46 protein-coding genes (1 of these 46 running past the window's edge) are annotated in these 57671 nt (G+C 38.7%); 22 read left to right on the top strand and 24 right to left on the bottom strand.

Annotation, left to right across the window (positions count from 1 at the left end; translation table 11 throughout):
- Positions 1–297: 297 nt before the first annotated feature.
- On the top strand, positions 298–1059 hold the full coding sequence (locus tag AC1M87_RS12660; protein WP_481593895.1) for a hypothetical protein: 762 nt from the start codon (positions 298–300) through the stop codon (positions 1057–1059).
- A gap of 46 nt (positions 1060–1105) precedes the next feature.
- Here the strand turns inward: AC1M87_RS12660 and AC1M87_RS12665 are convergent, their stop codons facing one another.
- Positions 1106–2143 (bottom strand): molecular chaperone DnaJ, encoded by a 1038-nt coding sequence (locus AC1M87_RS12665; RefSeq protein ID WP_481593896.1) that lies wholly within the window; start codon positions 2141–2143, stop codon positions 1106–1108.
- A gap of 57 nt (positions 2144–2200) precedes the next feature.
- Complete coding sequence (locus AC1M87_RS12670) at positions 2201–3862, bottom strand: sensor domain-containing diguanylate cyclase (protein WP_481593897.1); 1662 nt, start codon at positions 3860–3862, stop codon at positions 2201–2203.
- 309 nt (positions 3863–4171) lie between these two features.
- Between AC1M87_RS12670 and AC1M87_RS12675 the strand changes: the two genes are divergently transcribed.
- Positions 4172–4849, top strand: a complete 678-nt coding sequence (locus tag AC1M87_RS12675; RefSeq protein WP_035266694.1) for a YetF domain-containing protein — start codon at positions 4172–4174, stop codon at positions 4847–4849.
- An 82-nt stretch (positions 4850–4931) separates the two neighbouring features.
- Here the strand turns inward: AC1M87_RS12675 and AC1M87_RS12680 are convergent, their stop codons facing one another.
- Positions 4932–5924 carry an NAD(P)H-quinone oxidoreductase gene (locus AC1M87_RS12680; RefSeq protein ID WP_481593898.1) on the bottom strand — a complete coding sequence of 331 codons (993 nt, stop codon included), beginning with the start codon at positions 5922–5924 and terminating at the stop codon, positions 4932–4934.
- Positions 5925–6055: 131 nt separating this feature from the next.
- Between AC1M87_RS12680 and AC1M87_RS12685 the strand changes: the two genes are divergently transcribed.
- The 3 genes from AC1M87_RS12685 to AC1M87_RS12695 all read left to right on the top strand — a co-directional run bounded on the left by AC1M87_RS12685 (position 6056) and on the right by AC1M87_RS12695 (position 11629).
- Complete coding sequence (locus AC1M87_RS12685) at positions 6056–6346, top strand: hypothetical protein (RefSeq protein ID WP_481593899.1); 291 nt, start codon at positions 6056–6058, stop codon at positions 6344–6346.
- Between the two features lie 138 nt (positions 6347–6484).
- Positions 6485–8944 carry a glycerophosphodiester phosphodiesterase family protein gene (locus tag AC1M87_RS12690; RefSeq protein ID WP_481593900.1) on the top strand — a complete coding sequence of 820 codons (2460 nt, stop codon included), beginning with the start codon at positions 6485–6487 and terminating at the stop codon, positions 8942–8944.
- Between the two features lie 264 nt (positions 8945–9208).
- Positions 9209–11629 (top strand): glycerophosphodiester phosphodiesterase family protein, encoded by a 2421-nt coding sequence (locus AC1M87_RS12695; RefSeq protein WP_481593901.1) that lies wholly within the window; start codon positions 9209–9211, stop codon positions 11627–11629.
- 56 nt (positions 11630–11685) lie between these two features.
- On the opposite strand, the gene AC1M87_RS12700 is transcribed toward AC1M87_RS12695, so the two are convergent.
- The 5 genes from AC1M87_RS12700 to cysD form a co-directional block, all read right to left on the bottom strand.
- On the bottom strand, positions 11686–12561 hold the full coding sequence (locus AC1M87_RS12700; protein ID WP_481593902.1) for an SDR family oxidoreductase: 876 nt from the start codon (positions 12559–12561) through the stop codon (positions 11686–11688).
- Between the two features lie 121 nt (positions 12562–12682).
- Positions 12683–12931, bottom strand: coding sequence for a DUF2798 domain-containing protein (locus AC1M87_RS12705; RefSeq protein WP_481593903.1), 249 nt, complete (start codon positions 12929–12931; stop codon positions 12683–12685).
- 296 nt (positions 12932–13227) lie between these two features.
- On the bottom strand, positions 13228–13404 hold the full coding sequence (locus AC1M87_RS12710) for a hypothetical protein (protein WP_481593904.1): 177 nt from the start codon (positions 13402–13404) through the stop codon (positions 13228–13230).
- A 117-nt stretch (positions 13405–13521) separates the two neighbouring features.
- Entirely contained in the window at positions 13522–15138 is a 1617-nt protein-coding gene (gene cysN, locus AC1M87_RS12715; RefSeq protein ID WP_481593905.1) for a sulfate adenylyltransferase subunit CysN, read from the bottom strand.
- A 125-nt stretch (positions 15139–15263) separates the two neighbouring features.
- Positions 15264–16178 carry a sulfate adenylyltransferase subunit CysD gene (gene cysD / locus AC1M87_RS12720; protein ID WP_035266686.1) on the bottom strand — a complete coding sequence of 305 codons (915 nt, stop codon included), beginning with the start codon at positions 16176–16178 and terminating at the stop codon, positions 15264–15266.
- Between the two features lie 141 nt (positions 16179–16319).
- On the opposite strand from cysD, the gene AC1M87_RS12725 reads away from it, so the two are divergent.
- Both AC1M87_RS12725 and AC1M87_RS12730 read left to right on the top strand, forming a co-directional pair.
- On the top strand, positions 16320–16763 hold the full coding sequence (locus tag AC1M87_RS12725) for a GNAT family N-acetyltransferase (protein ID WP_481593906.1): 444 nt from the start codon (positions 16320–16322) through the stop codon (positions 16761–16763).
- Positions 16764–16778: 15 nt separating this feature from the next.
- Positions 16779–17306, top strand: coding sequence for a hypothetical protein (locus AC1M87_RS12730; RefSeq protein WP_481586517.1), 528 nt, complete (start codon positions 16779–16781; stop codon positions 17304–17306).
- A 48-nt stretch (positions 17307–17354) separates the two neighbouring features.
- Here the strand turns inward: AC1M87_RS12730 and AC1M87_RS12735 are convergent, their stop codons facing one another.
- Together AC1M87_RS12735 and lysS are read right to left on the bottom strand one after the other, a co-directional pair.
- The gene (locus AC1M87_RS12735; protein ID WP_481593907.1) at positions 17355–18803 is read right to left on the bottom strand and encodes a capsule assembly Wzi family protein; all 1449 of its coding nucleotides are present in this window, start codon (positions 18801–18803) and stop codon (positions 17355–17357) included.
- 302 nt (positions 18804–19105) lie between these two features.
- The gene (gene lysS, locus AC1M87_RS12740) at positions 19106–20635 is read right to left on the bottom strand and encodes a lysine--tRNA ligase (protein ID WP_092766879.1); all 1530 of its coding nucleotides are present in this window, start codon (positions 20633–20635) and stop codon (positions 19106–19108) included.
- Between the two features lie 247 nt (positions 20636–20882).
- Between lysS and AC1M87_RS12745 the strand changes: the two genes are divergently transcribed.
- A complete protein-coding gene (locus AC1M87_RS12745) occupies positions 20883–21395 on the top strand; it encodes a YqiA/YcfP family alpha/beta fold hydrolase (RefSeq protein ID WP_035266673.1) in 513 nt (170 codons plus the stop codon).
- A 31-nt stretch (positions 21396–21426) separates the two neighbouring features.
- Here AC1M87_RS12745 and AC1M87_RS12750 read toward each other — a convergent pair whose 3' ends face one another.
- The gene (locus tag AC1M87_RS12750) at positions 21427–21963 is read right to left on the bottom strand and encodes an adenine phosphoribosyltransferase (RefSeq protein ID WP_035266671.1); all 537 of its coding nucleotides are present in this window, start codon (positions 21961–21963) and stop codon (positions 21427–21429) included.
- A gap of 492 nt (positions 21964–22455) precedes the next feature.
- Here AC1M87_RS12750 and rubA point away from each other — a divergent pair, with 492 nt between their 5' ends.
- The 4 genes from rubA (at position 22456) to oxyR (ending at position 25797) form a co-directional block, all read left to right on the top strand.
- Positions 22456–22620, top strand: coding sequence for a rubredoxin RubA (rubA, locus tag AC1M87_RS12755; protein ID WP_000760495.1), 165 nt, complete (start codon positions 22456–22458; stop codon positions 22618–22620).
- Between the two features lie 79 nt (positions 22621–22699).
- Positions 22700–23878 carry an NAD(P)/FAD-dependent oxidoreductase gene (locus AC1M87_RS12760; protein WP_481593908.1) on the top strand — a complete coding sequence of 393 codons (1179 nt, stop codon included), beginning with the start codon at positions 22700–22702 and terminating at the stop codon, positions 23876–23878.
- Positions 23879–23939: 61 nt separating this feature from the next.
- A complete protein-coding gene (locus tag AC1M87_RS12765) occupies positions 23940–24875 on the top strand; it encodes an alpha/beta fold hydrolase (protein ID WP_092766881.1) in 936 nt (311 codons plus the stop codon).
- Between the two features lie 16 nt (positions 24876–24891).
- The gene (oxyR, locus tag AC1M87_RS12770) at positions 24892–25797 is read left to right on the top strand and encodes a LysR family transcriptional regulator OxyR (protein ID WP_179997701.1); all 906 of its coding nucleotides are present in this window, start codon (positions 24892–24894) and stop codon (positions 25795–25797) included.
- A gap of 51 nt (positions 25798–25848) precedes the next feature.
- On the opposite strand, the gene ppk1 is transcribed toward oxyR, so the two are convergent.
- Complete coding sequence (ppk1, locus tag AC1M87_RS12775; RefSeq protein WP_035266707.1) at positions 25849–27927, bottom strand: polyphosphate kinase 1; 2079 nt, start codon at positions 27925–27927, stop codon at positions 25849–25851.
- A 124-nt stretch (positions 27928–28051) separates the two neighbouring features.
- On the bottom strand, positions 28052–28726 hold the full coding sequence (mtgA, locus tag AC1M87_RS12780) for a monofunctional biosynthetic peptidoglycan transglycosylase (RefSeq protein WP_035266660.1): 675 nt from the start codon (positions 28724–28726) through the stop codon (positions 28052–28054).
- Between the two features lie 76 nt (positions 28727–28802).
- On the opposite strand from mtgA, the gene AC1M87_RS12785 reads away from it, so the two are divergent.
- The gene (locus tag AC1M87_RS12785) at positions 28803–29615 is read left to right on the top strand and encodes a rhomboid family intramembrane serine protease (protein ID WP_180027980.1); all 813 of its coding nucleotides are present in this window, start codon (positions 28803–28805) and stop codon (positions 29613–29615) included.
- 31 nt (positions 29616–29646) lie between these two features.
- On the opposite strand, the gene AC1M87_RS12790 is transcribed toward AC1M87_RS12785, so the two are convergent.
- Both AC1M87_RS12790 and AC1M87_RS12795 read right to left on the bottom strand, forming a co-directional pair.
- The gene (locus tag AC1M87_RS12790) at positions 29647–32133 is read right to left on the bottom strand and encodes an ABC transporter permease (RefSeq protein WP_481593909.1); all 2487 of its coding nucleotides are present in this window, start codon (positions 32131–32133) and stop codon (positions 29647–29649) included.
- Positions 32130–32843, bottom strand: a complete 714-nt coding sequence (locus AC1M87_RS12795; protein WP_373683294.1) for an ABC transporter ATP-binding protein — start codon at positions 32841–32843, stop codon at positions 32130–32132. Before AC1M87_RS12795 ends, AC1M87_RS12790 begins: the two co-directional genes overlap by 4 nt.
- A gap of 41 nt (positions 32844–32884) precedes the next feature.
- On the opposite strand from AC1M87_RS12795, the gene AC1M87_RS12800 reads away from it, so the two are divergent.
- Complete coding sequence (locus AC1M87_RS12800; RefSeq protein ID WP_481593910.1) at positions 32885–33529, top strand: arylesterase; 645 nt, start codon at positions 32885–32887, stop codon at positions 33527–33529.
- A 76-nt stretch (positions 33530–33605) separates the two neighbouring features.
- On the opposite strand, the gene AC1M87_RS12805 is transcribed toward AC1M87_RS12800, so the two are convergent.
- The gene (locus AC1M87_RS12805) at positions 33606–34220 is read right to left on the bottom strand and encodes a carbonic anhydrase (RefSeq protein ID WP_035266649.1); all 615 of its coding nucleotides are present in this window, start codon (positions 34218–34220) and stop codon (positions 33606–33608) included.
- Positions 34221–34541: 321 nt separating this feature from the next.
- Between AC1M87_RS12805 and AC1M87_RS12810 the strand changes: the two genes are divergently transcribed.
- Positions 34542–35552 (top strand): alpha/beta fold hydrolase, encoded by a 1011-nt coding sequence (locus AC1M87_RS12810; protein WP_481593911.1) that lies wholly within the window; start codon positions 34542–34544, stop codon positions 35550–35552.
- Positions 35553–35569: 17 nt separating this feature from the next.
- Positions 35570–36571 carry a hypothetical protein gene (locus AC1M87_RS12815; protein WP_481593912.1) on the top strand — a complete coding sequence of 334 codons (1002 nt, stop codon included), beginning with the start codon at positions 35570–35572 and terminating at the stop codon, positions 36569–36571.
- Between the two features lie 28 nt (positions 36572–36599).
- Here the strand turns inward: AC1M87_RS12815 and AC1M87_RS12820 are convergent, their stop codons facing one another.
- The 3 genes from AC1M87_RS12820 to nfuA form a co-directional block, all read right to left on the bottom strand.
- The gene (locus tag AC1M87_RS12820) at positions 36600–37871 is read right to left on the bottom strand and encodes a class I SAM-dependent methyltransferase (RefSeq protein ID WP_481593913.1); all 1272 of its coding nucleotides are present in this window, start codon (positions 37869–37871) and stop codon (positions 36600–36602) included.
- A gap of 68 nt (positions 37872–37939) precedes the next feature.
- A complete protein-coding gene (locus tag AC1M87_RS12825) occupies positions 37940–40198 on the bottom strand; it encodes a TonB-dependent receptor domain-containing protein (RefSeq protein WP_481593914.1) in 2259 nt (752 codons plus the stop codon).
- A 223-nt stretch (positions 40199–40421) separates the two neighbouring features.
- The gene (gene nfuA, locus AC1M87_RS12830) at positions 40422–41060 is read right to left on the bottom strand and encodes a Fe-S biogenesis protein NfuA (protein ID WP_035269609.1); all 639 of its coding nucleotides are present in this window, start codon (positions 41058–41060) and stop codon (positions 40422–40424) included.
- Positions 41061–41219: 159 nt separating this feature from the next.
- Here nfuA and AC1M87_RS12835 point away from each other — a divergent pair, with 159 nt between their 5' ends.
- The 3 genes from AC1M87_RS12835 to AC1M87_RS12845 all read left to right on the top strand — a co-directional run bounded on the left by AC1M87_RS12835 (position 41220) and on the right by AC1M87_RS12845 (position 44646).
- Complete coding sequence (locus AC1M87_RS12835; RefSeq protein ID WP_481593915.1) at positions 41220–41837, top strand: rhomboid family intramembrane serine protease; 618 nt, start codon at positions 41220–41222, stop codon at positions 41835–41837.
- Between the two features lie 154 nt (positions 41838–41991).
- Positions 41992–42945 (top strand): ABC transporter substrate-binding protein, encoded by a 954-nt coding sequence (locus AC1M87_RS12840; RefSeq protein ID WP_481593916.1) that lies wholly within the window; start codon positions 41992–41994, stop codon positions 42943–42945.
- A 159-nt stretch (positions 42946–43104) separates the two neighbouring features.
- On the top strand, positions 43105–44646 hold the full coding sequence (locus tag AC1M87_RS12845; RefSeq protein ID WP_481593917.1) for a hypothetical protein: 1542 nt from the start codon (positions 43105–43107) through the stop codon (positions 44644–44646).
- A 74-nt stretch (positions 44647–44720) separates the two neighbouring features.
- Here AC1M87_RS12845 and AC1M87_RS12850 read toward each other — a convergent pair whose 3' ends face one another.
- On the bottom strand, positions 44721–46343 hold the full coding sequence (locus tag AC1M87_RS12850) for an inorganic phosphate transporter (RefSeq protein WP_481593918.1): 1623 nt from the start codon (positions 46341–46343) through the stop codon (positions 44721–44723).
- A gap of 458 nt (positions 46344–46801) precedes the next feature.
- On the opposite strand from AC1M87_RS12850, the gene metH reads away from it, so the two are divergent.
- The 3 genes from metH to dhaK all read left to right on the top strand — a co-directional run bounded on the left by metH (position 46802) and on the right by dhaK (position 53907).
- Positions 46802–50488 (top strand): methionine synthase, encoded by a 3687-nt coding sequence (gene metH, locus AC1M87_RS12855; RefSeq protein WP_481593919.1) that lies wholly within the window; start codon positions 46802–46804, stop codon positions 50486–50488.
- Positions 50489–50579: 91 nt separating this feature from the next.
- Positions 50580–51920, top strand: coding sequence for a hypothetical protein (locus tag AC1M87_RS12860; RefSeq protein ID WP_481593920.1), 1341 nt, complete (start codon positions 50580–50582; stop codon positions 51918–51920).
- A 256-nt stretch (positions 51921–52176) separates the two neighbouring features.
- Positions 52177–53907: a dihydroxyacetone kinase subunit DhaK gene (dhaK, locus tag AC1M87_RS12865; RefSeq protein ID WP_481593921.1), complete on the top strand. Its 1731-nt coding sequence runs from the start codon at positions 52177–52179 to the stop codon at positions 53905–53907.
- A gap of 71 nt (positions 53908–53978) precedes the next feature.
- On the opposite strand, the gene AC1M87_RS12870 is transcribed toward dhaK, so the two are convergent.
- The 4 genes from AC1M87_RS12870 to AC1M87_RS12885 form a co-directional block, all read right to left on the bottom strand.
- Positions 53979–54272 carry a cold shock domain-containing protein gene (locus AC1M87_RS12870; RefSeq protein ID WP_481586536.1) on the bottom strand — a complete coding sequence of 98 codons (294 nt, stop codon included), beginning with the start codon at positions 54270–54272 and terminating at the stop codon, positions 53979–53981.
- A 70-nt stretch (positions 54273–54342) separates the two neighbouring features.
- Positions 54343–55602: a glutaminase gene (locus tag AC1M87_RS12875; protein WP_481593922.1), complete on the bottom strand. Its 1260-nt coding sequence runs from the start codon at positions 55600–55602 to the stop codon at positions 54343–54345.
- Positions 55603–55643: 41 nt separating this feature from the next.
- Positions 55644–56864, bottom strand: coding sequence for a GGDEF domain-containing protein (locus AC1M87_RS12880; RefSeq protein ID WP_481593923.1), 1221 nt, complete (start codon positions 56862–56864; stop codon positions 55644–55646).
- Between the two features lie 225 nt (positions 56865–57089).
- Positions 57090–57671: the 3' portion of a GGDEF domain-containing protein gene (locus AC1M87_RS12885; protein WP_171076794.1), read on the bottom strand. 579 nt of this gene lie beyond the right edge of the window; the window shows 582 of its 1161 coding nt (coding positions 580–1161); its start codon lies off the right edge, out of view; the stop codon is at positions 57090–57092.

The following is a 57671-nucleotide window of genomic DNA, read 5'->3' on the forward strand; positions in this document are numbered from 1 at the left end:
GGAGTGAATGTTCGTCTTGTTTTCATTGAGCACCTCTTTGGTGAATACATTATCACCTAATTTAGTGTCCAACTTTATTAAACCACTACACCTACTACTCAGTGGATCATAAGTAATTATTATCATGATTATAGTTCATATCAAGAATGGTTTACTCAACTCAGGGTATGCCATAAAGATCACTTTGATAAATATTTCAAACTTAGTTTTGATAGCGAAAATTTTTCTACGTCAGACTTTATAAATTTCCTAGAACTAACCAATGATAGAGAGAAACTTAAAGAAAAAATTCTTGCCTTGGATGCAAGAAATTTAGCAGAAGATTTTCTATCAAAATTTGAAGCATATAGCAAAAAAGTTCCGCAAGAAAATTTCAAATCATATATATATGCAATGTTAGATGCTGGCGATGAAATCAATAGCAAATCAAGTAAATTTTTTGGTTTTTCACCACAAATCTATTTGTTCAGATTATGTTCTTGGTGTTTAGAAGACATAGAAGATATACATTTACGATCTAAAATTTTGGGTGATTACATCAATCAAAATCCAATTTTTTCAATCGTTAATGACATTCTAATTGCAGAACATCAGAATAGAGAAAAAAATCGTGAAACTTTATTAGATGATTCTGATTTTGATCAACTCAAAATAGATTTTACTAAAAAATTAAATGAATTTGCTAATTCAAATCCTGAAGCTCTACTAAGAAAACTATCATTCCGTTCACTCATGTATCGTTGGAAAGAATGGGGGGCTTCTTCTGATGTACTCTCTTGGTTCGAGAAACAAACTCAAGATATAAATGGAGTTTTACAAATACTAGATACCATGATTCAAGTTACTCGATCATCTAATGATTTTTATACAATATCGAATATTTCAAAAAAAATTAAAGCTGATACTGTAGAAAACTTTTTAGATATTCAACGCATATCAAACATAATTGACTCTGCTGATCATTCTGATCTATCAGAAGAGAAAAAAGAGTTAATAGAAATGTTTAAGAAAGGTATAGAAGCTAAAACTAATGGAAAAGATAATGATTTAGATGACTAACCCTCACCCCAACCCTCTCCCAAAGGGAGAGGGAGAAAAGTGACATTTATAGGACTTGATGCTCCAACAACATCTCCAACCCACTCTCTTTCCCCATATACAACAGCCGTTGCTTTTCAGCTTTAAGCTGTTGCTTCACCACTGACACATCCGCATCAATCTGCTTATATAAATCCGCAATATTGAGTTGCCTTTTTGATTTTTGCACCGCAATTTTGGCTTTATTTGACCACACCAGCGAGTCAATCAATTCCTGAATCTGCTGTTTTAAGGACTGGCTTTGTGCTTCTAAAGCCTGTTGGTAAAACTTGACTTGCTCGGTGCTTAATCCTTTATTTGACCCATTTTTACTTTGTTCAACTTCTAGCTGAAGTTTGAGTAAAAAGAACAAATCTCCCTGCCCGTATGCCTCATTGGCACGTTGTAGTAACTCAGTTTTCTCAGCTTTTTTAGCTTCATCTTGTTCACGGTCAGGGTGAATGATCGAGGCAATTTTTAAATAGACCGTTTTGAGTGATTGATTTACCATCTTTTCGGCTTGGGCTTGCTTATCCTGCTGTCGTTTGAGCTTGGCTTGCTGCCTTGCTTGTTGATACTGCGCTTTGTCCCATAACGAATCGTCATCAATCGTTGAATCATTTTGTTCACCATGAGCATCTGGTGCTTGACTAGATTCGAAGTTGTTCTTTTTATCTTGCTTATTTCGTGGTTGAGCAAACACCTGTTCGAAATAAATATGTAATTTTTCAACTGTCTCAAGTTGAGTTTCATTGAGCATATTTGATTTGCTCAACATTTGGGTCAAATTAAAACACTTCTCTTCCACAACCTTTTGAGACGACTTATTTAAATCAATTTGACTTAGGCTATTCCATAGACTTTGTAATTGCTGAAACAGCACTTGATAAACATCACGATAGACAGGAATAAGTTTCTTCTGCGTGTAGGTACGAATTTCTTCTTGGGCGTGTTGCCATGCGGATAATTGTAATTTTTGCTGCTCAATCTGATTAATCAAAACCCGTAGCTTATGATCTTGAACAAGTTGTGCAGAAGAACTGGATTGAATTTCGAATGAAGTCACGTCAGGTGTTTAGTCCAATGAGAGAATACTGAGTTTAACAAAATGTGGATGCTTTATTTAAGCATCGATCACAGTTTGATTTCGACCATTGGCTTTTGCTTGATAAAGATGTCGATCTGCTCGTTTAAGAATGGCATAAGCATCAGCATCGTTGAGATCAGTCACACTGACACCAATACTGACGGTCAAAGTTTTCTCTGCCAAAATAACAGCTTGTTCCACCAATGTACGAATTTTCTCTGCCAAAACTTGCGCACCCATCAGATGTGTTGCAGGCAATAAAATTACAAATTCTTCACCACCATAACGTGCCACAAAATCGGTTTCACGCGTTGCTTGATCAAGGATTTTTGCTACTTGTTGTAACACTTGATCCCCTTGATCATGACCATATTGATCGTTGACTTGCTTAAAATAATCGACATCCAATATAAGTGCTGCATAGCCAATTTGATTTCTTTTATGTTGACCAAATAAGTATTCAAGTTGTTCGTTTAAAGCACGGCGATTGTGTAAACCTGTTAATGCGTCATGTCGTGACAATCGAATCAACTCAAGATTAGCCAATTCAAGTGCTCGAGTGCGCTCTTGAACCTTACGCTCTAGAGATTGGTTTGCCTCAAGCAATTGTTGTTTCTGTTCCAATAAGGTTTGCGTCATGCTTTGTAGAGAATGTGATAATCCTTGGATTTCACGGATGCTGCTTTGACTATGAAATGCCGTATGCACGTCTCCCTGTTCGACCGCATAAGCCGATTTAGCTAAAGCCTCAATGGGTCTGCTCAATTTATTGGCAAGTTGATAAATCACATAAAAGATAAACAGCGAGACGAATAAACCAATCAGGAAGATTTTGAACTGCAAATCACGCATATCTGCCAAAGCAATCGCCAAAGGTTGACGAATTACCACATGCCAACCAATATCACTTTTAGTCTCGGACTCCACCGCAATATTTGCGGTTAAGAAATCCTGCCCTTCATTCCAATCATCAATATAATAAAGTGCATCGTTGACTTTAAGTTGAGGTGGCTTGACTCGTCCAATACTTTTAAATGGATACAGCAGTTCACCCTGTTTGTTTAAGATAAAGACTTCTATGCCACGCTGAGATGCTGTTTGAGATAATGCTTTATTGAGAATATGACGTGCCCACTCCCAATCTGCATGTGCAGCTAACACTCCTTTTAATTTTTGAGTATTTGGATCATAGATTGGTGTTGCGAAATCAATAAAACGCATCGGCTCATGAGGATTTAAAGCTTGAATTTTTTTTGCCAATAACACAGCTTCATGCACATCACCTAAGTATGTACCCTGTAAACCTGCCTTAAACCATGGTCGTGAAGAAACGTTTTCACCTTCAAGAATACCATCCGCAGCAATTTGAACATCACCGTTTAAATCTGTTACCCCCATCCAAGCATAATAGACATACGCATTTTTGACTTGTTCCAAGCGTGTACGAACACGTGGATCATCTAGACTTGCTTCTGAAAAGAATGGAGATTGGCTGAGCAGCACCATTTCGCGCTCGCGTTCGGCAAGAGAAGCTGCCAAGGCATTACTGATATTTTTTGCTGCGACATGTAGGGTCTGTCCACTGGCTTTAGCCAAGTGCTGAGATGCGATATTTCCAATATACAGCGATACGCATATCCCAAGGATAATGGTTAATCCAGCAAATATGAACAGAACGCGATTACGGAATGAATCCAAAATACACCTTAACTCTTGGTTAAACACCGAAACATGCAACCATAAGAATATAACAGAATATTACAAATACATAACAAACATTTCGGATCATTGTAATGAATAAAAAATGCCAACCTTATCTCATATATTCAAAATCCTGATTAACATTAACAACTGTAATTCCACTCCCTATCTTTTAAACAACATGATTTAATATTCAAGTCACGCACCACATCTACATAAAGTCATAATAATTCGACAATAATTCTGTATTTCTTTTTTTTGGCGCTTGATAGCTTAAGTAGAATCACCTAGAAAATTGAGGAACAAATGGATTTTGCTTCTATCTTTTTTTACGACACCACATGGGTATTTGTTTTCGAAATTTTAATCCGATGTGTGGTGATGTATTTACTCATCATTCTTTTTCTTCGTTTGACTGGCAAGCGAGGGGTTAGACAACTCTCCATCTTTGAAGTTGCCATTATTCTTTGTCTTGGATCGATTGCTGGAGATCCAATGTTTACGGAGGATTTACCCTTAATTCAAGCCGTAGTCGTCATGAGTGTGATCATCTTGCTTTACCGCACCACAACGTGGTTAATGATGAAATATCAGCCTTTCGAAGACTTAGTCGAAGGTAAATCCTGTTACATCGTAAAAGATGGCATGCTCGTCCTTGAAGCATTCAAGCGAGGTAATATGTCGCATGATGAGTTCTTTTCGGAAATGCGTCGTCAATCCGTTGAGCATTTAGGTCAAATTCGAGTCGGTCTATTAGAGTCCGATGGGAATTTCAGTATTTTGTTTTATCCCGATGAGCAAGTTAAATATGGCTTACCAATTTTTCCAGATCAAGCTCAATCAATATACAAGGTAAAACCTAGCGTAATATATGCGTGTACACATTGTGGATTCTGTACTGAACTTCAACAACCACTTCAAGATTGTCCGCGCTGTTCTTGCCAAGATTGGACGCAAGCAATGAACAGTCTAAGAATTGGTTAGCAGATGAATAATCTAAAGTCTGTTGGGACGAAGCAGATTATTCATCCTCAGCGCTGACTCAATCGAACATAGGTGGTTGAGATTAATCCAAGACTTTCACCACAATTTTACCAATGTGATCACCTGCATCCATTGCTAAATGAGCCGCTTGAATCTCATCAAAATTAAAAGTTTTATAAATCATCGGTAGACATTCACCTTTTGCCCATAACGGCGCAACATGTGTCTTTAAATCTTGAGCGATTTTGGCTTTTTCTGCTGTGGTACGTGCACGCATAGTTGAGCCAGTAATGGTTAAACGCTTCATCATGATTTGACCTAATTTTACGCCGTCAGCTTTAGCTCCTCCAAGAAATGCGATATAAACCAAACGCCCATCACGACGTAATACATTCAAGTTTTGGGCTAAATAAGGCGCTCCAACCATATCTAAGACAATATCTACGCCATTTTCTTCCGTCGCTTGCTGAATGACCTGTTCAAAGTCTTCCGTTTTATAATTAATTGCATGCGTCAAATCTTGAATTGCTTTTACTTTCTCATCTGAGCCAACAGTCGCAAAAGTTTTTAAGCCAAATGCTTTACACAACATTAATGCTGTTGTTCCAATCCCACTGGTTCCGCCATGGATTAAAGCCGTTTCCCCCGCTTTAGCTTTGCCCATTTGAAAAATATTCGCCCAAACGGTAAAAAATGTTTCTGGAATTGCAGCAGCTTGAATATGACTCACCCCTGCAGGAATATTAATCAGCTGAGATTCAGGCACCACACAGTATTCCGCATAACCACCACCATTGGTAAGTCCACACACTTGATCCCCCACCTGATAGGCGTTTACCTCAGCCCCTACTGCAACGACTTCCCCTGATACCTCTAACCCAGGTACAGGTGTGACCCCTTTAGGCATTGGATATAAACCTTGGCGCTGTAAAATATCAGGACGGTTAATGCCGAAAGCATGTACTTTCACCAAGACTTCATTGTCTTTAGGTTGCGGAATATCAACCGTTTCATAAGCCAACTTCTCAACGCCGCCTGGTTCAGTAATGATCACATGTTGCATGCTTTGTGCCATAATCAAATCCTTTATTTACAATACTTTTCATTCATTTCAATCAATTTCATCATAGTTGATCGCATTGATAAAGTCCTGTATTACTTATGTATAAGGATGAAAACGAATCATTATTTTTTGGGGAAAATAATATGCGTTACTTGCTGCAATTTATTTTGCCATGCAGTTTTGCTGCCTTGGTCATCATCTGTTGGACTTTTTTGTTAAGTTTTCCATGGGATTCAGCAGTAATTGCGATGATCTACTTCCAAATTGGGCTGGTGTTGTTATTGCTATACATTGAATACGATGCGAGCAAAGTGGATGGTGCAGCAGGTTGGACTTTTTTAGTTTTCTGTTTTTTTGAAATGATATTGTTCGTCGCTTTGGGGATCATTCGTATCATTATTGGTGGATGGCAAGTTTTAAATCTTTTATTTTGAACCTTGCCTCAGACACGAATATTAAAATAACTCAATAATATAAACAAAGCTTCGTATTTTTCTGATTTACAAAGGAATTGTAACCTTAATTTCATAGATTTTAAGGTCGTCATGGATCGTACACTCGAGAATTTTAAAATGATAAAGCAGACTCTAGTTGTCACACTATCGCTCATGCTCGGTTTAGCAGGATGCTCTGGGGAAGATCAAGCTAAATCAACCTTACCAAATACTCCTGAGCCAACCATACCAATTCAGCCTGAAGATCCAAAACCATCCCTACCACCAGATCTCGAACCTGAAACACCGATCAATGTTCCACAACCAAACACTTATTTAAATCTGGATTTTACTGAATTTTATTCAATACCTTCTGATTGGAATATTCTGCCTTCAAATCCAGGTAGCATTCAATTTAAAGAGGGTGCCTTACTGATTGATGGTCTCAAAGATTTAACCAAACCCACCACCATCATGTTAAGTTCGGATTTTCAAAAGCTTCGCAACTATAAAATTGAGTTAGAATTTGAATACCTTGAGCGTAATAACGGTACTCGTTGGGGAAGTATTATTTATAGAGCTTCAGGTGTGTTTGCTCAACCTGAATATACACCATACTACCAATTTGCTATTCGTGCAGATGCATCTGCTTATAATGGTCTAGAACTCGCACTTAGACGCTCAAATAACACATGGAATGTCATCAATACATCCAAATTCGAATCAAACATTGCTTTAAATACACCTTATAAGGCTACAGTCGTTGTTCATGATCAACGTGTTCGTCATTACTTGAATGATCAATTGGTTTTTGATGGTGAATTACCCACCAACCTAAACCAAGGTGCCATTGGACTTTCAGCAGCAGGATTGCTGATGAAGGTCAACACAATACGGGTGATTGAACAACTTGATGCTCTCCCTACTCAAGATCGGATCACAGATGTCATTGATCACAAATATCCAGTTGCAATGGCGCCCGCTTTAGCACAACCAGCCGACTCATCAACAAATGATAACGTTCATACCGCCACTTATATTGCTTACCAACTTGATGAACAATTATTTTTAAAAGATTTCGACAATAAGACCTCGATGCATCTCAGAAGTCTTCTTTCTGATCAAACCAAAAGAACACTTCCTCTTCTGCATATCGACTCTGAAAACACACTGGCTGAATTAAGATCTTTGTCTTCAGATTATGATTTTAGTGATGTCACGCTAGTCTCTGATGATCCATATCTATTAAGAAAAGCGCGTGTGGAGATTCCAGAAATCCGTACAGCATTGGATTGGTCTGAAAAGTTCAATTTGATTTCAGATCAAAATAGTGTTGTGAAAATTGCACAGGCAACCAATACATCACTTTCTAAAATTGTGATTTTACCAGCCCATTTGGTTCAATCTCATCTGGTTGCACACTTGCAACGTTTATTGATCACACCTTGGGCAGGTTTTACCCACAATACTTCTGGACAGACCAGCCCTAAGCTTGATGCCTATCAAGCTGCTGAGATATTAACGACAGGAGTGAATGGCATTTATACGCATCAGCCTGAATTATTTCATTCCATCATGCGCTCAATGGCGCCCAACACCCTACTTCGTAAACCGCTTATTACAGGTCATCGAGGAATCCCGTCTCAAGTTGATGAAAATACGCTTGAAGGTATTCTTAAGGCGATAGAAGTTGGTGCTGATGCCGTGGAATATGATGTCTATCTGACGAAAGATGACCATGTCGTTTTAATGCATGATAAATCGGTTTTACGCACAACGGGTATCGCAAAAAATATTGAGAACATGACGCTCGAAGAGGTTCGTAAACTAAAAACGACCGTGCAGCGACTTGCCGTACCGACGATGGATGAAGTATTGGCTGCAGTAGTTGAAAAATACCCACATGTCACCAATTTTATCGAGATTAAGAGTGCAAAACCCGAAATAATTTCAAAAATTAAAGATTTACTTGATAAATATAATGCATATGGTCAAGCGATTGTCATAAGTTTTGATGGGCAACAAATTCTTGAAATGAAGAATACTCTAAAAGGTGTATCAACGGGTTTATTGGTATATCCACCAAAGGAACAAACTACTTTTCTAAACATTCGAAGAATTTTGGAAACAACACGACAATTTTCTTCAACATTCAATCCGAATTATAGTGGTTTGAATCAGGATGTCATGTATCTGGCAAGTTTACGTGGGGTGACCTTCTGGCCTTGGACGTTCCGATTAATTAAAAATGATTTCTATCGTATGTACATTCAAGGTACACATGGGTTGACTACAGATTATGCACAAGATGCATCGAATTTTGTGGTCAAAATTAAAACTCCACGACAAATAACAGCAACTGTTGGTCAACCTTTACAAATCGCTGGGCAAAAATTAACGCAACTGGGTCAATCTAGTTACCAAAGCTTCAATACGATGCTCGTACTACCAGGCTCTGCAAAATATAGTCTAAATGGTCAATCTGTGAGTTTCAGTGAACGTGGTACAGCCTATGTCATGCCAAGCTACCAATACACCATAGCACCCAATTTCACCTATACCATCTATGCAAAACCCGTAACTGTGACCATTCAATAAGCACATCACATTGATATTTGGAGACCAATTCAGTTCGCTGAGTTGGTTTTTTTCGAAAATCGCATTTTCCCTCATCTTTTCATAAGATTTCAACTGGACTTTTAATGATGTTCACCGCTTAAACACGACAGTATTTAAAACTGATGAATTTCATAAATATTTAATATGTAATATTTTTTTTACTTTATGACAAATCCATAGAATTGTCATTTTATGTACTTAGATTGTGTCTCGCTTAGGGACATACTTTTCGAGTACTTTTTAATGATGAAATTTACAACACTGACGTCAGCAATATTATTAACATTAAGCTTAACGGCTTGCTCCGATGATGATCAAAAAAATGCTGTATCAAATCCAGATCAAACGGAAAATCCTAATCCATCTCCTGAACCAGAAACACCAGACATTGAAGTACCTGTACCCGAAATACTTTTTGAAGAAAATTTCAATGCTTTAACTACTATTCCAAACAATTGGACTCAACTTCGTAGCAATCCAGGGAATATTGAAGTTAAAGATGGAGCACTACTCATCAATGGTACGGCGCACGATACACAAATGACGACCATCATGTTGCCAAACGAACTACAGCAACATCGTAATTATCGTATCGATATGGATTTTGCTTTCTTAGAAAATAACAATGGCGGGCGTTGGGGTAGCATCATCTATCGTGCCGCTGATCAATATGCTGATCCAGCTTTTACTCCATACTATCAATTCGCATTTCGTGTTGATGCAACCGCTGCAAGTGGTCTTGAACTTTCTATGCGTCAACCTAACAACACATGGAATGTTTTACAGAAATCTGCACATAAAGAGAATTTTGAGTTAAATAAAACCTACAAAGCAACAGTCATCGTACATGGCCAACGCGTACGCCATTATATTAATGATGAACTCGTACTCGATAGCACGCTACCTTACAATTTAAATCAGGGTGGCATTGGCATTTCTACAGCTGGCGCTTTGATGCGTGTAGATTCAATTAAAGTGACTGAGCAACTTGAAGCCCTACCAGAGTCTAATCGAGTTACAGATCTAATCGATCAGCAATTGCCAGTCTCTATGGCACCAGCACTCGCTCAGCCTGCTGGCGCAACTACACTGAACTCAGCTCCATTAGCAACTCATGTTGCCTATCAACTGGATAAGCAACTCAATCTTCTTAACCAAGATCAAAAGAAAATTACTCATTTAAAAGATTATTTAAATGATTCAACACGACGTCATATTCCGCTATTAACGATCAATTCAGAAAAAACAATTCGTAATCTGAAAACGTTGACAGAAAACTATGATCTCGCTGATATCACCTTGGTGTCGGATCAGCCTGAACTCTTACGTAAAGCTCGTGTTGAAATCCCTGTATTGCGTACAGCACTCGACTATTCAAAACAATCTGGTTTAACCAATAGTAAATCAGATATTGTAAAAATTGCTCATAATACCAATTCTTCTTTATCAAAAATTGTCATTTTACCGCCGCACTTAGTGCAATCAGAAGTCGTATCTCATCTACAACGCTTATTAATTACACCTTGGGCAAGCACACTTCATCCAGATCAAAAAGATGGCATTGATGCATTCAAAGCAGCTGATATTTTAAGCACTGGGATTAATGGGATCTATACACAACAGCCAGATGTTTTCCAAAACATTATGAAGCAGATGGCACCGAATACCCTGTTAAGAAAACCCCTCATCACAGGCCATCGTGGTATTCCAGCTTTAGAGGATGAAAATACTTTAGAAGGAACAATCAAAGCTATTGAGGTGGGTGCTGATGCAGTTGAATATGATGTTTATCTATCGAAAGATGGTCATGTTTTCTTGATGCATGACGGGACGCTAAAACGTACCACAGGTGATAGCAGAAACACTGAAGATCTGACCTTAGCTGAAATTCGTCAGTTACGTACGATTCCCAATGGTCGCCCAGTTCCAACCATGGATGAGGTTTTGGCTGCAGTCAAAAAATACCCCCATGTGACCAATTTCATCGAAATTAAAAGTGCTAAGCCTGAAATTGTAGCGAAGATTAAAGAACTTTTAGATAAGCACAATGCCTATGATCAATCGATTGTCATCAGTTTTAATGGTGATCAAATCTTACAGATGAAAAATACCTTACCGGGTGTTTCTACAGGCTTCTTAACGAGTACGCCGAACGCACAAAGCAATATTGTAAACACACGTCGAATATTAGACGCGACTCAAAAATATTCTTCTACATTTAACCCGTCTTTTGCAGGATTAAGCAAAGAGTTAATGTCAATGGCGAGCTTACGTGGCGTAACTTTCTGGCCTTGGACATTCCGTACCAATAAAGATGATTTTAATCGTATGTATGTACAAGGAACACATGGCTTAACCACCGATTATGCTCATGAATCTTCTGATTTAGTCGTCAAGATCAATACTCCAGGTCAAATTACTGCGAAAGTGGGACAGCCTGTTGTTTTTAGTGGAGAAAAAGTTACTCAGATAGGTAAGGCTTCAGCACAAAACTTTAATTCAATGATTGTTCTGCCTGGTTCTGCCAAATATAGTAAAAATGGTCAGTCGATTACGTTTAGTGAAAAAGGCAAAGCCTATGTCATGCCGAGCTATCAATACACGATTGTGCCGAATTATAGCTACACCCTGTACGGTAAACCCGTGACAGTCACGATTCAGTAAGAAACTTTAAATTTACATGCCCAATTGTTAAGTTTAAAGCTTCAATTGGGCATTTCTTATTTTTTTAAATTTTGAATCACTTCGGGTAAAAAAGAACGGTGAAATCCATCATAGGCTTGATTATTCTCAGCCGGACTTAATGGAAATATACGTGTGCCTTGAGAAGCTGCGCCATCAATCCTTATCGTGACACCCGATATAAATTTAGACGCTTCAGACAATAAATAGACGATCGCTGACGACACCTCAGCTTCTGTTCCCATGCGTTGCAAAGGAACTTTCTCCGCCATACTTGGAATCACTTTTTCAGCCATTTCACCAGTATATGTATCCATACCTGATGACAAAATCCATCCAGGTGCTACGGCATTCACACGAACTCCAGATTTGCCCCACTCGACAGCAGCTGTCTTGGTCAGATTATCAACCCCTGCACGGGCTGCGCCTGAATGTCCCATATTTGGCATACCTCCCCACATATCAGCAGTCATGTTGACAATATTTCCACCATGCTTATTCATCCATTGATTGTAAGCTTCGCGCATAAGATAGAATGTAGCGTGTAGATTGTTTCGAATGACAGCATCAAATCCATTGGCTGAGATTTTTTCTAAATGCGCTGGAAATTGTCCGCCTGCATTATTCACCAAGCCATCAATTCGTCCGAATTTTTCAATTACTTCCCTAATCATGGCTTTCACTTGTGCTTCATCACGATTATCACAAGCAATGCCATAGGCTCTGCCACCATCTTGCATGATTTCAGCAACAACTTTATCGAGTTTTTCTTGGGTACGCCCTGTAATAATCACTTGTGCATCCAATGATGCAAGCTCATGAGCTGTACAACGTCCAATACCAGAACCACCTCCTGTCACAATGATGACCTGATTCTGAAATAAGTTTTCCTTGAATACTGAGTTATATGTCATGCCAATCCTTAGGTTGTAATTTTTATCGACTTGCAAAATTATCCCGATTTTTTAACAGTTGCAAGATCATAGAATTTTATAATTGTTGTTTCAAATGCTAATCAAACCTTTCATTCAAGGGCTATGGCATAGTTTTTACAAAACGCATTAAGATTTTTCTTACCACAGGTAAAAATATTAAGATCAATGGAAATGCGATTAACCAAGACATTGCCCACGTCTTTATCCAGACCGCCCAGATCCCATCAAAAAATCCACGATTCATTACAATATTAATTAAAGAAATTGAACCACTCATCAAACATGACAAAATTAACGGCATCAGCCAATTGAGATGTTTGGGGTGAAATTTTGGGAGTGCTTTATTCATTGTAGTGCCTAATCATTTCATCTCATTTAATTTAGCACCAATGCAATCACTATTCCTATATTTTTCAAGTTTCAAGCACACAAAACTAATCCAATATCTTTAAAATTTTGAACCTTGAGGCATGGTTTAATAATTTTTCTTAGTAAATGAATATTAAATAGAATGGATTAGTTTCCATCTTAATCAAGACTCATGAGCAATAAAAAAATATTTAACTTTAAACGATGATTTTATTTTTTAGCTTTTCTACTCTACGAAAATGTTTTAAGTTTTTAGTTCAATTTTACCGTTAATCTCTATTCTTTAGATTCCAAGCATTTTTTTTGCAGTTTTTGCATAGCTTCTCTAGGCATAGGCGCTGTCATCATCTGTTGGTATTCTAAACAGGCTTTACTGGGTTGTTTTTGTTCTATCGGAGCATTCATACACGCCGTCAAGAACATCAAAAGCAAATACGCTACTATTTTCATCATATCTCGAATTTATCGTTAATGTTCATTCTATCTTAGCTCATTAGGGCTAGTGTGGTCGTTATTAAATTTTAAATAAAAAAGCCCGCCATCAGGCGGGTTTTTTTAAATCAGTCAATCTTAAAGACGAACCAATTCCACAATCTTCTCAGCCAATTCTTCAGCAGCTTCTACTTCAAAACTTGCATCCGTACCTGTTGCAGTATCAGTAATGACCACCACTCCAGTTTCACGTAATAATGCAACTTGCTCAGCAGTTAAACCAGCTTTAGCAATCGCGACAACACCTTGTTGGATCAATAAGCTTTCTAATACTTGTGCATTCACAATTGCAGCATTTGATACAGTTACCGCAGCAGGTTTTTGACCCAAACGCGCCGCACGTGCTTCTGATGTTACAGGCTCATTATGTGCAGTCCATTCAACTGCCTCTTCAACCATACCTGCACCAACAGTTACGTTGCTTAGGCGGTCAATAAAGATAAATGAACCTGTGTAACGGCTGTCTTGGTAACGGTCAAATACGACTGGTGCATCAAATTCAATCGTTACATTCGCAATCGCATTCAGCTCTAAGTTTTCAACTTGAACTTTTTCAAGCGTATTTACGTTTGTACGGAAGTTAATTGCTGTTACCTTAGCAGGAACAGTTTGCGTACCAATCTTCACGTTATATAACTTACCAATCGCAAGCGGTTGATCTGCCATCCATACAGCAGTCGCTTGGACAGAACGAGAAATTGAAGGTACTTCTTGATCCGCACGTACAAGTACGTTACCACGAGAAATATCAATCTCGTCGTTTAACGTTAATGTCACTGCTTGACCAGCAACTGCACGTTCTAAGTTACCATCAAAAGTAACGATTTCTTTAACTGTAGATGATTTACCTGATGGCAACGCAGTAATCGTATCTCCAACGTTGATATCACCTAATGCGATCGTACCGCAGAAACCACGGAAATCGAGGTTAGGACGGTTCACATACTGTACAGGGAAACGGAAGTCAGCTTTAGCTGAAGTACGATTAATCTCTACAGATTCAAGCGTACCCATCAAAGTTTCGCCTGTGTACCAAGGTGTATTTGGTGATTTGTTTACAACGTTATCACCATTTAACGCAGAAATCGGCGTAAAGATGATGTTAGATGGTTTACGATCGCCAAGTTGTGCAACAAAGCCTGCGTATTCTGTTTGAATCTCATTAAAGCGTGCTTCAGAGAACTCAACCAAGTCCATTTTGTTGATCGCAACAATAATGTTCTTAATACCAAGTAAGCTTGCAATATACGTATGACGACGTGTTTGCGTTTGAACACCGTAACGCGCATCAATTAAAATGATCGCAAGGTCACACGTAGACGCACCTGTAGCCATGTTACGTGTGTATTGTTCATGCCCCGGAGTGTCGGCAATAATGAACTTACGTTTTTCTGTAGAGAAATAACGGTAAGCTACATCAATAGTAATACCTTGTTCACGCTCTGCTTGTAAACCATCTACAAGTAACGCTAAGTCAGGTGCATCCCCTGTTGTACCGACTTTTTTAGAATCACGTGTCACTGCTTGCAATTGATCTTCATAAATCAATTTTGAATCGTAAAGTAAACGACCAATTAAAGTTGATTTACCATCATCTACGTTACCGCAAGTCAAAAAGCGTAATAAGTCTTTATTTTCGTGTTGTTTTAAATAACCCAAGATATCTTGGCTAATCAAATCTGATTGATGAGACATGGCTCATAGCTCCACAAATATGTTGAAATCGGTGTATTTGAATCCCCCTCGTTCCCCCTTTGAAAAAGGGGGATGACTCCTCTCTTTTACAAAGAGATGAGCAGCGCTGCTGCGGAAGAGAGATTCTAGAAGTAACCTTCTTGCTTTTTCTTTTCCATCGAGCCCGCTTCATCATGGTCAATCATTCGACCTTGGCGCTCAGAACTCGTTGCAAGCAACATTTCTTGGATAATTTCTGGCAAGGTGTTAGCAGTCGACTCCACCGCACCTGTCAATGGGTAACACCCCAAAGTACGGAAACGAACCGATTTCATTTGTGGAACTTCACCTTCTTTTAAAGGCATACGCTCATCATCCACCATAATTAATGTACCACTACGCTCAACAACAGGTCGTTCTGCCGCCAAGTACAATGGAACAAGTGGAATACTTTCTAAGTAAATATATTGCCAAATATCAAGCTCAGTCCAGTTCGACAATGGGAACACACGGATACTTTCGCCTTTATTCACTTTACCATTGTAAAGATTCCAAAGTTCTGGACGTTGGTTTTTAGGATCCCAACGATGTTTATCATCACGGAATGAATACACACGTTCTTTGGCACGTGATTTTTCTTCATCACGGCGAGCACCACCAAATGCAGCATCGAACTTGTATTTATCTAATGCCTGTTTTAAACCCTGAGTTTTCATGATATCAGTATATTTCGAACTACCATGATCAAATGGGTTAATCCCAGCATCCTTACCTTCTTTATTTTGGTGGACGATAAGATCGAAACCGTGTTGCTTAGCCATATTGTCGCGGAAAGCAATCATGTCCTTAAATTTCCAACCTGTATCTACATGTAACAGTGGAAAAGGGAGTTTTGCAGGATAGAATGCTTTAAGCGCTAAATGCAGCATAACTGCCGAGTCCTTACCAATCGAATAAAGCATGACTGGATTTTCGAATTCTGCAGCAACTTCGCGAATGATATGAATACTCTCAGCTTCAAGCTGTTTAAGATGAGTAAGTCTTTCCTCATTTAATGACATGGACAACACCAGCTAGAATATGTGTACTTATGACACTTTTGAAAATTTATATTCATTATAGTGATTTAGACAACAGAGCTTTATCTCGTTTTTTTATATTAATATACTCAAATAGAATATAAGCAAAGAGACAATCTAATTATGATAACAATTACAGGCCTTTCAAATATAAAATACCAAGAATGGTTACCCCTTTGGTCAGCTTACCTTGAATTCTACAAGACCGAATTGAATCCTCAACAAGCGGCTCTGACTTTCAAACGATTATCTGATGCGTCGCAAACCGATATGTTTGGCTATGCCATTATAAAAAATCAAAACGTCGTCGGAATTGTACATCTCATTTCTCACGCAAGCACTTGGACTAAACTCCCTTATTGTTATCTCCAAGATTTGTTTATTGATGCAAATTATAGAAATCAGGGCTTAGCCAGGAAATTAATAGAATTTAGCTATGACGAATGTAAAAATAATTATGATAGAGTGTATTGGTTAACCCATAAAAGCAATGATAATGCTAGACTTTTGTATAATCGTGTTGCAACCGAAACGGGATTCATTCAATATAAAAAATCTCTAAATTAGTTATTTTTATCTCCCATGCTTAGCCTTGAATCTCTTAAACAACATTTAGAGCGAGCTCAAATTGCTGGTCATATTTATCAGCATCATCAAATTCTAGTGTTACAAGAACCGTTTACTGAAAATGGTTCTGCTTTAAATATTTTTGTTCAGCACGAGTTAACTGCTGATCAAATTGGCTTACAGTTTGCTGTTGAACATACTGATCAAAAACTAAAGTTCTTGATTGGCGTTACACATAGCAATCAAGATCATAGAAGTGAAATTAGTATTGGTCATTTAAAAGGCAATCAAAAAGCTTTTAATTTGTGCTATGCCTTTTACAATTATCCAAAACATTTTTTTGTAGTTGAAACAGATTTATATGCGAACGCTGAGCAATTTAAAGACTGCTTAGAAAAGCAATTATTCAGTCAGCCTGAGCTTAGTTTTTTAGACACAGCCACTAAAGTAAATCCAATGGGACAGAATTACCCATGGATGAAGGATTATATCGCGCAACTTAGCTTAGAAATGAAAGTTCGGATACAAACAAGTCTCATGTAAAAAAAGCCACCTTTTTAGGTGGCTTTTTCAAATGCTAATCTAAGAATATTAACGTCCCAGTTTTTTGACATCTAAAGGTATTTCAATACCAACAGAAGCACCTGCATCATTACCATGACGATCTGAATCTGCAATCCAACCATTAATCTTTAATGGCAAATTCGGCTTCACAAAATGCGTCCAAGTTAAATCTAATGCTTGGATATCATCTTCCTCAGAAAATGCAGCATTGGTATCTCGATTTGATTGATTTACTTTTGCAAATAATACGCGACCTGAAAGTCTATTCATGGCATCAAAACGAATATTTCCACCCAAAGAAATCATCTCACCATCTCCTCCAATCGCATGTGCAAGAGGATAGCCATGTTGATAATATCCATCTGTATAAACACTGTGATTATAAGATATTCCTTGGGCCTTCCCATTTGTAGTGGTGTCTACCCACTCAGCATAAACCTGATAAGGCATTTTTTTTAAAGATGAAGAATAATCCACCCCAGCCTGATACATTTTCTTAGCAGGTAAGCCACCTGCTTCATCTTCCCCCACGTATTGAGCATAGACGCCGATTGGCTGGTTCAATAAATAGCTTAGATTCAAACGCGCATCAAATCCAGCAATCTGGTTAGATGGATTAACAGTATCCCCGTAAACATTATCTTTACCAATCCAAGCATCCCAGAGAGTTCCTAAATCCTCAGGGCGACCTTCACCACCCCATTGAATAATGCGTGATGCACCGAACTCTAAATAAGGTAGTGGTTGTGCGGTCAAACGTAAACCAATAATTTTCGCATCAGGAACTGCTTTATAATCATCTAACTGGCCGCCAAAAGCTTGGTATTGCCAAGGCCCGATCCATGAGAGCCATTTATGATCAAAAGCAGCCTGTTCAGCACGCTGTAGAGTGAAACCATATACTGGTCGACTTGCATCTCCACGTATCAAACTACCATCGTGTGCAGGCCCCCAGTAGGTTGGAATCTGACCAGCAATGAGCCATTGATTCCAAAGTTTACCCGCAAGATATGAGCCTTCTAGGTTAACGTCTTGCCCATTGTCTATCTGAGGGTCTTTTTCACCTCTAACTTTGAGCTTCGCATCCCAATTTTGCCCCCCAAGATTTAACTCTGCACCAAGCGCATATTGTGCTTTTTGATGATCGGCAAAAGATTGTGGGATTTTCTTTTGATCACTCTCCGCGAAAGCATCAACTTTTAATGTTTCATTTTGCTGCTGAATCGCTCTTTCGACTTCCTGAATAACCTTTTGTTGTTCGATGGAGTTAATTTTAGCATTGGTGAGGGCACGTTGGACCTCATCACCACTTAGCGGCCATGTCGAGGTGCTTATTTGAATCACACCTTGTTGATTCAGCCAATTTAAATCATCTCTCAGGTTTTCATCGTTGAGGAGAATACCATTGGCAAACACCAGTGGACTAGAAAATAGTAAGCTCGATGATAGGATTTTTATAAGTCTATTCGGGTTCATCACAAATCAATTTAGGATTATATCTTATTGATTATTTGAATTTTTAATTTATAAATCCATTAACTTTACATTAAGTATTTAATTAGATACATTTAATAACATTGTATAAATATTTTGATAAACATACAGCTGGTTAAACAGATTAGCCTTAATGATAATTTTCTATATTTTTTTATCACCTTAATTAAATATTTTGTGATTAAAACCTCAAAATACACTCACACTAAAAAACATTTAAATTTAATTTTATGTTAAGAAAAATTAAAAAAGCCCTTCAAAGAAGGGCTTTTTTAATTTCACTATTACGCATTTTTGTGACGCATATGTGGGAATAAGATCACATCGCGAATACTTGGCGCATTGGCAAATAGCATTACCAGACGATCAATACCAATCCCTTCACCTGCTGTAGGAGGTAATCCATATTCAAGCGCCTCAACGAAGTCGGCATCATAGTGCATTGCTTCATCATCACCCGCATCTTTTTCAGCTACCTGTGCTTGGAAACGCTCAGCCTGGTCAATTGGGTCATTTAACTCTGAGAAGCCATTTGCAAGCTCACGACCACCAATGAAGAATTCAAAACGGTCAGTAATGTGCGGGTTGTCATCGTTACGACGTGCCAATGGAGAGGTTTCCGCAGGATATTCAGTAATGAAGGTCGGTTGACGAAGTTTCGTTTCAACAGTTTCCTCAAATACAATCGTTTGAAGCTTACCTAGACCAAAACCTGGCTTCACTTGCTCTTTAAGTTCATTCTTAACAAACTCAGCTAAGAACTCGCGATCATTTACATTTTCAGGTGTAAATTGTGGGTTATGTTCAAGAATTGCATCAAACATTGAGATTTTCTTGAATGGACCTTTGAAGCTATACACTTCTTCGCCATAAGGTACATCTGTCGAACCTAAGATATCAATTGCTAGTTTTTCTAGCATTTGCTCTGTCAGTTCCATCAAGTCTTTGTAGTCTGCATAAGCTTGGTAGAATTCGATCATGGTGAATTCTGGGTTGTGACGTGTAGACACACCTTCATTACGGAAGTTACGGTTAATCTCAAACACACGTTCAAAACCACCTACAACCAAACGCTTTAAGTAAAGTTCTGGTGCAATACGTAAGAATAATGGCATGTCTAAGGCATTGTGATGCGTTTCAAATGGACGCGCAGAAGCACCACCTGGAATCACATGCATCATTGGCGTTTCAACTTCCATATAACGTTTTTCAGTCAAGAAGTTACGAATACCAGCAACTACTTTTGCTCGAATTTCAAAAGTCTTACGCGTTTCTTCGTTCACGATCAAATCAAGATAACGTTTACGATATTTTACTTCTGTATCTGTTAAACCGTGGAACTTGTCTGGAAGAGGACGGAGTGATTTAGTGAGGAGTTCAAAATGTTCAATATGCACATAAAGATCACCTTTGCCTGAACGTCCAATGTAACCTTCAACGGCAATAATATCACCTAGGTCTAAACCTTTAATGGTGTCAAGTGTTTCAGCAGAAAGTTCTTTACGCGCCACATAAAGCTGAATACGGCCGGTCATGTCTTGGATCACCATGAACGAACCGCGGTTCAACATCACCCGACCCGCAACTTTGACATAAACTTTTTCACTGCCTTCAATTTCTTCTTTTGATTTATCAGCAAACTGATCCTGAAGGTCTTGTGCATAATGTTCACGCTTAAACGTGTTTGGCCAAGGGCTAGTGCCCTGCTCTTGAGCCTTATCTTGAATCTGTTTTAACTTGGCATGACGCTGTGCGATTAAATCGTTTTCGGAAATGGCTTGTTCAGAAGTCGATTGAGCGTTTTGTTGCGTCATCTCTGCCTCGTAATTTTATTTAAAAAAGAAGTTGCATAGCATAGCAGAATTCAAAGTACTTGAGCATTAGAAAATAATCAGCCATTTGAAAAACGCTTAATTTCATCCACTAAAGTCTAGGTCTGAACATTTCTTAGACCAAAAGCTAAGTTGTACTTTGAATACAGCACTCTACAATCATCCTATAAATTGTGGAAAAGTATACTTTCAACAATCATAAAAAATAGAATGGATTTAATGATGACTTATGAACACTCAAGACCCTAAAGTATTGTTTATGCATGGATTAGATTCTTCAAGAGAATCTACCAAGTTTCAGGCAATTCTTTCTAAAAATAAATATTGCATTAATGTTGATTATCGAAATTTAAAATACGCTGCTGTTGAACGTTTTTATATCGATATGATCGAGAAAATTAAACCAGACATTTTAGTAGGACATAGTCTAGGTGGTTACTGGGCATTAAAGATGTCAAATCGATTTCAACTTCCTGCTGTGATTGCAAATCCGAGCCTAATGCCATCTTTTGATCCTGATTATCCAGCGATTACAATTGAGGAGCTTCAATCCAAAACCTCATCTCAAATCGCTTATATCGAACTTGGTGATGAACTGATTGATATGCATAGTACCTCTGACTTATTAGAGCCATACATGTACGTTGAAAGTATTATTGGTGGCCGTCATCAACTGGAAAACCCTGATCGCCTGAATTACCTGATCGGATTAGTCAGCCACTCAAATCATCAATCACATTAAAAAAGCCTTGTGAATCACAAGGCTTTTCGACTTAAATTTGAGGTTTTGATTTATCGTCCAAAACAGACCAAATATTCATTCCTAAATCTGCGTGTAAGTCTGGCAAATCAAGGAAAATACTCGCCCCTAAAACAGTGTGCTGACATTTATCCATCAATTGCTTAACTGCTTTTAATGTACCACCTGTGGCCAATACATCATCAACAATAATCACTTTTTGAGCCTGTACATCCGCAGACATTTCTAAACGGTCCATGCCATACTCAAGGCTATAGCCCACACCAATTACTGGTGGTGGTAATTTTCCAGCTTTACGAACCAACAACAACCCCTTACCAGTACGTTGCGCCAACAAACTCGCCAAAACAAACCCACGTGCTTCAACCGCAACGAAACTCTCTACCTCTGCCAATTGCTCCGCAGGAATACTTTCGATTAAGGCGTCAGTTAAAGGTGCAATGCTCTGCATGAACAAAGGAGTTAAATCAAAGAAACAAATTCCTGGTTTTGGAAAATCTTGGACCGTACGAATGTGTGACCACAATGATGTAGACAAAGAAGTAGACATAGGAGATAAAAATTAGACAAAAGAATGCGTGAATTTTAACGAATTATCGACAAAAAATATAGCAAACATGAGCTAAGAAAAAATACCAACCAATATAACTTATTGATTTTTAATAAACCATTTTTTAATTAAATAACAAGTATAAAACACAAACAGTATAAATTTTATATAAATAGCTGGTAAATCAATACGCGACAAAAGTCTGACAATTTTTTTTAAATCATAATACATATAATTTTGGCAAATATTTCAAAGATTTAATGCTCAGTCCTATCATGCATTAGCATAATTAGCATGCGTTTTGTCCTAATCTGCCATTCAGCTTCTCTTTTAGTCAGCTAAACTCCGTTATTTACTTTACTTTCCACCTCGAACTGCGTAAAAATTTGCTTGAATATGAACGATAAAAATTCATATCACTCGAGTCTAGGTGTGAGAAAGATTTTGGCTGACACCAATAAATGGAATTGTCAGTATTTTTTGGAGAATCAAATGAAAAAATATCAATGCATCGTTTGTGGATGGATTTATGACGAAGCAGAAGGCTGGCCACAAGATGGCATTGCTGCAGGCACTAAATGGGAAGATATTCCAGATGATTGGACTTGCCCAGATTGCGGCGTATCAAAAGCAGATTTTGAAATGATTGAAATCTAATACAGATTTCCTTTAAAGACCATTTTGATATGGTCTTTTTTCTTATTTACTAAAAAAATTATCAGTATTGGAGAGTACTATGCAACCGATCATCATTGTTGGCTCTGGCATGGCAGGTTACACATTAGCGCGAGAGTTTCGCAAACTGAATGCTGAACAAGCACTTGTTATGATTTGCTCAGATGATGCGGTGAACTATGCAAAACCAACTTTATCTAATGCACTTGTAGGTAAAAAAGCGCCAGAGCAAATTGCCTTAGGTGATGCTGAGAAAATGTCTGCGCAATTGAATATGCAAATTATTGATCATGCGACTGTAACTTCAATTTCTGCAGATCAACATCAATTGACCTACACAAAAGATGGACAAGCTGAAAACCTTATATACAGCAAATTAATATTAGCTGTAGGTGCTAACCCTATTCGTTTAGCCATTTCAGGTGATGGCGCTGATGATATTCATGTAGTTAACTCACTGATTGATTATCGTGAATTTCGCTCTAAGCTCGACCTTAAACAAGACAAGCGTGTTGTCATTTTAGGTGCAGGCCTCATTGGGTGTGAGTTTGCCAACGATTTACAGAACACAGGTCATCAAGCGACTGTGATTGATCTTGCTCCACAACCTTTAGGTCGTCTTCTACCAGAACACGTCGCACATGCTTTCCAGCAAAATCTTGAAGAAACAGGTATTCAGTTTGCATTAAGCACCACCGTAGATCGTGTAAGTAAAAACTCAGACGAAAGCTATACCGTAACGCTTACAAATGGACAGAGCTTTACAGCTGACGTTGTTCTTTCCGCTGTTGGCCTGCAACCCAATACATCAGTTGCACAAGAAGCAGGAATCCATACCAGCCGTGGGATTGTGACTAACACTTTAATGGAAACCAATAAAACCGATATTTATGCATTAGGTGATTGTGCAGAAGTAAATGGTTTACTGCTTCCGTATGTCATGCCAATTATGCAACAAGCACGTGCTTTAGCCAAAACATTGTCTGGTGAAAATACACAAGTTCATTATCCAGCGATGCCAGTTGCAGTGAAAACTCCTGCTGCACCACTGACTGTATTACCTGTACCTCAAGGTGTAGAGGCAACTTGGGAAACTGAAGAACTCGATGACGGAATGATTGCTAAAGCACTTGACCAAGAATCAACGCTTCGTGGATTTGTGCTACTTGGACCAACAGCAGCGAAGCAACGTTTAACATTGACCAAACTGGTCCCAGATTTAATTCCAGCTGCCGTTTAATTATTCAAAGATTTAGGGTATTTTCAAATGAAAGTACCCTTTTAGTTTGGACACAATAAAAATGAATAACGCACTAGAATATCAAGTTTCACCTTATGCTCCATTCATGCAAGAAAGTAAAGTGAGTCTTGGCAATGGGATCGACCTTCATATTGAAGTTGGGGGCAAGGCTGAACATCCTACGATTATTCTCATCATGGGACTGGGTGCGCAGATGCTTTTTTGGCCAGATTTTTTTTGCAAATCTTTAATAGACCAAGGTTTCAGAGTCATTCGTTTCGATAACCGAGATATTGGCCTCTCAACAAAAATTAAGCACAAGGGACCTCGCCTCAATACATTTAAACTTATGGGTCGATTTGCTTTTGGTCTAGGAAATCAAGGCTCTCCTTACAATTTATATGATATGGCTGAAGATGTAGCGTTACTCATTGAACGATTAGGTCTTGAAAAAGCGCATATTATTGGTGCATCAATGGGGGGAATGATCGCTCAGATATTGGCAGCAAAATATCCAGAAAAAGTGGATAAACTAGGATTATTATTTACCAGTAATAATCAGCCATTTCTTCCGCCACCATTTCCAAAACAATTATTTAGTCTTATTGGTCGCCCTGCATCGAATGATGAAGATGGTATTGTAAATCATAGTATTAAAGTCATTCAGACGATTGGTTCACCTGGTTACGTCAATCAATTGGAAGTTATTCAAAACGCGCGTAAATTATATAAGCGTAGTTATCATCCCGCGGGTGTACTTCAACAGTTTTTAGCAATATTATGTACAGGCTCATTAGTTTCTATCGATAAGCAAATTCAAAAGCCAACACTGGTTGTACATGGCTCAAAGGATCGTCTACTCCCTTTTAGCCACGGCAAGGCAGTATCAAAAGCAATATCAGGTGCAAAGTTTGAATTAATCGAAGGAATGGGGCATGATATTCCTGCGCATTTCATCCCACAACTGAGTGGTTTGTTTGCAAAACATTTTAAATGATAAACACTAGGACACTATGGCTGCATTACCATCCCTAAGACAGCTGTCATATCTCGTGACTCTGTCTGAGACGTTGCATTTTACAGAAGCAGCACGTCGCTCATTCGTTACTCAGTCTACGCTTTCTGGCGGGATTATGGAGCTCGAGCGTTTATTGGGTGGCGTTCTCGTTGAACGTGATCGCCAAAATGTACGTTTAACCCCTCTCGGTGAGCAAGTGGTTGCACGAGCACGTGTCCTTCTTGCTGATGCTCAAGATCTCATGCGACTGAGCCGTGAGATGAGCGAACCACTTACTGGTGATCTTCATTTAGGAATTATTCCAACGATTGCACCATTTATTTTGTCGCAATTGTTAGAAGAAGTTCATAAAGAGCTGCCTAAAATTCAACTACATCTTCATGAAGCACAGAGTGAACATTTGGTTGAAAAGCTAGAACATGGCAATTTAGACATGATCATGTTAGCGCTCCCATTCGACACACGTGGCTTAAAAGTCGCTGAAGTTGCGAAAGAGAGTTTGTACTTAGTTGCAAATAAAGCTGACCACAAAACGTCGCAAGCTAAATCTTTAGAAGATCTTGATTTGACACACCTCATGTTACTTGAAGAAGGTCATTGCTTAAGAGACCATACTTTAAGTGTATGCCCTATCGGTGAACGCAAAAATGATCATCGCCTTAAAGCGAGCTCATTACCAACCTTGGTTGAAATGGTGAGTTCTAATCTGGGCTTTACATTACTACCTCAGATTGCGGTAAATACACATATGCTGAAAAATAATGATCAATTGGTGATCCGACCAATTGAGAATGCCCCTTCACGCATTCTGTCATTAGTGACACGTAAAAGTACGCCATTGCAAAGCGAATTTGATGTCCTTTTACAAATTCTACAGCGCATTACTGCTGATATTTGCTAATAAGTCATCTCAAAAAAGGAGCCATTTGGCTCCTTTTTTTATAAAAATCATTTAAGATTTAAAGAGTTCAAGCAATTTATGTTGCGCATTATGAGGAGTCTCACCTTCATCGCATTGCGCACGTGACCAAGTTCCATCACCATTTAACAACCAAGCTTGTTGATTATCTTTCATATAATTCAATAAACCATGTTGATAAATGTGCTTTCTCAAAGTTGGATCCTCAACAGGGAAACAAACTTCAACACGATTAAATAAATTACGATCCATCCAGTCTGCGCTTGAACAATACAGTCGTGGTTGCCCTGCATTTCCAAAATAATACACACGTGTGTGCTCTAAGAATCGTCCAACGATAGAGCGCACACGGATATTCTCAGAAAGCCCTGGCAAACCTGGTCTTAAACAACAAATTGAACGTATGATTAAATCAATCTGCACACCAGCTTGTGATGCTTCATAAAGTTTATTAATCAGTTGCACTTCAGTCAGCGCATTCACTTTCACAATAATCTGAGCTGGCTTACCCGCTTTGGCGTGAGCAATCTCTTCATCAATATAACTAATTAACTGTGTATGCAACGTAAATGGCGCATGAAGTAATTTCTTCAATTTTGCCATTTTGCCCATTCCAGTCAACTCTTGGAATATACGATGCACATCTTCACAAAGCTCTTTGTCCGTTGTCATCAATCCGTAATCGGTATAGATCCGGGCATTGGTTGCATGATAATTCCCTGTACCTAAGTGCACATAACGAACCAATTTATTATTTTCACGGCGCACAACGAGAATCATTTTTGCATGTGTTTTATAGCCTACGATGCCATAAACCACCACAGCACCAGCCTCTTGCAAAACATTTGCTACCGCAATATTTGACTCTTCATCGAATCGCGCTCGAAGTTCAATGACAGCTGTGACTTCTTTACCATTACGTGCAGCTTCAGCCAACACTTGAACAATCTCAGAATCAGGCCCACTTCGATATAATGTTTGCTTAATCGCTAAAACTTGTGGATCTCGTGCTGCCTCACGTAATAAATTAATAACTGGAGCAAATGATTCGAATGGATGATGTAAAAGAATGTCCTGTTTCTTCATCGCAGAAAAAACATTTTCAGACTTCTTTAATACTTTAGGAATGACCGGCGTATGTGAGTCATATCTCAAATGCGGACGTTTAAAATTAGACACTAAACGTGCCAAGTTCACAGGTCCATCAACTTTATATAATTGTTCTTCATGCAAGTCGAATTCGTTGAGAAGGTAATCATAAATATGTTTTGGGCAATTTTCTGTCACTTCTAAACGGACAGCACGTCCAAATCGACGAGAGTTTAACTCCCCTTTTAATGCTTTTGCCAAATCTTCGACATCTTCATTAAGGGCTAAATCCGCATTTCGCGTCACACGGAATTGATAGCAACCTGTCGCAGTCATTCCTGGGAATAAATCAGAGACATGCTCATGAATAATCGCTGACAGCATCACGTGGTGTTCTTTACCATCGGTTAACTCGTCAGGTAAACGAACCACACGTGGTAAAGAACGGGGCGCAGGGACAACGGCTAAATCAATCTGTCGTCCAAAAGCATCTTTGCCTTCTAGCGTGACGATAAAGTTGAGTGATTTGTTGACTAAACGCGGGAATGGATGTGCTGGATCTAAACTAATTGGAGTAAGTACTGGCGCAACTTGTTCCTGAAAATATTTTTTAATCCATTGGGATTGAGCAGGTGTCAACTCTCCACGACGTAAGAAGCAGATATCTTCTTCACGTAATTTTGGAAAAATTTCATCATTCAAAATACGATATTGACGCTCTATTGCAGCATGCGCAGTCTGTGAAATTTTCTCAAGAACTTGCTTTGGTGTTAACCCATCTGGACTACGGCTTTCATTACCGAGCTCCAATTGCTCCATGACACCCGCAACACGAATTTCAAAGAATTCGTCCATATTTCTTGAAAAAATCAATAAGAAATTCATTCGCTCAAGTAATGGATGCAATGGATCAACCGCTTGTTCTAAAACACGAAGATGAAAATCTAAAATTGAAAGTTCACGATTGATATATCGTTCATTATAAGTATATTCAGTTGGAGTATTTGTCATCGCGGTATTCATACCACAAAACCTGCATGCTAAAGATCTGTCTTAAGTATGCTTCAAATTTATGACAATTTCATAAAAAATGCACATGATCACTGTGCATTTTTGATCTCACGAAAGTTTTTTAGACAATTACATCTCACGGAATTCTTGAAGCATTCATGTAACGCAAAATAATTCGCTGTTTATTTTTGAGTTTACGATCTTGACGGTGGTGTTGATAATAACGCGGATTCGGCAAGATCGCTGCCAAAAATGCGGCTTGCTCACGTGTTAGACTGCTTGCCGATTTTCCAAAATAATGACGTGCTGCAGCTTCCACACCAAAAATATGATCTCCAAATTCAATGGAGTTCATGTATACCTCAAGAATGCGTTGTTTTGACCACATACGCTCCATCATGACAGTAGCGACAGCCTCTTGTCCTTTACGTAAAAAAGAACGCTTATTAAATAAAAATAGATTTTTGGATAATTGTTGGGAAATGGTAGATCCACCCGCAACCACTTGTTCTTTTTCTTTATTTCTTTCCAAAGCATGTTTTATGCCGTCAAAATCAAAGCCATGATGTTGCATAAATTTAGCATCTTCAGCTGCAATAATCGCACGTTTCAGATGATCACTGATATTCTCATAATCACGCCATTGATGCTGAATAGGCTTCGAACTGTCGGTCCAATATGTCCAACGCATGAGCATCGTTGTATCAACAGCATTGGTTCTCCACCATGCAAGACTTGAAAAAATCCATAGTTGAATTACAAGGATGATACTGACAATGACCAATAAAGTTCGAACAATAAATGCTTTCATGTCAGTGTGTTGCTCCTTTTGTTAGCGTAGTGCATGCTAGACCTTAATCCATATCATTATCACAGAATACAATGACATGACTGAAATGCAACCACCCCATTTTCAAAACCAATCACGTCTACCCTTAAGTCAGATTACGTTTTTACTCATTACACTGAATGTTGGACTTTTTATCTGGCAAATCTTTAGCGGGGTGGATGTATCAAACCCAGCAGCAATAGATGCTTTACGCTGGGGTGCTGATTATGCACCGCTGACTTATCTAGAGGAACCCCTCCGAATCTTCAGCAGTACATTTTTTCATTTTGGTCTTATTCATTTAATGCTCAATATGTGGGCATTGTATCTCTTTGGCAATGTCGCTGAGAAAACGCTTGGGCATGTTTATTTTCTAGGCTTGTATCTATTAGCAGGCATTATGGGAAGCTTGGTCAGTGGGCTGATTGACATAAGGAATAGTTACGAGCTATTGGAGCATATCAATCATGATTTATTTCCACGTGTATCCGCAGGTGCATCAGGTGCCGTTATGGGTTTAGGTGGTGCTTTAACGCTCTTATCTCTTTTTCCCCCTTTACCACAACAACAATTTCTCTTTGATCGTAAATCGCTACTGATCATCTTGGCATTAAATATTGCTATGGGATTCATGATCCCTGGAATAAATAATGCAGCGCATATTGGTGGAATGTTGATGGGTGCAGTCATGGCTTTATGTTGGTACATTGGTCAACGATTTAGACTAGGCTTCATCACTACCATCGTGGTACTTCCTCTAGGCATCTTCTTATGTTGGCTCATGTATCAATATAACTTAGGCTTAGTGAGCGGAATACAACCCATTTGGGCTGAAATGTTGCAGCAAATGAAAATGCAATTGGCATACTAATTCCAATTGCATTTTTTAGACCTCATAAATTTTATGATTGATTAAGTTCACGCAAGCTTTTTAATGGAGGAATCTCAGTTAAGTAGCTTAAACGATAACGACCAATCAGCGCACATAAAATCATCATGCTCATGGGTAGAATCACCCAGATTTCCCAATGCGGTTGTATAGCGAGATCCATTTTATAACTGGCGATCGCACTGATGACCTCAGCAAAAAAACACGATACTAAGCCAGCCATAAAGCCGATAAATCCAATTTCTAAACTCAGCATATTTTTCAAATTGGATTTTGAGCTGCCAAATGATCTTAAAATCGCGACTTCTCGCTTTCGCTCATCCATCAATAAATTAATGCAAGCAATCAACACCAAAAAACCTGAAACACTGACGAGAAGCGCAAGAATGGTAATAATTTGAACTAGAACAGATACTAAATTCTTAATTTCATCTAAAATTAAGGAAACATCGATAAATACAGTATTTGAGAACTGCTGAATTAGATTGACCAACTTGGATTTTTCATCTTGAGGTACAAAAAAACTTCCTAAATAACTTCCAGCATTTTCATCCATCGTATTCGGTGCAAAAATGAAGAAAAAGTTTGGACTGAAGCTTTCCCACTCGACTGTTCTTAAATTTACAACATTGGCTTGAAGTTCGCCTTCTGGCAAGCTAAAGCTGAGTTGATCACCCACTTTTATTCCTAACTCTTCAGCAAGATTTGCCTCAACAGAAACATCTCCCACCTGCTGCAATTGCGGCTGTCCACTGACAATGACATTATCTTCTGGATAGCCTTGAGCTTGAGTCAAATTCAACTCTCTTCTGAGTGAGTTATTTTGCGCTCTTAATGATTTCGAAAATGGCTGACCATTATGTTTAATTAGGCGTCCGCGGATATTCGGATACAAGGGTGTACTTGGCCAACCTTCTTTTTCGATCTGAGCTTTAAATTGCTCAACTTCAAATGGAGGAAGACCATAAATAAATTGATTTGGCGTACCTTCAGGTAACTGTTGCTGCCAACGATCTAATAGATCCGTCCTTAATACTACAAGAACTGTAATCAGGCTCAGACCTAATGCAAGTGCAGTAATTTGAAATGCTGTTTGATTAGGTACACGTACATAGGCTGACCATCTATTTTTCAAAGATTTGATCATCTTTAATAGCAACCAAACTATGCTGAACATACTTGCACACAATGCGAGGATCGTACCGATAACGAGCAATGAGAGCTGTATATTTTGAGTGAGCAAAATACAAAATAAAATAAGACTTACAGCTCCCGCTCCCAATAAGGTCAAGAGAGAACGCGTAGATTTAACATCCTCACGGATAACACGAATTGGAGGCGTATTTAAGAGCTGCATCAAACTTGGGACAATAAATCCAAACATCACAATGACACTGGTGAATATTGCAATCGGCAAAGGACCCAAAACCAAATCAAACAAGCTAAATTGGATGTCTAAATGCGGAATTAGTTGCAACATAAACTGCAATAAAATATAGCCTAGACCAATCCCCAATCCAGTACCGATGAACATCGAAATTGCGACGACAATCATAAGCAATGCAATATAGTTCTTAAGAATTTGGAACTTTGCAGCCCCCATACATCTCATCAAAGCAACATGATCTTGATTTTGTTGAACGTACCGTTGACTGGTCAACGCAATTGCAATACCGCACAGTAAAATTGTAAGAATGTTTGCAAGCTGTAAAAAAGTATCTAGATTTTCAATTGGACGCATCAAGCGGGTATTCGCCTCGTCCGCAGTTCTCAAGCGAATTGAGCTTTGGGTTTCCATTGCTTGCTGATCATCTGCATTTGGTTCAATCATTTTTTTAGGATAGAGCTGATCAAAATAAGCCGTAAACTCATTAAGTCTATTCGGCTCACCAGACATAAGCAGACGATATTCGATACGACTTCCAGGCTGAATCGCATTGGTTGCCGCAACATCAGATTGTGAAATGATCACTGTAGGTGAAAAGGCTGAAAATCCGAGTTCTTGGTTAGAATCCTTTTCAATGACTCCTGTGACTGTAAAACTCGCATCTGCGATTTGAACCCTCTCCCCTATTTTGACATTTAATAAATCTAAAGCACGTTGACTCAGCCATACCTCTTCTGACCGAATAGCAGTTTGATCAGGTTGAATAATGAGTTCACCACGTAGCGGAAAATTGGACTCAATCGCTTTGACATTCACCATGACAAATTGTTCATCAGTATGTGCCATTGAACCAAAAACCGTCACTTGGGACTGTTGTAGATTGAGTTGGTTCGCCTTCTGTTTAAATTTTTCATTGAGCGGATATTGATCACTCAACACTAGATCTGCAGCTTGAAGCTTAGCAGCCTGCAATGAAACAGCTTGTTGAATCTGATCATTACTGAACTTTAAAGCGGTTGTCGCACTAATCGCGAGACTCAATGCAAAAATGAGCAAATAAATCCCTGTGCTAGCAAAACTTTGCTTCAACAAAGGTTTGAATAGCGCACTCATACACGCTCTCCAGAAGCTGAAGCGCCTTGCACTTTTTCTAATTGACCATCGATCAATTCATAATGCGTCTCACATTTTTGTGCTAGCTTTTGATCATGGGTGACTAAAACCAATGTAGTGCCCAGCTCCCGATTCAAATCAAATAAAAGCTGTTCAATCTCCTGGGCTGTCGTCCCATCTAAATTTCCCGTTGGTTCATCCGCAAATACAATTTTGGGCTCAGCAATTAAAGCGCGTGCAATTGCTACGCGTTGTTGTTCTCCCCCAGACAGTACTTTAGGTGTTTGAGTACTTTGACGATCTAAACCTACTTTGTTCAACCAATAAAGGGCTTGTTGTTCTGCTTTGGCATAATCAAAATTCTTTTGAATTCTCAGCGGCAACATAACATTTTCAAGCGCAGATAAAGAAGGTAAAAGCTGAAAGGATTGAAATACAAAACCAATATTTTCAAGTCTAATTTGAGCGCGTTGCTCTTCGCTTAATTGCTCAACTGCTATACCATTAATCGACAATGTTCCTGAACTTGGCTGATCTAATGTCGCCAGAATTCCCAACAGTGTAGATTTTCCAGAACCCGATCTGCCTGTGATTGCGACTTGCTCGCCAGGATAAATTTGTAGATTTAGATTCTCAAAAATCGTCAACTTTTTTTGTTGGATCTGTATTGTTTGTGTCAATTGCTGTGCAGAAATTAACGCTTGTGGCATGATTGAAGAAGTTGAGTCATTACGAACCATAGAAAGCCTTTATGCAAATCAGTCAAAGTTTAAATATTGTTACGTTGAGAAAAACTGCCTTTTTATTTATCTGCAGTTGTCTGTTTCTTTTACCGATCAATAGCTTTGCAAAAACTATCCTTATTCTTGGTGATAGTTTAAGTGCTGGTTACGGCGTGCCCACCGAGAAAGGTTGGGTCAATCTTTTGCAAAAACGTCTTGATCAACAGTATCCGAAACAACATCGAGTGGTCAATGCAAGTGTCAGTGGTGAAACAACCAGTGGTGCATTAGCACGTTTGCCCAAACTGCTTCAAACACACAAACCGGATATTGTCGTAATTGAATTGGGAGGTAATGACGGTTTACGAGGTCAACCTCCAAAAATGATTCAACAAAACCTCACTCGATTAGTTCAATTGAGCCAAAAATCTAATGCCAAAGTCCTCATGTTTGGTATGAAGATTCCTCCAAACTACGGCTCAGCGTATAGCAAAGCCTTTGAAAATAATTATAAGGTTGTGAGCCAGCAATTTAATGTGAAGTTGCTCCCTTTTTTTCTAGAAGGTGTTGCTGGAAATAATAAACTCATGCAAAAAGATCTGATTCATCCCAATGAACAAGCGCAATCCAAACTCTTAAATAATGCATATCCTTATATTAAAGGCGCTCTATAAAGTTATCGACATAGAAATCCATAAATCCCAATCAATAAAAAAGCCAGCTTAAGCTGGCTTTTTTAAAATGCTGATATTAGAAGTCAAAGAATGTCACTTCACCTGTTTCAAGTGAGTATTCTGCACCTACAACTTTTAATTTACCTTGTGCAATCAAGTTTTCCAACACCGCAGAACCATGGCGCAACTGGTTAACTGAAGCAAAAACATTTGAGCGAACCGCGTGTACTGAAAGCTTTTTCAAATCATCTTTTAACTCAGTTTGCATTAAAATTTCGACTGATGGACGTACGCGATTGACAATAGACATCAAATTAACAGATGGCGGTTGTTGAGGATTACGTAATGCTTCAATCGTTGAGTCGATTGCGCCGCAATGTGTATGACCCAATACAATCACTAAAGGACAATTAAAACTTTCGGCTGCAAACTCCACACTTCCAACTTGAGATGGAGCTACGATATTGCCTGCTACACGAATAACAAATAAATCACCTAAGCCCTGATCAAAAACCATTTCAGCTGGAACACGTGAATCAGAACATCCTAATACAATCGCAAATGGCTCTTGAGTTTCAGCCATCTGAGCGCGCTCATGATGCGTCAATAATCGTTGATGCTTGGTTTGACCTTCAACAAAACGTTGATTACCAATTTTTAAACGTTCTAAAGCTTCTTGTGCAGTTAGCATCTTGTATCCATGGTTTATCAAGGTTTGAGGTAATTTTAATACTGTGCTTTTTGATTGTCACTGACAAAATTTAAACTCTGTTACAATTTTTGTTAATTGCTAAAAATATCTTCAATTTCTTAAAATCTGATGATTATGATCATTCCTTATTGAAACACTTTAGCAGCTGATTCAGCGCTTAAATTTATGTTTATGAAGTAAAACTTATTTAAATAGAGAACCAATTATCACAAAAATAGGATTTATTTTTTTACTTTTAACTACTACTTTATAAAAGTCACTTGATTATAATGTCGCCCTGTTTTAAGGGATTTCACCTGCATGTTTGTTCATTTTCCTTTACCCATATTAAAGCATCAACATTTATTTTGCATTTTACTCGCGTTAATGCTCAGCCTCGGTATCTCATCTACCCAAGCAAATACTGTTGAATTTATCGACTATCAAAAAGTTTTAAATGAAGAACGTGCTTGGGCAGGACTATCCAATAAAACGATTCGCGTCGGAGATGTTGTGTGGTCTTATAGCGAAGGTGGTCCTGCTGATCGACCTGCCTTGTTGCTCATTCATGGTATAGGCATGAATCGAGACAGTTGGAATCATGTCGCTCGGAATCTCACACAGCAATATCGTGTCATTATTGTTGACTTGCCTGGAAGTGGACAAACGCTAACACCAAAAGGATTTGACTTATCACTTCCTCATCTGACTGAACAGTTACGTCGTTTTGCAGAAGCATTACGCATTGAAAACCAGCTTAATCTCGCGGGTCACTCTGTCGGTGGATCAATCGGACTGATGTATGCTGCTAAATATCCTCAAGAAATGAAAAGTTTATTTCTGATCAGTGCCGGTGGATTATTCAGAAGCAACAAAACATTCTTCCTCAATAACCCAATTTATTTAAAGCAGCTTTTAATCTCACAACCTGGTGACTTGAATTATGTTTCTAGGAGAGTCATGCATAAAGCTCCCTTCGTACCCAGTTTAATCAAGAAACAACAAGAGCAAGCACTTATTCAACGCGCGGCGGATACATCTGAGTTGATTCATCAGCTTGTTAAACTCAATCAACAGTACACCGTTGAATCATTTGCTCAATTGTTAAAAAATATTGAGGTTGAAACATTGAATTTGTGGGGAAAACAAGATCAGATAGTAAATGTTGAAGTTGCACATGAATTAGGGACCGCCTTAAAAAAAGCACATCCCCCTATTCTATTAGATCAAATTGGTCATACACCTATCGTAGAAAGACCTGATCTTGTGGCGCAACATTACTTAAGTTTTTTAAATAAGATGAATACCGTTAAAACGTCATCATCAAATTAAGGATATTGAGAATTTTCATGGAAAAAAATCCTAAAATCGAACAGTTGATTGAGGCACATTTGGCATTTCTTGATCATGAATTCTCTCAAGATGACACCATTGAAAATGAATTTTTATATTTTTATCAATGGTTTAGAAAACAACCTTTAAAGCAAATTTGGTCTTTCGAGGCGATTAATGCACTGCTTCAAAAACAAATTCTAAATACACCTGCAACTGATTCTCTCATTCAACAGATTGCGGAGCATATTCGATTTGCGTTGGTTCACCCGCTTAATGAAACGACTCAAATCGAAGATATTATCTCGGTTCACACCATTGATCGAATTGCACTTTATATTTCATCTAAAAGTGCTCACCGCCAAGCTCTAATTAAACGTATTGTGAACAATCCCGCATTTTCGAGTATGCTCACCGAGTTAATCCATCATTCTATTCAGGATTATATTGATAATTCAGTGATGAATAAAAAAGTACCCGGTGTCGGCCGCTTTATGAAAATGGGGAAATCAGTTCTTGAAAGTGTCACTGATTCCAATCTTGATGATACGGTCAAACATTATCTTCAAAAAAATATTATCAAGATCAGTCAAATTAGCGAACAAGTGATTAACCAACACTTTGATGATAATAAGCTATACCACTTTCAAGCCAATCTTTGGCACAAAATAAAGCAAGTCCCACTCTCTGCTGTTAAAAACTATGTTGAAATCAATGATCTACCAAATACTGTGGCAATGGGACATGATATTTGGGACAACCTCCGTCAAACTGAATATCTAAAGCAACAAGTACACGATGGTATTTACACGTGGTATTGCCATAATCAAGACCGCTCTTTTGATCAGATCATACAAGATATCAATATCAACGAAAGCCTTGTTCAAAATGAATTAACTGCTCTACTCTGCCCCGTAATTAAGCATATGATTTCTAGTGAACACCTTAAACAACGTGCACGTGTATATCTTGAAAAATTCTACTATTCTGAATCTGCACTAAGTATTCTCACATCTTAATTATAAAACCGCTCCTTAGAGCGGTTTATTAGAAATATGTCGTCGGTATTTGAATCTGAATTTGATGCTCACTCAGCCATGAATTGAGGCGTTCTATTTTACGTACGTCCTTTGATTCTCTATGCTCGCTTATAGGATAGATATAATGGCAATTCATCAATAAAAATATACTCTCAACAAGTAGTTTTAAATTTTGCTGAAAACAAGGAAGGTGATGTAACTGTTGAACAGTTTTAGAACCTGTTCTTAAACTTTCAATGATGGCACTGATCACCTCCTTCGGAGCTTGAATTGGGCCAATCGATGTTTTTAAATTAATATTATCCAATCGCTGATTGTTAAGAATAAGATCTAATCTAATCTTATGTAAAATTCCTAAATGGTCTTCAAAACGGTAATTCACTGATTTTTTTTGAAACAAATCCATACGTTGCTTTGAATCCCGAGCAATATCTTTTAGATACTCTTTTGTATTCGAAATATTCACATCTGATATCAACTGTTGCAAGTCGATTGGAATGCTAAGCGAATCTAAGTTTTCAGTTGGAACTGCACTACCAATATATGATAGATCAGCTTCGATCTTTAAAATCTCATGTACATCTACACTATAAAGGGGTTGCCAATAATCAGTTAAAAGTTCGTGAGCGAGATAATTGGTATCATTTTTTAATGTATTCACAATTCCTTGTATTTTGTCATATCCAATAAAAGCGCCTCTCCGATTTAATTCACTCACTAGTGCTGTAGACAATTCAATACTTTGAGCAGATTGCTGAGAAGTATTTTTATCAACCAAGTTAAAGATTTTTTGAATAGGCTGTAAAGTAGCGGATCCAGGAAAGCACATATAGTGTAAATAGAATAGCCCTTGGTCCTTTAAAGATTTATCTAGAATCTGCCTAATAAAATATTGATTGTGTTCAGAAACCCAAGAATACACTCCATGACAGACAATGAAATCAAACACTTCATTATTATTTTTGTTAAATTTTTCAAAGTCTATATTTAAGAATCTTATATTGCTTAACTGTAAGGATTGAGCAAGCTCTGTAGCTCGTTGTATGTGTTTGTCATTAAAATCCACTCCGACAAACTCAGCGTGCGGATTTGCAATTGCTGCCACAATTAAGTTAAGACCACAACCACAACCTAACTCTAAATATCGAAAATTTTGAGATATATCTGGCGCTATATAACCTTGAAATTGGCTGATTGTACTCAGCCAAATTGGCTGCATCTCTGGATAAAAAAACATAGGATAGATGGTGTCAACCACATAGCCATCGACGCGCTTCATTATTTTCCTTCTAAACTCGACTATTCAAAGCTTGGAGTGAGATTCTCTCTCACTCCAAGCACAAGACATTAAAACTTATAATTCAAGGCAAAGCTGTAACGTCGACCATCAAGCACCCAATCATTTCCATCTTTCAGTACATTTTTGTTTGCAACATTATATACACCAGTAGATAGCTGGAATTGGTCACTATACTTATATACAGCTCCAACATCTACAAATGTATAAGCTGGTGTTTTATCTCCATCGGTATCACCCACTGTTTTGCCACGATAATTCAATTGAGTCCATAAATACAATTGATCATTAAAGTCCCAATCCAAGCCTGCATTAAACATATGTTTAGGCAAATTATTCAATGGTTTACCTTCATACTGTCCAGATTTTTGCTCACTATCTGTGAATGTATAAGAGTGTCTATATTTTAAGTAATCTGTGATGTTGTAATCTGTGGTCAGTTCAAGCCCTCTAATTTCGGCCTTATCAATGTTATAGTTGAGTGTATAACCATTTGCGTTATATGGCAGATTAGGGTTGGACTGATAAAAAGCACTACTATCAACGAAATCATTAATTTCAGATTGAGTGTAAGGCGGCTCACCGTCATTTTTTGGGGGAAGTCGACTACCATCTAAACGACCAGATCGAGTAATTTTATCGTTAAAGTCAGTTTGATAGACCATAAGACTTGCAGATAAACCCAATTCAGGATGAGTGAATGCAAAACCTGTTTCATACGTTAAACTGGTTTCTGGCTTTAAATTTGGGTTTGGCATAATTGCCCCGCCCATTGAGTTCAGCATGTAATCTGGAGAAGAATTACGTAAGCTCGGCGCTTTATAACCTGAGATTACCCCTCCTTTTAAAGTCACGTTGTCTGTAGCTTTATAAACTGCATATGCCTTTGGACTGAAATTATCACCAAAAAACTCATTTTCATCGAAACGACCGCTTAAGGTTAGTGCTAACTTATCACTGACATTCCAAGTATCTTCTGCAAAAATAGACCATTGATATCGATCCATTTTAGTGACTTTACCAGCCATCGCTGCATTTTGGTTACTTGTACCATCTTCAAGATTTTCTTTTAAATATCGCCCGCCAATGGTCAGGCTATGATCTTCGAAAAAGTACGTTCCTTGTGTATTGGCTGTGATAGTCTCAAATAAAATCCCCCCTGGATTTTGAACTTTACCCACAGTACGTCCTGTAATTGCATTATTTTTATCTTTATCATATTGCAAGTAAGAAGTAAGTTTTAGATTGTCGTAATCACCATCATGAGTAAGACTAAAATTATTTTTTTCTAATTCGGAGTAAGTCCCTGTATTCGGTACGACATCTGAACGATAGATTAGCTCACCATCATCATTACGATTATTCGTATTATATGCTGGATAATAATTTCCATTAGATAGAACGAAATCTTTACCATCAATATCAACTTTAGGACCCGTTACTGAAACATACTGGGTATAACTTTTACCTGGATTGTGTGTACGCTCTTGTTGAGTTCTTACATATTCAGCAGTGAGTGTGTTTTTTTCATCTGGTGTAAAAACAAACTTTGTACCTAGATTTGTTTTTTGAAAATCTGGTTCACTCTCACCTGTTTCGGCTGTATTTTTTTGTAATGAGCTTTCTTCAATTGTTTGAAGACCAGCCGTAACTTGGACTGAAAGAAGCTTATCAATTAATGGCGCATTTACATACAAGCTGGTATTGGTTGCGTCGTTGTTAACGTCATTCGATTTACCAGCTTTGATATATTCTGTTCGAATACTTGCAGTCAAACGATCTTGATGCTTTTTAGTAATGATATTAATTACACCACCCATTGCATCAGAACCATATAGAGAGGATGACGGGCCTCGAATCACTTCAATACGTTCAATCGATTCTATTGGCGGTAAGAAGTTTACTGATGCTCCTTGAACCCCCCCATTTGTTGTTAAAAGACTACCATCATTCATTGGACGTCCATCTACTAAAAATAGGGTATAAGCTGATCCCATACCCCGAATGGAGATCGTCTGGTTCGTTCCACCGCCTTGTACAAATACACCTGGAACATTTTTCAATGCATCAGTTACATCACTATAAGATTTTTTTTCTAATTCTTCGGCAGTAATCACTGAAATCGTAGCAGCAGCATCCGCTATATTTTGCTCATAACCACTCGCTGAAGTTACAACAATTGTTTTTAACTTAGTTGTATCTTGTTTTGCATTAGTATCTTGACCAATTTGCTCTTGTGCAAAACTTGAAACCGACATGGTGGTTAAGACAGCAAACGCTAACTTAGATTTTAAAAATGTCTTTTGCATTGTGTAATTACCAAAGAATGTGTGGAGAGATCTTGTTCGAATTGTGTCGCATTGTAACAAATGATAATCACTTTGCAATAGATTATGATAACTATTCTCATTTATAGTTTTGTTTTTACATTTCAATTTTATTGATATTACTCATTTTATTCAGTTTTCAATAAAAAAAAGCCCCCTTTTAATGGGAGCTTTTCAAATCTGCTTTTGTAAATTTAAAGGCGACTTATTTCATATAAGCGCCTTCAGATTGACTGTGGTCTGTTTGATCCACGACACGTTGTAACTCTGGAATATGCTGTTTTAGCGTAACTTCAACACCTTGTTTAAGTGTCACATCAATCGCTGAACACCCTTGACAGCCACCACCAAATTTCAAGACCGCTGTTAAACCATGCTCAGCATCTTCAACCACTTCAACCAATGCACAGTTTCCACCATGCCCTGCTAAACCAGGGTTAATTTCTGACTGTAATACATAGGTTATACGTTCTTCAATGGATGCATCTGGACCTACACGTGGCACTTTCGAGTTAGGTGCACGGAAAGTCAACTGACCACCAAAGCGATCTTTGTTGTAATCAATCACTGCATCCAATAAGTATGGGATTGATGGTGTATCAATATATGCAGCAAATTTTGGATATTCTTGTTTATAGTCGGTTGGAACGACTTCATCTGGTGCACTATATGCCATGCAGCATTCAGCACGTGGTGTACCCGGATGTTCTACGAAAACACGTACCGCGATACCAGGAGTATTTTGCTTCTCTAAAAGTTCAAACAAATACTCTTGCGCAGTTGGTGTAATTAATAAATTTGGAATTTCTTCAGCAACTGCAGTGCTGGTGTTCTCAGTCGACATAACAATTTTTCCTCAAGCTGAAGACTCTATTTTAACTGAAGATCGGGGGTAATATTTAAAATTCAACTAAATTTGTCAGAATTATTATATTAATAACAATTAAATTTAAAAAAATGGCATGATGAACAGAATTAAAGCAATTTATTCAATCTTATCCATATGCTTGATTTACCTTTTAATCATACTGTCACCATCGTTTTAATTACGGTTGCCGTTTCACTGGTTGCATTTTCCAATCAAAATATTATGAATCGTTTGATTTTTTGGCCTCCAGCCATGCAGAAAGGTCAATACGATCGATTTATCACGCATGGTTTTATACATGCAGATGGAACACATCTACTGTTCAATATGATCACACTCTTTTTCTTTGGAAGTGTAATTGAGAGTTTTTATCGACAATACTTATATGAACTCGGATTTGTTCTGTTCTATTTAGGCGGTTTAATCGCGGCAATTATTCCAAGCTATTTAAAACATAAAAATGATCACCGCTGGGCAAGTCTAGGGGCTTCTGGAGCAGTGTCAGCAGTCTTGTTTGCTTATATTTTATTTCAGCCATGGAAACTGATATTTGTCTTCTTTATTCCAGTTCCAGCCATTATTTTTGCCGTGCTTTATGTTGCTTATAGTATTTGGTCAGGTAAACGTGGAAACAGTAACATCAACCACAGCGCACATTTATGGGGTGCAGCCTACGGTGTCGTGGTTACGATATTGATTGAACCTCAAATTATTCCACATTTCTTCAGCAAGTTGCTTCAACTACCTTTTTAATTCTTAATCCTTGCGGAGGATTAAAACACTCCGCATAAATACCCTTCAATTCAAAGTAGATACTAGTAAGAAGATAAAAACACAAATTCAACAATGATAATGATTATCATTTATATATTCATGGTAAGCTTTTATCAAACCTCGAGGTATTGATATGACTTACATTAAACTTCCATTGGCACTCATTCTTTCATTCAGTGCCGTTGTTTCATATGCTCAACCTGTTCAATTCACTTATCAAGATCAAACTATTCAGCTGCAAAATACACCACAGAAGCTGGCTGTGTACGAATTATCCGCGTTGGATACACTGAATGCTTTAGGTATTCAGGCGTCGATCGTACCTGAAACTACTTTTGCTGGTGCTTTGAAAAAATTTAATGACAAACAATATTTAAAAGCTGGATCTTTATTTGAACCCAACCAAACCTTATTAAGAGAACAAAAGCCAGATCTCATCATTGTCGGCGGGCGTTCTGCCGCGAAATTAGATGAGGTCAAAAAAATTGCACCTGCAATCAACCTCTGGCCTGATACTCAAAACTTCAATCAAGACCTGAAAAATCGCACACTTTTTTTAGCAAAAATGTTTAATAAGGAACAACTCGCACAATCTAAATTAGATCATGTCTATGCCCTTCAAGCACAACTTAAACAACTCACTAAAGGCAAATCCGGCCTGATGCTTTTTGCCATGGGTGATAATTTTATACCGCATGCAAAGAATGAAAGATTTGGATTTACCTATGATATTTCTGGCTTAAAGTCAGTGGTGCCGTCTGCAGCACCTCAAGCCTCAAGTGCTCGACCTGCTCCAAACTCACCAGAAGCTCTTGCTGCCGCGCAACGCAATTTAGAGCGTCTAGCACAAGCAATAAAACAAAATCCTGATTTCATCATTGTGTTAGACCGTGGTGCTGTAAACACGCAAAACTATGCTGCGAAACAACATATTCAATCACATCCATTACTCAAGAATAGTCAGGCAGTCAAAGAGAATCGTGTCATCTTTGTTGATGCCGATGCCTGGTATTTAACGGGCGCTGGCTTAGATAACACTGCATTTATGTTAGAAGAATTGATCAATGGCATAAAAAATACTAAATAATTGATTTTATTTATAAAGGAAGTCTTCGGCTTCCTTTTTTTAGAAATATCTCGTAATAATTCAATCAATATCTGGTAATTAATGCCACCTAGATCATTAATTTTGTCAGGATAATGTAGGCATCCGCGAATTTATTCATTTTTTTTTGAGATTTTTTGCATGTCTAATCAACCTGATGGTTTACAATTTTCCTCTAACACGTCCTCTAAACCCAGCAGTTCAAAATCAGGCCAACGCATCGTCAGTGCGGCATTACAACAGATTCAGCCAGAATACGCTGATGCAGTTATCAATGAAAAGAATTGGCGCAAATCCTATCCGATTCATTTTAAACGGTTGGTAGAATGTGGGCTCTCATCACCTGAAGCTGCGCTGCGCATCGCTCAAGATGGACTTCAACAAGCTTATGAAGAGTTTAGTTTTCAACGTGATCAACATACACACACATTGAATGAAGTGATGAATCTTAAATCAAAAGATTTAAATACCTACACACTTCAAGGAAACTCTACTGCTGAGCCACAATGGTTTGTACCTTATCAGGGTAAAAATTTAGAAGGTCAAGCCCTACTCGAGCAAATTCAACTTTGGTTAGACCGAGGTATTATAGAAGCATCACATGCTCAGGCACTACAAGCGTGTGTGCAGCATCCAGAGTGGTTTGACCTTTCGGATCGAACAATGGTGCTGTTTGGTGCAGCTTCTGAAGCAGGACCTTTACCTTGGCTGGCGAAATGGAAAGCCAATATCGTGGCGCTTGATTTGAATCATGAGCGAGTATGGACAAAGATTTTGAATACTGTTCTGCAAGGCAATGCGACCTTATACGCTCCAAGTGTCGAATCAATAGATTCATCTGCATCTATACGTGAAGCTGCAGAGCGTTTAGGCGTTAACTTATTAACAGATACCCCTGAGATTGCACATTGGCTCACCCAGTTTGATCAAGACTTAGATCTTGCCGCGATTGCCTATTTAGATGGCGAAAAGCACGTTCGTGTTTCTATGGCGATGGACGCCATTATGCAACATGTCAGCCAACAAAAATCCAATACCAGTTTAATGTATATGTGTACGCCCACTGACGTCTACGCTGTACCACAGGAAGTTATTCAAGGTGGATTAGATAAGTTTAAATCACGCTCTAAACTTGAAAATATTCTGTCCAAGAGTATTTCGACTGTCTCTCGTGATTATTTTTTCAAACAAAACGAAGAACGCTTATTCCAATGTCATGATAAACAGTATGGGATCTGCGACTGTCTTGTGGTTGAACAAGGTCCAAATTATGCGTTGGCGAAAAGGATTCAACAATGGCGCGCTACGTTAGCACGGTCACAAGGTCAACGTGTCAGCATTAATATTGCTCCATCGACCACTACACATTCGGTAACCAAAAACCCATTATTAAAAGCTGCTTTCAATGGTGCCAATTTGTTTGATGTTGAAGCATTTGAACCCGCGACGACCAATGCGATTATGGCTGCGTTGTGGATTCATGATTTGAGAAACCCACAGTCGGTTGCCAATCCTGACATCGCCCTCAATCATCCATTAGACTTAATCATGCATGGTGCTAATCATGGTGGATTATGGCGTGTAGCATATCTCGCACGCACCGCCCTACCATTTGCCGCATTATATGGTTTTGCTGAAGAAAAACTCCCCTTGAAAAAACTTTTGTCTAAATTCCAAAAATAAGCGACATAAACAATTGATCATAAAAAAAGCGCTGATTGTTCAGCGCTTTTTTAGTCTTTAAGTATTTATTTCAATCAGGTGAACTGAAGGAACAACCAGAATAAACCACCTGACAAACAGATTGTTGCTGGCAGTGTGAAAATCCATGCTGATAAGATTGTGCGAACCATTTGGAAATTTAAGCCCGACTTATTCGCAACCATCGTACCTGCTACAGCAGAGTTTAAAACGTGTGTTGTTGACACTGGCATACCAAAGCCATCAGCAGTAGCAATCGTTGACATTGCAACTAACTCTGCAGACATCCCCTGACCATAAGTCATGTGTTGTTTACCAATACGCTCACCAACGGTAACAACAATACGTTTCCAGCCTACCATCGTCCCTAGACCTAATGCCAATGCAGTCGCAACTTTCACCCATGTTGGAATGTATTGCAGGAATGAATCTAAGTTATCACGGTAGTTGTCCACTGTTTTTTCTTGCGCTTCAGTCATGGCAGGTAAAGCTTCAGCTTTATCTAAACGCTTGAATGCAGTCGTGCTGAGGTACATATCATTACGGAATTCAGCCACTTGATCTTCAGGAACATCTTTAATGGATGTGTAGCTTCCTACTTTTTCACCTAAATGATCCGTTAAGCTTGCCAAAGCTGGCACAACCTCAGGTGTGATTTCTTTGGTTTGGATATATGACGTGATAATTTGACGCGCTTTTTCATCTGGAATATCTTGGTGATTTGGATAAATCAAATCTGCAGTTTGAGCAGATAACTGACCAAACGTTTGGATATGTTGTTGATCTAGACTCTTGTTTAAAGAGTATGCCAAAGGCACGATCCCGATCAGAATCAACATAATCAGACCCATACCTTTTTGACCATCATTTGAGCCGTGTGCAAAACTTACACCGGTACACGTGAAAATCAAAATGGCACGAATAAGTGGCGGCGGCGGTTTATTCCCTTCTGGTGGTTGGAATAATTCCACTTGTTTCTTAAAGATTTTTTTAACCAATAAGAACAATACAGCCGCAAATGCAAAACCGATTAATGGTGAGAATAAAAGTGCTTTACCCACTTTCATCACCTGTTCCATGTCTACACCTGACGCACCATTACCTGCGTTTAAGATGTAGTTCATGATGCCCACACCTAAAATTGAACCGATCAGTGTATGCGAGCTAGAAGCAGGGATACCGAGGAACCAAGTTCCTAAGTTCCATACGATTGCGGCAATCAACATGGCAAAGACCATGGCAAAACCAGCACCTGAACCGACGTTCATAATCAATTCAACAGGCAATAGCGCGATAATACCGTAGGCAACTGCACCACTTGCGACCATTACGCCAAGGAAGTTACAGAAGCCTGCCCACATTACAGCGACAGGTGCAGATAAAGCGTTGGTATAAATAACTGTTGCCACAGCATTGGCCGTGTCATGGAAACCGTTAACGAACTCGAAACCCAATGCGATAAACAATGCCGTGGCCAACATGATCACAGCATAAAGATTTAAAGCAGGCACATGAGATAAATCAGCAGCCAACTGAAAACCAATGTAAATCAAGGTTGAAACAATCAGTGTAAGGAACACTGGCATAAAGAATTTCGGCGTTGGCACGTGAACATTCGTCGACTGCATAGGCGTTGACGATTGTGCTGAATCTGAAACTGGAGTTTGATTAGAATTCATGCAAGCAGAGAAAGAGGATAAATATCCCCTCTATTGTTCAATTTAATTATTACAATTATATGACAAAGAGCTGTCATATAAGTCATCCAAACGACACTTATTTAAGAAAATTAAACTTTAAAAACAACCAATATTCAAAATTTAACAATAATAATCATATAGTTAATACAAAACCCTCATCTTTAATCTTTATTTCAATCGGTAATTAAATAGATGAAATAAAGATGACATCACTGTCACATTTGTTACAACGGCAGTTATTATTACATTAGATTATGACAACATGATGAAATATAGACAGTTTCAGTTTTGATAGATTGATCATCGTAGTTGATGGATGAAATTCATCCTTAATTTTTTGGGAATAGGTTCATAAATTTTTATTTATCAGAAAAGTGGACGTAACTCTGCTAAAATATTGCACCATTATTTGTGCAGATTTTTGTGAGAGTCATTTGATGTCTACCCTCGCCACCTTAAAAGCGCTTCTTGCCAAACGTATCCTGATTATTGATGGTGCAATGGGTACCATGATCCAACGCCACAAATTGGAAGAAGCTGATTACCGTGGTGAACGTTTTGAGGATTGGGCCTACGACCTTAAGGGTAATAACGACTTATTGGTTCTAACTCAACCACAGATTATTCAAGGCATTCATGAAGCTTATCTTGAAGCTGGTGCAGATATTATTGAAACCAACTCGTTCAATGGAACGCGTGTTTCAATGTCTGACTACCATATGGAAGATTTGGTTCCTGAAATTAACCGTGAAGCAGCTCGAATTGCCAAAGAAGCATGTAAAAAATACTCAACACCTGAAAAGCCACGTTTTGTCGCGGGCGTATTAGGACCAACGTCACGTACCACTTCAATTTCACCAAATGTAAATGATCCGGCATTCCGTAACATCACCTTTGATGAGTTAAAAGTTAACTATATAGAAGCTACTCAAGCATTAATTGAAGGTGGTGCAGACATCATCTTGATTGAAACGGTCTTCGATACCCTAAATGCCAAAGCTGCCATCTTTGCAGTGAAAGAAGTGTTTAAAGAAATTGGTTACGAACTGCCAATTATGATTTCGGGCACCATTACCGACGCATCTGGGCGTACACTCACAGGTCAAACCGCAGAAGCATTCTGGAACTCAATGCGCCATGCAGAGCCTTTATCGATTGGCTTTAACTGTGCACTGGGTGCAGATGCGATGCGTCCACACGTCAAAACAGTGTCTGACGTTGCGGATACTTTTGTTTCAGCGCATCCAAACGCTGGCTTACCAAATGCCTTCGGTGGTTATGATGAAACTCCTGAAGAAACTGCAGCATTTATTAAAGAATTTGCTGAAAGTGGCTTAATTAACATAACGGGTGGTTGTTGTGGTACGACGCCGGATCATATTCGTGCGATTGCGCAAGCAGTTGAAGGTATTACGCCGCGTCAAATCCCTGAAATTGAACCTGCATGTCGTTTAAGTGGTTTAGAGCCATTTAACATCACTAAAGATTCATTATTCGTCAACGTCGGTGAACGTACCAACGTGACAGGTTCTAAAAAATTCCTTCGTTTAATTAAAGAAGGTAACTTCACCGAAGCTTTAGATGTGGCACGTCAACAAGTTGAAGCCGGTGCACAGATCATCGACATCAACATGGATGAAGGTATGCTCGATTCGCAAGAAGCGATGGTGCATTTCCTGAATCTGATCGCATCTGAACCTGATATCTCTCGCGTGCCAATCATGCTCGATTCTTCGAAATGGGAAATCATCGAAGCAGGTTTAAAATGCGTCCAAGGTAAAGCGGTTGTTAACTCAATTTCCTTAAAAGAAGGTTATGACGAGTTTGTAGAACGTGCTCGCCTCTGCCGTCAATACGGTGCGGCAGTGATTGTCATGGCGTTTGATGAAAACGGTCAGGCGGATACTGCTGAACGTAAAAAAGAAATCTGTAAGCGTTCTTATGATGTCTTAGTCAACGAAGTGGGTTTCCCATCTGAAGATATTATTTTTGACCCGAACGTATTTGCGGTTGCAACTGGTATTGAAGAACACAACAACTACGGTGTGGACTTCATTGAAGCAACCGGTTGGATTAAGCAAAACCTTCCAAATGCCATGGTGTCTGGCGGTATCTCAAACGTATCGTTCTCATTCCGTGGTAATGAACCTGTTCGTGAAGCGATCCATGCGGTGTTCTTGTATCACGGTATTCAACAAGGCTTGACCATGGGTATTGTAAACGCAGGTCAGCTTGCAATTTATGATGACATTGATGCTGAGCTGAAAGAAGCCGTTGAAGATGTGGTGCTGAACCGTAACCAAGGTACTAGCGGTCAAGAAGCAACAGAAAAACTCCTTGCAGTGGCAGAAAAATACCGTGGTCAAGCGGGTGCGCAAAAAGCCGAAGAAAACCTTGAATGGCGTAATGAACCTGTAGAAAAACGTCTTGAATACGCGTTAGTTAAAGGTATTACGACTTATATTGATGAAGATACCGAAGAAGCACGTTTAAAATCAGCGCGTCCACTTGATGTTATCGAAGGTCCACTCATGGCAGGTATGAACGTGGTGGGTGACCTGTTCGGTGCCGGCAAAATGTTCTTACCACAAGTGGTGAAATCTGCACGTGTGATGAAACAAGCCGTGGCTTGGTTGAATCCGTTCATTGAAGCAGAAAAAACCCAAGGCGAAGCCAAAGGTAAAATCTTGCTTGCTACTGTTAAAGGCGACGTACACGACATCGGTAAAAACATCGTGGGTGTGGTACTTGGCTGTAACGGTTATGACATCGTTGACCTTGGCGTGATGGTACCGTGTGAGAAAATTCTACAAACAGCGATTGATGAAAAAGTTGACATCATCGGTTTGTCTGGTTTGATTACACCTTCATTAGATGAAATGGTTTTTGTTGCCAAAGAAATGCAACGTAAAGGTTTTAATATTCCATTGATGATTGGTGGTGCGACTACATCGAAAGCGCATACTGCCGTGAAAATTGCGCCGCAATATCACAATGATGGCGTGTACTACACTGCTGATGCCTCTCGTGCAGTCGGTGTTGCAACGCAACTTTTATCTGCTGATATGAAGCCGCAATTGGCAGCTGATTATGCAGCGGATTATGAAAAAATCCGTACACGTCTAGCGAATAAGCAACCGAAAGCTGCAAAACTGTCTTATGCTGAATCCGTTGAAAATGGTTTCAAAATTGACTTTGACAAGCATGCACCTGTAAAACCAAACTTCATTGGTTCTGAAACATTCACCAACTATCCTTTAGAAACTTTGGTGGAATACTTCGACTGGACACCATTCTTTATTTCTTGGAGTTTGGCGGGTAAATACCCGAAAATCCTTGAAGATGAAGTTGTGGGTGAAGCTGCACGTGATTTGTTTGAACAAGCACAAGCGATGCTCAAAGACATCATCGAAAATAAACGTTTCGATGCGCGCGCTACTTTCAGTCTTTACCCTGCCAACCGTGTTGCAGCAGACACTGTTGCGGTAACTGATGAAAATGGCAATGTGACGCATACCTTTGAGCATATTCGTCAGCAGTCTGACAAAGTCACAGGTAAAGCGAATTTCTCACTGGCTGACTTTGTAGCGCCGAAAGACGTGGCGCAAGATTATTTGGGTGGTTTCACTGTATCGATCTTTGGTGCGGAAGAACTTTCGCAAGAATACAAAGCAAAAGGCGATGACTATAACGCGATTATGGTTCAAGCCTTGGGTGACCGTTTTGCAGAAGCATTTGCAGAACACTTACACCAACGTATTCGTAAAGAGTTCTGGGGCTACCAACCGGATGAACAGCTTTCAAATGAAGAGTTGATCAAAGAGAAGTATGTGGGTATTCGTCCTGCACCGGGCTACCCTGCTTGTCCTGAACATTCTGAAAAAGCGCCGTTGTTTGATTGGTTAGGTACGACTGATAAGATCGGAACTTACTTAACCAGTAGCTTTGCAATGTGGCCGCCTTCATCAGTCAGTGGTTTCTACTACGCGAACCCTGAAACGGAATATTTTAACGTGGGTAAAATCTCTGGCGATCAGTTGGAAGATTATGCGAAGCGTAAAGGTTGGACGTTGGATGAGGCGAAACGTTGGTTAGCGCCGAATTTGGATGATTCTGTGGTTTAAGGATCTCGATAGTATAGAAAGAAGAATCCCCTCGAAATGAGGGGATTTTCTTTTATAATATTATCAACTTATAACTTTAAAGTACAAAAATATGGAAAACATAAAGCTTCATAAAATACTTGATGAGTATCTACATAAGATTATAGCCTTAAATGAAATTATTCCTTTTCAAATGAAATCAGCATTTGAAAGTTTTACTAATGCAAATGAAAGTCTGAATAAAACTGTAGAAGAATATGGTAAACCTATTACACATGAAGACGGAACTACTGGTTTTGAAATTAGTTTCAAACATGCTCGTTTAATAAACCGTATAAGTAAAAAGAGAAAACAAGCTCACTTAGCATTAGAAATATTACCACTATCATTTTTGGTAACCTTTGTTTCCGAATATGATTCATTCTTAGGACAATTAAATACCTATATTCTAAAAAATAAACCTGAATTACTTAAAGCGGAACAAAAAACAATAACATTTGAAGAATTGAGCACCTTAAATAGTATTGAAGAAGCTCGTGAAAAAATTATAAATCAGGAAGTTGAAAATTTATTAAGGGAAAGTCACTCAAAACAATTTGATTGGATGGAAAGTAAATATAATTTAACTCTAAAAACAGGGTTGGAATCGTGGCCATTTTTTATAGAACTTACTGAACGAAGAAACCTTTTTGTACATTGCAATGGATTAGTTTCTGAGCAATATTTGAAAAAATGTAGAGCAGCTAAATATCAACTAGATTCTGAAATTAAAGTAGGAAAAAAGCTTCATGCAAATAAAGAATATATAGAGCTTGTTTACAAAACACTTTTTGAAATTCCTGTGAAATTGACTCAAGTGCTATGGAGAAAACAATTTCCGAAAGATATGGAAAAAGCAGATGATAGTTTAAGTGATATTACATATGAATTATTAATTGATGAGAAATATGAATTAGCATCAATTTTATTAGATTTTGCATGCAATGTATTAAAAAAATGGAGCTCCGAGGGACAACGACTAGTTTTTGTTATAAATCGAGCTATTTCATATAAGTTTAGTGGCAAAGACTTTAATAAAATTCTTGATGCAGAAGATTGGTCTGCATGCAAAATATCATATCAGCTATGTGCAGCAGTGCTTAAAGAAGATTTTCAACTAGCAAAAAAATATATGGTCAAAGCTGGTAAATCTGAAGAAATAAGCGAGGTTTCTTTCCTAGAATGGCCATGTTTCAGAAATTTTCGTGAAACTGAACATTTCAATGAAGCCTTTATTGAAATCTTTAGTAAACAACCATCTTATATAGAAAGTATTAATGCAGAAACAGAAACAGAAACAGAAACAGAAACAGAAACAGAAACAGAAACAGAAACAGAAACAGAAACAGAAACAGAAACAGAAACAGAAACAGAAAATTGTACCTTAGTTCCACCAATTGAAAAGCATGCTTAAATCCCTCCTAACCTACCTTCTTTAAAAAGGGAGGAACGACAAGAATCCATAACAACTATCAAATTCGCGTGAAGTCCCCCTTTGCAAAAGAGGGACTTAGGAGGATTCTTTTCATCAATATATACATCAAAATCCGCCCCTTTTCTAACCACCCGCCCTCAAATCATCCGTTTTAACATTTTTAGATCAGCAAACCTTTCAACTTTAGTGAATAATTAATACTTATTAATAAAATTACCAAAAGTTTGATATTTCCATGAAAAAACTCATCAACCACCCTGAAAACTTGGTTGTCGACATGTGCAAAGGCTTTGTCTTGGCACACCCAGAACTCGCATTTACCGAGTCACACAAAATCATTTCAAGAAAAGAAAAACACAACAATGTTGCCCTGATCAGTGGTGGTGGTAGCGGGCACGAACCTGCACATGCGGGCTTTGTCGGTAAAGGCATGTTAGACGCTGCCGTATGCGGCGATGTCTTTGCATCTCCATCGCAAATTCAGGTCTATAAAGCATTACAACATGTCGCAACCGACAAAGGCGTATTAATGATCATCAAAAACTATTCTGGCGATATGATGAATTTCCAGAATGGTGCAGCCTTAGCAACTGAAGATGGCATCAAGGTCGACTACGTCAAAGTGGCAGATGATATTGCAGTCAAAGATAGTTTATATACCGTCGGACGTCGTGGTGTCGCAGGCACAATCTTTGTTCATAAGATTGCAGGCGCAGCAGCATCTAAAGGCTTAGAATTAGGTGAAGTTAAAACAGTCGCTCAAAAAGCGGCTGACAATGTCATCAGTTTAGGTTTTGCCTATAGCTCATGTACCGTTCCTGCTAAAGGCACACCAACCTTTACCCTCGCCGATGATGAAATGGAATACGGCGTGGGTATTCATGGTGAACCGGGCATCCGTCGTGAAAAAATCTTGCCAGCAAAAGAACTCGCACAACGTATGGTCGATGATCTGTTTTTAGATCGCCCAGACATGAAAGAAGTTGCAGTATTGATCAATGGCTTTGGTTCTACCCCAATGCAAGAACTGTATATATTTAATAATGATGTCTGCGAACACTTGGCACGTAAAGGTATCAAAATTTACCGTACCTTTGTCGGCAACTACATGACCAGTATCGACATGAATGGCGCATCCATTTCATTACTTGAATTGGATGATGAACTCAAAACATACTTAGATGCCGAAGCCAACACCCCTGCCTTAAAACTTGATGGTTCACCTGCTTTAGCCATTGAGTTTGCGATAAAAGATACGGCTACCCAACATCAAGGCAACAGCCAAGTTGAAACTGCAGCAGAACATGCTGAAATTCAAAATGAGCAATTCACCATTGAAAACATGCGCTATGTGGTCGATGTCATGGCTGCCTGTGTTATTAAAAATGAAGTGCCATTTTGTGAGTTAGACGCACACGCAGGCGATGGTGACTTCGGCATGAGTGTGGCTAAAGGCTTTAAACAACTCAAGAAAGAATGGCAAAGCTTGATCCAAGCACAGCAGATGGATGAATTCTTACTCAATAGCTCCATGATCATCATGGAACATTGTGGCGGTGCATCAGGTCCCATCTGGGGTTCTGCATTCCGTGCCGCAAGTAAAGCCATTCAAGGTAAAACCACGTTAAGCGTGGCGGATTTTGCCGATATGCTGCAAGCCGCAGTAAAAGGTATTCAAACCACAGGCGAACGTTCATTTGGACGTGGCGCTGTTGTCGGTGATAAAACGTTGATCGATGCTTTAGTCCCATGCGCAGATTCATGGTCTGCCAACACCGACAAAAGCTTTAAGGAAAACTTTATCTTAGGTGCTCAAGCTGCTGTTCAAGGCGCAGAATCGACTAAAGAGATTGTGGCCCGCATGGGTCGTGCAGGTACTGTCGGGGATCGTAGCTTAGGCTATCCTGATGCAGGTGCATATGGTTTAGGTGTGATTTTTACCGATATTGCTGATCATCTAAAATAACATCTAAACATGACATGAATGATTAATCTTTTATACAAAAAAGCCCTGATGATTCAGGGCTTTTTTGCTTTTTATTTTTTAAAACTTGACAATAATGCGCTGGTAATCGCCTGATTATGTGATGCCACACGAGACTTCTTCGCTTTCGCTGACTGGTCAGCTACACGTTGAATTTTGACTGCTTTTAATTTACCTTGATTTTCAACAACCTGAAATTTGACTCGGTCATTGCGTTTTGGCTCACCTTCATCTGCAGGAAAGTCAGAAATGTGGAAAAAAATATCCTCACCTGCACCACCAATAAAACCAAAACCTTTATCGGCATGATAAATTTTAATTTTTCCTTGCTGGACTTCAGACTTCATAACATTCCCAAAAAACGGTATACAATTTTCAATATTATACACGCATCTTAAAGTGCATCATCTTTGCTGATCACTTTAAATAATCATGCAAGTGCTGTTGGACAATGACGCGTTTGTGTCCTTTACTTTGTTGTTCCGATAACAATGATTCCGCATCTAAAACCACCACTTTGTGACCATCATCCTGTAGACGTTTCACACCTTCAAATAACATTCGAGCACCGACATCATGGATTAAGGTCAGATGTGTAAGATCAAGCACTACTTTATTTTTACCTACAGGCTCATTCTGTAACTCGCGCAAGAACATTTCAGTCTCTGTAAATTGTAAGACACCACGTAGCTCATATACCACCATGCCATCATCATACTCACGGCGACTTTGGATAATGGTTTGTGCTGAAGGGGTTCCCTCCATCAAATGTAATCCCATATCACTTGATAGACGTTCAAAGATTTCCACACCTCGAACACTGTTGCCATGGCTGTCTAATTTAGGCGAAAAAACCGCAATTCCAACCTGACCTGGTAAGACACCAATGATCCCCCCTGCCACACCACTTTTGGCAGGAATACCAACGGTGGTCAACCAATCTCCAGCTGCATCGTACATACCACACGTCATCATGACGCTAAGTACCTGACGACATACCTGACGATCTAAAATACATTTCCCCGTAACAGGATCTTTTCCACCATTCGCTAATACACTGCCCATTCGCGCTAAATCTTTCACGGAGACTTTAATCGCACACTGTTGAATATAACCATGAACAATCTGTTCTGGGTCTTCTTCTAGCACGCCGACGGTACGCAACATATATCCAATCGAAAGATTACGAAATGCTGTTTTGAGTTCAGATTGATAGACTTGCTCATCAAAGGTTAACTCACGCCCACACAGTTCACTCAAGAAACGTCGTAAATGTTCTGCACGAGAAACAGTCTTTTTATGAGGTAATAAAGAATGTGTCGTAATCGCACCCGAGTTAATCATTGGGTTCTTAGGAATCGATCGTTCTTTTTCTAATGAGATTTGATTAAATGCTTCCCCCGAAGGTTCAACACCAACTTTTTCTAATACCTGAGCCAAACCATGTTCTTGAATCGCTAATGCATAAGCAAATGGTTTAGACATTGATTGAATCGTGAACTCAACTTCATCATCCCCTGAAGAATAAATCGTACCATCAATGGTTGAAAGTGCTAAAGCGATACGATTTGGATTGGCAGCTGCCAGTTCTGGAATATAGTCAGCCAATGCTCCTTCGGTATTCGCATGACATTGGTCCAATACATGGGCAAGATAATCAGGTACAGGTGTCTTCATTTTTATTCTCTTGGTGATCAATGGAGATCCAAAATAAGATCTCAAATGTTAAATTCAGTTGTCGATATCGTGTCACATCTGACTTGATTACGGCCATTCTGCTTTGCAACATATAGTGCTCTATCCGCCGCACTATAAATCCTTTGCTTTACTTCGTCTGTGTGTAGATGTGGTAAATTTTGTGACATCGCCACGCCAAAGCTTGCCGTTATTTGAATAAAAGTATCTGAGCTAATCTCAATTTTTTCACTTTCGATCGTTTGACGGCAACGTTCTGCGATGATTAATGGTTCATCGATATCACCATCTGTCAGTACTAGAACAAACTCTTCACCACCGAGCCGTCCTACTATATCCTCTTCTCGTGTTTGCTGTTTTAAAACGAGAGCAATACGTTTAAGTACAAGATCACCAACATCATGACCATAATTGTCATTAATCTGCTTGAAGAAATCGAGATCTAAGATGATGAAAGCAAAGCTGCGATTTTGTTGAATTAACTTACTAGTAAACTGATTGATGTAACGACGGTTATAGAGGTTGGTTAACGCATCTTTCTGACTTAGTATTTCAATCTTACGCTCACGTCGTCTCCACTGCGACAAGATCAACTCAAAAAAAACTGCTGAGCACAACAGTATGGGTAAATATAGTACCGCCATACTTTTCAGCCAAAAAGGATTGGCATACAAATTAGATTGATTCAGTGCATCACTAAATAATGGTGCATAAGTCAGTTGACCATTGGCCGTCAGTACTGCCAACCACACGATAATACAAGCAATAATAAAAGAGACGCTATAGATGATGCGCTGTTCATATAACACAAAACCAATTAATACAATATTGACTGTTCCCGCCATCACCGCAGGACTATAAATCCCAACCGTGTATCCTGAAAAAATGACAATCAATCCATAAAATAAGGGGATTAAATAGCCCAAGATTCGGCGAGCAGTAGCATTTTTTCGAAGCACTAAAGCGATCGTCAGAAAACACGTGGTCAAAATCACTTGTAAACATGTGGTCCATGTCCGATGAGGATAATATTCTGGATCTAACCAAATTTGATATTCTGAATGGAAAGTTAGGTAGTACCACAACCAATGACCAATGAGCATCAACAGCCCAAATATAAGTAACAGAATCCCTTTATTAAAGTTGGACCAGTTAATAATAGAACGATCAGATTCTAACAAGACATATTTGATAGCTTGCAATAAACTGCGCTGTTGTTGTACTTCATTCTCTCGAGTCATCATCTAATTGTATTATCGAATATTCATATTTATTTTTATTAAAATTTGGATGTATTCAGCGATCATGTCAATGCGCTTTAAGCATTAAAAAGACTGCTTTATCGTTCAGATCAATTTATGGTATGGATTTGATGATCACTGACCAAAACAAAAGCATTGCTATAAAAAAAACCTAAGCGTATGTTTCTCTATAGTTAGTAGTACCAAAACCGAAATTTAATCATTCAACTAAGCTGGCTGATATAACTGTACCTGATTTCGTCCGCTTTCTTTGGCAATATATAAAGCGTGATCTGCACAATGCGTAATGACGTCTTGATCAGATAACTCATGGGATAGTGCAATACCAAAGCTTGCCGTCACATTTAACGAGGTTCCATCATCCAGCACAATCGGCTGCTGTGCAATTGCGTTACGGCAACGTTCTGCGATATCAACCGCTTGATCACGACTGAGATTGTCCAGAATTAATATAAATTCTTCACCGCCATAACGTCCAACCGTATCACCAATACGAACATGATATTCCAAACGCGTCGCCACCTGTTTCAGGACTTCATCTCCTGCTGCATGACCATATTGATCATTAATTTGTTTGAAATGATCCAAATCCAATAAGATCACAGCATAATCAGCACGATCCTGCTGAAAATGTGATAACACTTCATTGATCTGACGACGGTTATAAACGTTCGTCAGCGCATCAAATTTACTGCTGGTTTCGAATTGTTTTTCACGACTGCGCCATTGGGTGAGTAAAATCTCAAAGAATAAAACACTCATAAGTAAAATGGGCACGTAGAGCTGTAC

The organism is Acinetobacter sp. 24-47-62 (genome assembly GCF_056779765.1).

Bases quoted from the DNA above. Each gene is read 5' to 3' on its own strand.
- AC1M87_RS12675 (WP_035266694.1), top strand. From the start codon at position 4,172: ATGGATTTTGCTTCTATCTTTTTTTACGACACCACATGGGTATTTGTT.
- AC1M87_RS12680 (WP_481593898.1), bottom strand. From the start codon at position 5,924: ATGGCACAAAGCATGCAACATGTGATCATTACTGAACCAGGCGGCGTT.
- AC1M87_RS12685 (WP_481593899.1), top strand. From the start codon at position 6,056: ATGCGTTACTTGCTGCAATTTATTTTGCCATGCAGTTTTGCTGCCTTG.
- AC1M87_RS12690 (WP_481593900.1), top strand. From the start codon at position 6,485: ATGATAAAGCAGACTCTAGTTGTCACACTATCGCTCATGCTCGGTTTA.
- AC1M87_RS12695 (WP_481593901.1), top strand. From the start codon at position 9,209: ATGATGAAATTTACAACACTGACGTCAGCAATATTATTAACATTAAGC.
- AC1M87_RS12700 (WP_481593902.1), bottom strand. From the start codon at position 12,561: ATGACATATAACTCAGTATTCAAGGAAAACTTATTTCAGAATCAGGTC.
- AC1M87_RS12705 (WP_481593903.1), bottom strand. From the start codon at position 12,931: ATGAATAAAGCACTCCCAAAATTTCACCCCAAACATCTCAATTGGCTG.
- AC1M87_RS12710 (WP_481593904.1), bottom strand. From the start codon at position 13,404: ATGATGAAAATAGTAGCGTATTTGCTTTTGATGTTCTTGACGGCGTGT.
- cysN (WP_481593905.1), bottom strand. From the start codon at position 15,138: ATGTCTCATCAATCAGATTTGATTAGCCAAGATATCTTGGGTTATTTA.
- cysD (WP_035266686.1), bottom strand. From the start codon at position 16,178: ATGTCATTAAATGAGGAAAGACTTACTCATCTTAAACAGCTTGAAGCT.
- AC1M87_RS12725 (WP_481593906.1), top strand. From the start codon at position 16,320: ATGATAACAATTACAGGCCTTTCAAATATAAAATACCAAGAATGGTTA.
- AC1M87_RS12730 (WP_481586517.1), top strand. From the start codon at position 16,779: ATGCTTAGCCTTGAATCTCTTAAACAACATTTAGAGCGAGCTCAAATT.
- AC1M87_RS12735 (WP_481593907.1), bottom strand. From the start codon at position 18,803: ATGAACCCGAATAGACTTATAAAAATCCTATCATCGAGCTTACTATTT.
- lysS (WP_092766879.1), bottom strand. From the start codon at position 20,635: ATGACGCAACAAAACGCTCAATCGACTTCTGAACAAGCCATTTCCGAA.
- AC1M87_RS12745 (WP_035266673.1), top strand. From the start codon at position 20,883: ATGAACACTCAAGACCCTAAAGTATTGTTTATGCATGGATTAGATTCT.
- AC1M87_RS12750 (WP_035266671.1), bottom strand. From the start codon at position 21,963: ATGTCTACTTCTTTGTCTACATCATTGTGGTCACACATTCGTACGGTC.
- rubA (WP_000760495.1), top strand. From the start codon at position 22,456: ATGAAAAAATATCAATGCATCGTTTGTGGATGGATTTATGACGAAGCA.
- AC1M87_RS12760 (WP_481593908.1), top strand. From the start codon at position 22,700: ATGCAACCGATCATCATTGTTGGCTCTGGCATGGCAGGTTACACATTA.
- AC1M87_RS12765 (WP_092766881.1), top strand. From the start codon at position 23,940: ATGAATAACGCACTAGAATATCAAGTTTCACCTTATGCTCCATTCATG.
- oxyR (WP_179997701.1), top strand. From the start codon at position 24,892: ATGGCTGCATTACCATCCCTAAGACAGCTGTCATATCTCGTGACTCTG.
- ppk1 (WP_035266707.1), bottom strand. From the start codon at position 27,927: ATGAATACCGCGATGACAAATACTCCAACTGAATATACTTATAATGAA.
- mtgA (WP_035266660.1), bottom strand. From the start codon at position 28,726: ATGAAAGCATTTATTGTTCGAACTTTATTGGTCATTGTCAGTATCATC.
- AC1M87_RS12785 (WP_180027980.1), top strand. From the start codon at position 28,803: ATGACTGAAATGCAACCACCCCATTTTCAAAACCAATCACGTCTACCC.
- AC1M87_RS12790 (WP_481593909.1), bottom strand. From the start codon at position 32,133: ATGAGTGCGCTATTCAAACCTTTGTTGAAGCAAAGTTTTGCTAGCACA.
- AC1M87_RS12795 (WP_373683294.1), bottom strand. From the start codon at position 32,843: ATGCCACAAGCGTTAATTTCTGCACAGCAATTGACACAAACAATACAG.
- AC1M87_RS12800 (WP_481593910.1), top strand. From the start codon at position 32,885: ATGCAAATCAGTCAAAGTTTAAATATTGTTACGTTGAGAAAAACTGCC.
- AC1M87_RS12805 (WP_035266649.1), bottom strand. From the start codon at position 34,220: ATGCTAACTGCACAAGAAGCTTTAGAACGTTTAAAAATTGGTAATCAA.
- AC1M87_RS12810 (WP_481593911.1), top strand. From the start codon at position 34,542: ATGTTTGTTCATTTTCCTTTACCCATATTAAAGCATCAACATTTATTT.
- AC1M87_RS12815 (WP_481593912.1), top strand. From the start codon at position 35,570: ATGGAAAAAAATCCTAAAATCGAACAGTTGATTGAGGCACATTTGGCA.
- AC1M87_RS12820 (WP_481593913.1), bottom strand. From the start codon at position 37,871: ATGAAGCGCGTCGATGGCTATGTGGTTGACACCATCTATCCTATGTTT.
- AC1M87_RS12825 (WP_481593914.1), bottom strand. From the start codon at position 40,198: ATGCAAAAGACATTTTTAAAATCTAAGTTAGCGTTTGCTGTCTTAACC.
- nfuA (WP_035269609.1), bottom strand. From the start codon at position 41,060: ATGTCGACTGAGAACACCAGCACTGCAGTTGCTGAAGAAATTCCAAAT.
- AC1M87_RS12835 (WP_481593915.1), top strand. From the start codon at position 41,220: ATGCTTGATTTACCTTTTAATCATACTGTCACCATCGTTTTAATTACG.
- AC1M87_RS12840 (WP_481593916.1), top strand. From the start codon at position 41,992: ATGACTTACATTAAACTTCCATTGGCACTCATTCTTTCATTCAGTGCC.
- AC1M87_RS12845 (WP_481593917.1), top strand. From the start codon at position 43,105: ATGTCTAATCAACCTGATGGTTTACAATTTTCCTCTAACACGTCCTCT.
- AC1M87_RS12850 (WP_481593918.1), bottom strand. From the start codon at position 46,343: ATGAATTCTAATCAAACTCCAGTTTCAGATTCAGCACAATCGTCAACG.
- metH (WP_481593919.1), top strand. From the start codon at position 46,802: ATGTCTACCCTCGCCACCTTAAAAGCGCTTCTTGCCAAACGTATCCTG.
- AC1M87_RS12860 (WP_481593920.1), top strand. From the start codon at position 50,580: ATGGAAAACATAAAGCTTCATAAAATACTTGATGAGTATCTACATAAG.
- dhaK (WP_481593921.1), top strand. From the start codon at position 52,177: ATGAAAAAACTCATCAACCACCCTGAAAACTTGGTTGTCGACATGTGC.
- AC1M87_RS12870 (WP_481586536.1), bottom strand. From the start codon at position 54,272: ATGAAGTCTGAAGTCCAGCAAGGAAAAATTAAAATTTATCATGCCGAT.
- AC1M87_RS12875 (WP_481593922.1), bottom strand. From the start codon at position 55,602: ATGAAGACACCTGTACCTGATTATCTTGCCCATGTATTGGACCAATGT.
- AC1M87_RS12880 (WP_481593923.1), bottom strand. From the start codon at position 56,864: ATGATGACTCGAGAGAATGAAGTACAACAACAGCGCAGTTTATTGCAA.